General features: G+C 61.7%; 57 protein-coding genes (1 of these 57 running past the window's edge). 28 read left to right on the top strand and 29 right to left on the bottom strand.

Annotated features, from left to right (window positions below; translation table 11 throughout):
* Both ACS5Q1_RS14025 and ACS5Q1_RS14020 read left to right on the top strand, forming a co-directional pair.
* Positions 1-560, top strand: partial view of a ChbG/HpnK family deacetylase gene (locus tag ACS5Q1_RS14025; RefSeq protein ID WP_473098772.1) — the 3' portion only. Its footprint begins 286 nt before the window's first position; only the last 560 of its 846 coding nucleotides appear in the window; its start codon lies off the left edge, out of view; the stop codon is at positions 558-560.
* Between the two features lie 151 nt (positions 561-711).
* Positions 712-1,977 carry an adenylate/guanylate cyclase domain-containing protein gene (locus tag ACS5Q1_RS14020; protein ID WP_473098771.1) on the top strand — a complete coding sequence of 422 codons (1,266 nt, stop codon included), beginning with the start codon at positions 712-714 and terminating at the stop codon, positions 1,975-1,977.
* Between the two features lie 185 nt (positions 1,978-2,162).
* Here ACS5Q1_RS14020 and ACS5Q1_RS14015 read toward each other — a convergent pair whose 3' ends face one another.
* Together ACS5Q1_RS14015 and ACS5Q1_RS14010 are read right to left on the bottom strand one after the other, a co-directional pair.
* On the bottom strand, positions 2,163-2,642 hold the full coding sequence (locus ACS5Q1_RS14015; protein WP_203440462.1) for a DUF2938 domain-containing protein: 480 nt from the start codon (positions 2,640-2,642) through the stop codon (positions 2,163-2,165).
* 70 nt (positions 2,643-2,712) lie between these two features.
* The gene (locus ACS5Q1_RS14010; protein ID WP_473098770.1) at positions 2,713-3,312 is read right to left on the bottom strand and encodes a superoxide dismutase; all 600 of its coding nucleotides are present in this window, start codon (positions 3,310-3,312) and stop codon (positions 2,713-2,715) included.
* Between the two features lie 284 nt (positions 3,313-3,596).
* Here ACS5Q1_RS14010 and ACS5Q1_RS14005 point away from each other — a divergent pair, with 284 nt between their 5' ends.
* Positions 3,597-4,541: a hypothetical protein gene (locus tag ACS5Q1_RS14005; protein ID WP_473098769.1), complete on the top strand. Its 945-nt coding sequence runs from the start codon at positions 3,597-3,599 to the stop codon at positions 4,539-4,541.
* Here ACS5Q1_RS14005 and ACS5Q1_RS14000 read toward each other — a convergent pair.
* The 4 genes from ACS5Q1_RS14000 to ACS5Q1_RS13985 all read right to left on the bottom strand — a co-directional run bounded on the left by ACS5Q1_RS14000 (position 4,534) and on the right by ACS5Q1_RS13985 (position 12,191).
* Positions 4,534-5,088, bottom strand: a complete 555-nt coding sequence (locus tag ACS5Q1_RS14000) for an isochorismatase family protein (protein WP_473098768.1) — start codon at positions 5,086-5,088, stop codon at positions 4,534-4,536. The genes ACS5Q1_RS14005 and ACS5Q1_RS14000 overlap by 8 nt on opposite strands.
* Before the next feature lie 6 nt (positions 5,089-5,094).
* Positions 5,095-7,473 carry a PAS domain-containing protein gene (locus tag ACS5Q1_RS13995; protein WP_473098767.1) on the bottom strand — a complete coding sequence of 793 codons (2,379 nt, stop codon included), beginning with the start codon at positions 7,471-7,473 and terminating at the stop codon, positions 5,095-5,097.
* 127 nt (positions 7,474-7,600) lie between these two features.
* Positions 7,601-9,991 (bottom strand): PAS domain-containing protein, encoded by a 2,391-nt coding sequence (locus ACS5Q1_RS13990; RefSeq protein WP_473098766.1) that lies wholly within the window; start codon positions 9,989-9,991, stop codon positions 7,601-7,603.
* 88 nt (positions 9,992-10,079) lie between these two features.
* Positions 10,080-12,191, bottom strand: coding sequence for a S9 family peptidase (locus tag ACS5Q1_RS13985; protein WP_473098765.1), 2,112 nt, complete (start codon positions 12,189-12,191; stop codon positions 10,080-10,082).
* Positions 12,192-12,613: 422 nt separating this feature from the next.
* Between ACS5Q1_RS13985 and ACS5Q1_RS13980 the strand changes: the two genes are divergently transcribed.
* Positions 12,614-13,048 carry a Ros/MucR family transcriptional regulator gene (locus tag ACS5Q1_RS13980; protein WP_036352441.1) on the top strand — a complete coding sequence of 145 codons (435 nt, stop codon included), beginning with the start codon at positions 12,614-12,616 and terminating at the stop codon, positions 13,046-13,048.
* A gap of 2 nt (positions 13,049-13,050) precedes the next feature.
* Here ACS5Q1_RS13980 and ftrA read toward each other — a convergent pair whose 3' ends face one another.
* Positions 13,051-14,076: a transcriptional regulator FtrA gene (gene ftrA / locus ACS5Q1_RS13975; protein ID WP_473098764.1), complete on the bottom strand. Its 1,026-nt coding sequence runs from the start codon at positions 14,074-14,076 to the stop codon at positions 13,051-13,053.
* An 88-nt stretch (positions 14,077-14,164) separates the two neighbouring features.
* Here ftrA and ACS5Q1_RS13970 point away from each other — a divergent pair, with 88 nt between their 5' ends.
* Complete coding sequence (locus tag ACS5Q1_RS13970; RefSeq protein ID WP_473098763.1) at positions 14,165-14,599, top strand: rhodanese-like domain-containing protein; 435 nt, start codon at positions 14,165-14,167, stop codon at positions 14,597-14,599.
* Positions 14,600-14,787: 188 nt separating this feature from the next.
* Entirely contained in the window at positions 14,788-15,756 is a 969-nt protein-coding gene (locus ACS5Q1_RS13965) for a DUF6456 domain-containing protein (protein ID WP_473098762.1), read from the top strand.
* Here ACS5Q1_RS13965 and ACS5Q1_RS13960 read toward each other — a convergent pair.
* Entirely contained in the window at positions 15,753-16,208 is a 456-nt protein-coding gene (locus tag ACS5Q1_RS13960) for a SufE family protein (RefSeq protein ID WP_473098761.1), read from the bottom strand. The genes ACS5Q1_RS13965 and ACS5Q1_RS13960 overlap by 4 nt on opposite strands.
* 41 nt (positions 16,209-16,249) lie before the next feature.
* Complete coding sequence (locus ACS5Q1_RS13955; RefSeq protein WP_473098760.1) at positions 16,250-16,573, bottom strand: hypothetical protein; 324 nt, start codon at positions 16,571-16,573, stop codon at positions 16,250-16,252.
* A 354-nt stretch (positions 16,574-16,927) separates the two neighbouring features.
* On the opposite strand from ACS5Q1_RS13955, the gene ACS5Q1_RS13950 reads away from it, so the two are divergent.
* Positions 16,928-17,779, top strand: a complete 852-nt coding sequence (locus ACS5Q1_RS13950; protein ID WP_473098759.1) for a peptidoglycan-binding domain-containing protein — start codon at positions 16,928-16,930, stop codon at positions 17,777-17,779.
* Positions 17,779-18,120: a DUF1491 family protein gene (locus ACS5Q1_RS13945; RefSeq protein ID WP_473098758.1), complete on the top strand. Its 342-nt coding sequence runs from the start codon at positions 17,779-17,781 to the stop codon at positions 18,118-18,120. The genes ACS5Q1_RS13950 and ACS5Q1_RS13945 overlap by 1 nt, the downstream gene beginning before the upstream one ends.
* Here the strand turns inward: ACS5Q1_RS13945 and ACS5Q1_RS13940 are convergent.
* The 9 genes from ACS5Q1_RS13940 to ACS5Q1_RS13900 all read right to left on the bottom strand — a co-directional run bounded on the left by ACS5Q1_RS13940 (position 18,117) and on the right by ACS5Q1_RS13900 (position 27,418).
* Positions 18,117-19,163, bottom strand: coding sequence for an aldo/keto reductase (locus ACS5Q1_RS13940; RefSeq protein ID WP_473098757.1), 1,047 nt, complete (start codon positions 19,161-19,163; stop codon positions 18,117-18,119). The genes ACS5Q1_RS13945 and ACS5Q1_RS13940 overlap by 4 nt on opposite strands.
* A gap of 3 nt (positions 19,164-19,166) precedes the next feature.
* Positions 19,167-20,387: a multidrug effflux MFS transporter gene (locus ACS5Q1_RS13935; protein ID WP_473098756.1), complete on the bottom strand. Its 1,221-nt coding sequence runs from the start codon at positions 20,385-20,387 to the stop codon at positions 19,167-19,169.
* 48 nt (positions 20,388-20,435) lie between these two features.
* Positions 20,436-21,011 carry a TetR/AcrR family transcriptional regulator gene (locus tag ACS5Q1_RS13930; RefSeq protein ID WP_473098755.1) on the bottom strand — a complete coding sequence of 192 codons (576 nt, stop codon included), beginning with the start codon at positions 21,009-21,011 and terminating at the stop codon, positions 20,436-20,438.
* Positions 21,012-21,289: 278 nt separating this feature from the next.
* Positions 21,290-21,874 carry a carboxymuconolactone decarboxylase family protein gene (locus ACS5Q1_RS13925; protein ID WP_473098754.1) on the bottom strand — a complete coding sequence of 195 codons (585 nt, stop codon included), beginning with the start codon at positions 21,872-21,874 and terminating at the stop codon, positions 21,290-21,292.
* 113 nt (positions 21,875-21,987) lie between these two features.
* The gene (locus ACS5Q1_RS13920; RefSeq protein WP_473098753.1) at positions 21,988-23,001 is read right to left on the bottom strand and encodes a hypothetical protein; all 1,014 of its coding nucleotides are present in this window, start codon (positions 22,999-23,001) and stop codon (positions 21,988-21,990) included.
* 486 nt (positions 23,002-23,487) lie between these two features.
* Positions 23,488-23,997 carry a GNAT family N-acetyltransferase gene (locus ACS5Q1_RS13915; RefSeq protein WP_473098752.1) on the bottom strand — a complete coding sequence of 170 codons (510 nt, stop codon included), beginning with the start codon at positions 23,995-23,997 and terminating at the stop codon, positions 23,488-23,490.
* 5 nt (positions 23,998-24,002) lie between these two features.
* Positions 24,003-24,566, bottom strand: coding sequence for a DUF1254 domain-containing protein (locus tag ACS5Q1_RS13910; RefSeq protein ID WP_473098751.1), 564 nt, complete (start codon positions 24,564-24,566; stop codon positions 24,003-24,005).
* The gene (locus ACS5Q1_RS13905; RefSeq protein WP_473098750.1) at positions 24,563-25,213 is read right to left on the bottom strand and encodes a DUF1214 domain-containing protein; all 651 of its coding nucleotides are present in this window, start codon (positions 25,211-25,213) and stop codon (positions 24,563-24,565) included. Before ACS5Q1_RS13905 ends, ACS5Q1_RS13910 begins: the two co-directional genes overlap by 4 nt.
* A gap of 21 nt (positions 25,214-25,234) precedes the next feature.
* On the bottom strand, positions 25,235-27,418 hold the full coding sequence (locus ACS5Q1_RS13900) for a transglycosylase domain-containing protein (protein ID WP_473098801.1): 2,184 nt from the start codon (positions 27,416-27,418) through the stop codon (positions 25,235-25,237).
* A 241-nt stretch (positions 27,419-27,659) separates the two neighbouring features.
* On the opposite strand from ACS5Q1_RS13900, the gene ACS5Q1_RS13895 reads away from it, so the two are divergent.
* Positions 27,660-28,169, top strand: coding sequence for a YcgN family cysteine cluster protein (locus ACS5Q1_RS13895; RefSeq protein ID WP_473098749.1), 510 nt, complete (start codon positions 27,660-27,662; stop codon positions 28,167-28,169).
* Positions 28,170-28,573: 404 nt separating this feature from the next.
* On the top strand, positions 28,574-29,965 hold the full coding sequence (locus ACS5Q1_RS13890) for a M10 family metallopeptidase (protein WP_473098748.1): 1,392 nt from the start codon (positions 28,574-28,576) through the stop codon (positions 29,963-29,965).
* A 301-nt stretch (positions 29,966-30,266) separates the two neighbouring features.
* On the opposite strand, the gene ACS5Q1_RS13885 is transcribed toward ACS5Q1_RS13890, so the two are convergent.
* From ACS5Q1_RS13885 to ACS5Q1_RS13855, 7 genes are all read right to left on the bottom strand, one after another.
* On the bottom strand, positions 30,267-30,614 hold the full coding sequence (locus ACS5Q1_RS13885; protein WP_203440439.1) for a hypothetical protein: 348 nt from the start codon (positions 30,612-30,614) through the stop codon (positions 30,267-30,269).
* Between the two features lie 282 nt (positions 30,615-30,896).
* Positions 30,897-31,979: an AI-2E family transporter gene (locus ACS5Q1_RS13880; RefSeq protein ID WP_473098800.1), complete on the bottom strand. Its 1,083-nt coding sequence runs from the start codon at positions 31,977-31,979 to the stop codon at positions 30,897-30,899.
* A gap of 390 nt (positions 31,980-32,369) precedes the next feature.
* Positions 32,370-32,684 carry a glycine zipper domain-containing protein gene (locus tag ACS5Q1_RS13875; protein WP_473098747.1) on the bottom strand — a complete coding sequence of 105 codons (315 nt, stop codon included), beginning with the start codon at positions 32,682-32,684 and terminating at the stop codon, positions 32,370-32,372.
* Positions 32,685-32,769: 85 nt separating this feature from the next.
* Positions 32,770-33,360: a DUF2939 domain-containing protein gene (locus ACS5Q1_RS13870; RefSeq protein WP_473098746.1), complete on the bottom strand. Its 591-nt coding sequence runs from the start codon at positions 33,358-33,360 to the stop codon at positions 32,770-32,772.
* A gap of 165 nt (positions 33,361-33,525) precedes the next feature.
* Complete coding sequence (locus ACS5Q1_RS13865; protein ID WP_203440435.1) at positions 33,526-34,614, bottom strand: TRAP transporter substrate-binding protein; 1,089 nt, start codon at positions 34,612-34,614, stop codon at positions 33,526-33,528.
* Positions 34,615-34,752: 138 nt separating this feature from the next.
* Complete coding sequence (locus ACS5Q1_RS13860) at positions 34,753-36,249, bottom strand: sensor histidine kinase (protein ID WP_473098745.1); 1,497 nt, start codon at positions 36,247-36,249, stop codon at positions 34,753-34,755.
* A 135-nt stretch (positions 36,250-36,384) separates the two neighbouring features.
* Complete coding sequence (locus ACS5Q1_RS13855) at positions 36,385-36,579, bottom strand: hypothetical protein (protein ID WP_473098744.1); 195 nt, start codon at positions 36,577-36,579, stop codon at positions 36,385-36,387.
* A gap of 162 nt (positions 36,580-36,741) precedes the next feature.
* On the opposite strand from ACS5Q1_RS13855, the gene ACS5Q1_RS13850 reads away from it, so the two are divergent.
* Positions 36,742-37,773, top strand: a complete 1,032-nt coding sequence (locus tag ACS5Q1_RS13850) for an endonuclease/exonuclease/phosphatase family protein (RefSeq protein WP_473098743.1) — start codon at positions 36,742-36,744, stop codon at positions 37,771-37,773.
* Between the two features lie 6 nt (positions 37,774-37,779).
* Here the strand turns inward: ACS5Q1_RS13850 and ACS5Q1_RS13845 are convergent, their stop codons facing one another.
* Positions 37,780-39,900 (bottom strand): cadherin repeat domain-containing protein, encoded by a 2,121-nt coding sequence (locus ACS5Q1_RS13845; RefSeq protein ID WP_473098742.1) that lies wholly within the window; start codon positions 39,898-39,900, stop codon positions 37,780-37,782.
* 759 nt (positions 39,901-40,659) lie between these two features.
* Here ACS5Q1_RS13845 and ACS5Q1_RS13840 point away from each other — a divergent pair.
* The 8 genes from ACS5Q1_RS13840 (at position 40,660) to ACS5Q1_RS13805 (ending at position 47,235) form a co-directional block, all read left to right on the top strand.
* Entirely contained in the window at positions 40,660-41,217 is a 558-nt protein-coding gene (locus tag ACS5Q1_RS13840) for a hypothetical protein (protein WP_473098741.1), read from the top strand.
* A gap of 16 nt (positions 41,218-41,233) precedes the next feature.
* A complete protein-coding gene (locus ACS5Q1_RS13835) occupies positions 41,234-42,478 on the top strand; it encodes a DNA-packaging protein (RefSeq protein ID WP_473098740.1) in 1,245 nt (414 codons plus the stop codon).
* 686 nt (positions 42,479-43,164) lie between these two features.
* Positions 43,165-44,343, top strand: a complete 1,179-nt coding sequence (locus ACS5Q1_RS13830; RefSeq protein WP_473098739.1) for a phage portal protein — start codon at positions 43,165-43,167, stop codon at positions 44,341-44,343.
* 383 nt (positions 44,344-44,726) lie between these two features.
* A complete protein-coding gene (locus tag ACS5Q1_RS13825) occupies positions 44,727-44,924 on the top strand; it encodes a hypothetical protein (RefSeq protein ID WP_203440429.1) in 198 nt (65 codons plus the stop codon).
* Positions 44,924-45,070 carry a hypothetical protein gene (locus ACS5Q1_RS13820; RefSeq protein ID WP_203440428.1) on the top strand — a complete coding sequence of 49 codons (147 nt, stop codon included), beginning with the start codon at positions 44,924-44,926 and terminating at the stop codon, positions 45,068-45,070. Before ACS5Q1_RS13825 ends, ACS5Q1_RS13820 begins: the two co-directional genes overlap by 1 nt.
* Positions 45,067-45,603 carry an HK97 family phage prohead protease gene (locus tag ACS5Q1_RS13815; RefSeq protein ID WP_473098738.1) on the top strand — a complete coding sequence of 179 codons (537 nt, stop codon included), beginning with the start codon at positions 45,067-45,069 and terminating at the stop codon, positions 45,601-45,603. Before ACS5Q1_RS13820 ends, ACS5Q1_RS13815 begins: the two co-directional genes overlap by 4 nt.
* Before the next feature lie 24 nt (positions 45,604-45,627).
* The gene (locus ACS5Q1_RS13810) at positions 45,628-45,921 is read left to right on the top strand and encodes a hypothetical protein (RefSeq protein ID WP_473098737.1); all 294 of its coding nucleotides are present in this window, start codon (positions 45,628-45,630) and stop codon (positions 45,919-45,921) included.
* Positions 45,922-45,996: 75 nt separating this feature from the next.
* Positions 45,997-47,235 carry a phage major capsid protein gene (locus tag ACS5Q1_RS13805; RefSeq protein ID WP_473098736.1) on the top strand — a complete coding sequence of 413 codons (1,239 nt, stop codon included), beginning with the start codon at positions 45,997-45,999 and terminating at the stop codon, positions 47,233-47,235.
* Positions 47,236-47,448: 213 nt separating this feature from the next.
* On the opposite strand, the gene ACS5Q1_RS13800 is transcribed toward ACS5Q1_RS13805, so the two are convergent.
* Positions 47,449-48,246, bottom strand: a complete 798-nt coding sequence (locus tag ACS5Q1_RS13800; protein ID WP_473098735.1) for a S1 family peptidase — start codon at positions 48,244-48,246, stop codon at positions 47,449-47,451.
* Between the two features lie 126 nt (positions 48,247-48,372).
* On the opposite strand from ACS5Q1_RS13800, the gene ACS5Q1_RS13795 reads away from it, so the two are divergent.
* Complete coding sequence (locus ACS5Q1_RS13795; protein ID WP_473098734.1) at positions 48,373-48,858, top strand: GNAT family N-acetyltransferase; 486 nt, start codon at positions 48,373-48,375, stop codon at positions 48,856-48,858.
* A 152-nt stretch (positions 48,859-49,010) separates the two neighbouring features.
* Here the strand turns inward: ACS5Q1_RS13795 and ACS5Q1_RS13790 are convergent, their stop codons facing one another.
* Positions 49,011-49,751, bottom strand: coding sequence for a S1 family peptidase (locus ACS5Q1_RS13790; protein ID WP_473098733.1), 741 nt, complete (start codon positions 49,749-49,751; stop codon positions 49,011-49,013).
* A gap of 24 nt (positions 49,752-49,775) precedes the next feature.
* Here ACS5Q1_RS13790 and ACS5Q1_RS13785 point away from each other — a divergent pair, with 24 nt between their 5' ends.
* The 6 genes from ACS5Q1_RS13785 to ACS5Q1_RS13760 all read left to right on the top strand — a co-directional run bounded on the left by ACS5Q1_RS13785 (position 49,776) and on the right by ACS5Q1_RS13760 (position 52,619).
* Positions 49,776-50,342 carry a head-tail connector protein gene (locus ACS5Q1_RS13785; RefSeq protein WP_473098732.1) on the top strand — a complete coding sequence of 189 codons (567 nt, stop codon included), beginning with the start codon at positions 49,776-49,778 and terminating at the stop codon, positions 50,340-50,342.
* A 192-nt stretch (positions 50,343-50,534) separates the two neighbouring features.
* Entirely contained in the window at positions 50,535-50,870 is a 336-nt protein-coding gene (locus ACS5Q1_RS13780) for a phage head closure protein (protein ID WP_473098731.1), read from the top strand.
* Positions 50,867-51,277: a DUF3168 domain-containing protein gene (locus tag ACS5Q1_RS13775; RefSeq protein WP_473098730.1), complete on the top strand. Its 411-nt coding sequence runs from the start codon at positions 50,867-50,869 to the stop codon at positions 51,275-51,277. Before ACS5Q1_RS13780 ends, ACS5Q1_RS13775 begins: the two co-directional genes overlap by 4 nt.
* 225 nt (positions 51,278-51,502) lie before the next feature.
* Positions 51,503-51,913: a phage major tail protein, TP901-1 family gene (locus tag ACS5Q1_RS13770; protein ID WP_473098729.1), complete on the top strand. Its 411-nt coding sequence runs from the start codon at positions 51,503-51,505 to the stop codon at positions 51,911-51,913.
* Positions 51,914-52,074: 161 nt separating this feature from the next.
* Positions 52,075-52,458, top strand: a complete 384-nt coding sequence (locus ACS5Q1_RS13765; protein ID WP_473098728.1) for a gene transfer agent family protein — start codon at positions 52,075-52,077, stop codon at positions 52,456-52,458.
* Positions 52,389-52,619, top strand: a complete 231-nt coding sequence (locus tag ACS5Q1_RS13760; RefSeq protein ID WP_473098799.1) for a phage tail assembly chaperone — start codon at positions 52,389-52,391, stop codon at positions 52,617-52,619. The genes ACS5Q1_RS13765 and ACS5Q1_RS13760 overlap by 70 nt, the downstream gene beginning before the upstream one ends.
* Before the next feature lie 8 nt (positions 52,620-52,627).
* Here ACS5Q1_RS13760 and ACS5Q1_RS13755 read toward each other — a convergent pair whose 3' ends face one another.
* The gene (locus ACS5Q1_RS13755) at positions 52,628-52,900 is read right to left on the bottom strand and encodes a hypothetical protein (RefSeq protein ID WP_473098727.1); all 273 of its coding nucleotides are present in this window, start codon (positions 52,898-52,900) and stop codon (positions 52,628-52,630) included.
* A 732-nt stretch (positions 52,901-53,632) separates the two neighbouring features.
* Here ACS5Q1_RS13755 and ACS5Q1_RS13750 point away from each other — a divergent pair.
* Positions 53,633-54,313, top strand: coding sequence for a phage tail tape measure protein (locus ACS5Q1_RS13750; RefSeq protein WP_473098726.1), 681 nt, complete (start codon positions 53,633-53,635; stop codon positions 54,311-54,313).
* A gap of 348 nt (positions 54,314-54,661) precedes the next feature.
* On the top strand, positions 54,662-54,845 hold a 184-nt coding region (locus ACS5Q1_RS13745; protein WP_473098725.1), incomplete at its 3' end, for a helix-turn-helix domain-containing protein.

Here is a 54,845-nt window from a genome sequence, read left to right as displayed (position 1 = left end):
TGAAACGGCAATTGCCTCAGGCGGAGATTGCCGAGGAAATCCGCCGCCAGATCGACGCCTTCGAGGAGGTCTTCGGTGAGGCTCCGGCCTTTATCGACGGTCACCAGCACGTCCATGTCTTGCCGATGATCAGGCCAGCCCTGATCGAGGCTCTGAAGGCGAGGAGCTATGCCGGGCGCGTTTGGCTACGCGATCCATCGGACAAAATCACCGCGATCCTGCGCCGCCCCATCGGGCGCAATAAGGCGTTCATCGTCAAATCCCTTGCCCGAGGCTTTTCCCGAAGCGTCCGTGCAGCGGGCTTCCAGACGAACAAGGGCTTTTCGGGCTTTGCTCCACTCGATCTTTCGGTTCCGGCCGCTCGGGTCTTCGAAGAGGCGTTCTCGAAGCTCGGGCCTCGCCCCCTCGTCATGTGCCATCCGGGCTACGTAGACGATGAGCTACGGGCCCTCGATCCCGCTCTGGAAAGCCGGGTGGAGGAGCTGAAATACTTGAAGTCGGACGCTTTTCGCGAATTGCTGGAGCAGCGGGGGTTGCGACTAAGCCCTGAGATTGCATGAGACCAAGGCCCTGAAAGCCTCGTCTTAAGGTCAAAACCGACTATATTTCCTGGAAATCCGAGCCTTGAGTTGGTTCACTCTGAACTATTCCTCGAGGCCGTGCTGTCAGGGGCGATGTCCGCTGGGCTGAAGGGCCCGTGGGAGCGAGACGATGCAGGATGCGCCCTCCGTCAACGAGACCGATCGGGTGGCGACACTCGCCCTCTACCGGATCATGGATACGCCGCCGGAATTTGCCTTCGACGCCGTGACGGAGCTTGCCGCCGAGGTGTGCGGCTGCCCGGTCGCGCTGATCAGCCTGATGGACGAGCGGCGCCAGTGGATGAAATCGAAATACGGCCTGCCCGCCGACTACACCGAATGCCCGCGCGAGATCACGGTCTGCAACGCCACCCTTAACTCAAACGATCTCGTCTACGTGCCGGACCTGACCACCCATGAACGTTATAAACATCTGCCCATCGTCACAGAGGAGCCGCATGTGCGCTTCTATTGCGGCATGCCGCTCATCAATCGGGAAGGCTATGCCCTGGGTACGCTCTGTGTCGTAGCGTTCGAACCGCATGAGCTGCGCCCCTCCCAGCGCGAGGCCGTCCGCCGTTTGTCGCAGCAGGCGATGGCGCTGCTCGAGCTGCGACGACAACTCATTGAACGTGACGCACTCCTGGAGGAGCTGGCGCAGGCCAAGACATCCGCCGAGCACGCGAGGGATCAGTCCGATGATCTCCTGCGGAATATCCTGCCTCAAAAGGTGGCCGAGGAACTGAAGGCTAGCGGTCACGTCGAGCCTCGCTTCCACGAGGCCACAACGATTCTGTATGCGGATTTCAAGGAATTCACGCTTCTGACGGAAACCCTCGATCCAGCCCGGCTTCTCGCCCAGCTCGATCAGAATTTCGGGCGGTTCGACGACATTGCCAAGCGGAACCGGCTAGAGACCATCAAGACGATCGGCGATGCATATCTCTGTGCAGGCGGCTTGCCCGAGGCCAATCGCACCCATGCCATCGATACCTGCCTAGCCTCTCTGCAGATGCAAGCCTTCATCCATAATGCCAACCGGCAGCGCGAAAAACTCCGGCTTCCGTCCTGGGAGCTGCGCATCGGGGTCAATTCCGGCTCGGTGATCGCCGGTATCGTGGGACAGCGGCGTTTCACCTACGATATCTGGGGCAATTCGGTGAATGTCGCTCAGCGCCTGGAGGAGGCCTGCGAGCCCGGAAGGGTGAATATCTCGGCAAGCACGCTTCACCACGTGGCACGCTTGTTCCAGACCGAGCCGCGTGGGCAGGTGGAGGTCAAGCATATCGGCGCGGTCGACATGTATTTCCTCGACCGCATCCGGCCGGAATTCAGCGCGGATCCCGAGGGGTATATGCCGAATGCGGAGTTCTGGAGAGCGAGCGGGACGGCCTGAAAGCAAGACGGGCTTCCGAGAGCGCAGGAGTGGTTGAATACGCGTCGTGCGGCCCTCTGGGTCCGATGCCCTAGCGCATCGTGCGGAAAAGTGGATCCGGTTTTCCGCCTTTAATGATGCGCCAGCCAAGAGAGGAAGCATCGGAATCGATCCCAAAAGTGGACTCCACTTTTGGGTCCGATGCTCTACCGGATGAGAAGCGCGGTCGCGTAGAGGCCCAGGCCGAAGACGATGTGTCCGACGATGTTGAGCATCCTGATCTGGTTCGCATTCGGCCGCTTGGAGGCCGCGATGCCCGCACCCATGCCCGGCTGAAGTAGGAACCAGCCGGCACCGACCGTGACGAGTCCGACGACGAGAGGTGGGACCAGCGTGGGCTGCTGCGCCCAGCCGGAGGGCGTCACAGCGAGCAGGATGGCGGCGAAGAGGATCCCGACGAAGTAATGGCCGATCCAGCCGGCTGCCAGCTCATGGGAGAAAGGCGGAGCCTTCGCGATATCGTCGTGAAAGACCTTGCCGCCGGCAAGATGGCAAAACCAACGCCCGACAGGAGCCCAGTTGGCGCCGGGAAGCCCGAAGACATGCTTCAGCAGCAAACCCCACAGATCGAAGATGGCGGTTGCACCGACGCCGATCAGAATGGAGCGGAAGAGGAAATCGGCCACGGTGCAGTCCTTTGGAAAATGACATGAAACGGGCCTCCGAAGAGGCCCGCTTGACGTGCTGTTATTGTGCTTACTTCGTCGCGTTCTCGTACATCTCTTCCACATGTTCCCAGTTCACGAGATTGTCGAGGAACGCTTTGAGATAATCGGGACGGCGGTTGCGGTAATCGATGTAGTAGGAATGCTCCCACACGTCGCAGCCGAGGATCGGCTGGGCGCCGTGCACGAGGGGGTTCTCGCCATTCGGGGTCTTCATGATCGTGAACTTGCCGTCCTTCACGGCAAGCCAGGCCCAGCCGGAGCCGAACTGGCCGACGCCGGCCTGGATGAAGTCCTCCTTCATCTTGTCGACCGAGCCGAGGTCCTCGACGATCTTCTTCTCGAGCTTGCCGGGAAGGGCGCCGCCGCCGTTCGGCTTCATCCACAGCCAGAAGTGGATGTGGTTGTAATGTTGGCCGGCATTGTTGAAGAGGGCCTGATTCTTGCCGTAGGAGCCTTTCACGACCTCTTCGACGCTCTTGCCCTCGAATTCCGTGCCTTTCAGCAGGTTGTTGCCGGTGTTGACGTAAGCTGCATGGTGTTTGTCGTGGTGAAACTCCAGGGTTTCCTTCGACATGTAGGGCTGCAGGGCATCATAGGCATAAGGCAGTTCGGGCAGAGTGAACGACATCGGCGTCTCCTTTGGATTGAGCGACCTGGAGCATCGGACCCAAAAGTGGAAACCACTTTTAGGATCGATCCGATGCCCCTCTTGCGACTGCGCATCGCCCGATGCGGAGAACTGGATCCACTTTCCGCACGATGCGCCTGAGCGTTAGTTAAAGCGCGACCTGCCCGAGAGCAACGGCCAAGCTGCGGACTTTTTTCTGCTTAAGCTTCCCAGCCAGTTGCCTTTTGCCTATAGAGGCATAGCTTTGCCTTGATTATCTTTGGTTTGCGTATGATGGAGACGGCATGATCATCGCTCTTCTGGCCCTCGCTTTTGCGATGATCGTTGGTGGGCTGCTCGCTGTAATTTTCGGATGGGATATCGTTCTGGTCGAACGTGGCTGGACGATGGTGATTGCCGGCAGCGTCATGGCTGCAAGCGGCGCCCTCCTGCTCGGCATCGCCGCCGCGGTCTCCAAGCTGGCTAAGATCGAGACCCGGCTGTTGCAACTCCAGGGCGGCCCCGATGAGGAGGCCCTCCTCGGGACGCCGAAGTCCGCGAAGGGCCTTTCGCTGGCAGCGCTCTCCGGCGGCCTCGTAGCCGGAAAGGCGGCCGCCGAGGCCGAGGAGGTCGAGCATCCTGAGGAGGTGCAACCTACGCTTCCGCTCTTCGAGGAAGAGGACAAGCGGGAGCCGATCAAGGAAGAGGTGAAGGTTGCCGAATGGCCGGAAGAGTCGCGGACCCCCGAATCGGTTGTGCCGTTCCCGCCCAGAACCAGCCTGCCCCCGGCACCCTCCCGTGAAGAAGACGAACTCGCCATGAAGGTGCCCGACTTCCTCCTGGCGGAGCGGACGCGCGATGCGGATGAAGAGCCACGTGTCATCGACGGTGCCGACATCTATCATCGCGACCAGGATGAGCGTGAACCCGAGCCGCGCGACCTCGACGAAAGTGACGATCGTCCGAAGCCTGTTGCTGAGATCGTTTCAGAGCGTGAGCCGGAGCCCGAACCTGCCGTAACAGAGGAAGTCGAAGAGAAAGCGGAATTGGAAGACGATACCGCTGCCAATATGTCTCGTTCTCCTGTCGTCGTCGGCACCTACAACTCAGGCGACAACAAGTATGTCATGTTCTCGGATGGGTCGATCGAGGCGCAGACGCCGAGTGGCGTGTTCCGCTTCCAGTCCCTGGACGAGCTGAAGGAGTTCATCGCTGCGGGAGGCGAAGGTAAATCCTCGTCCTCTATCTGAAGAGGGGAGCCAGTGCGCGGAAATCGTCCGTGGCCGCTTCTCCCATCCATTCGAAGACAGCCATCTCCGTCGTCGCCCAATGGCAGCCTGCATGAAGCAGCCGCGCGCAGGCGGCATCGACACTGTGGCTTGAGCGGCTCGATACCGCATCCCCAACCACAAAGACATCCAGTCCCATGCTTCTGAACTCCAAAGCGCTCTGCAACACGCAGATATGAGCTTCGGTTCCGCAGATCACGAGCTGATTCAGGCCGCTGCCACGCAGGGTCGCAATGCGCTCGGCAATCGCGGGATCGCGTGCGGCTGAGAAGGTGGTTTTGGTCAAAGTGACCGCGTCAGGCGGCAGCACCTCCTGCACCGTCGGCAGGGTTGCTCCGAGGCCCTTGGGATATTGCTCCGTTACCGTAACGGGAATGCCCAGCCTATTCGCGGCTTCCAGCAGGATCCGCACATTCCTTAAGGTAGTCTCGCCTTCATGAATGGCAGGCATGAGGCGCGCCTGGAGGTCGACGACGATGAGGTGAGAGCGTTTCGCGTCGAGCAGCATGGCGCCTTACGTGTCCGGATTGAAGGTGGGGGGCTCGGTCGGGATCGGCATCTGCATCGAGAAGCGCAGTCCCTCCTCAGGGAAATCCATGGACACATTAGCCTGCAGCTGCGTGGCCAGCACGCGCTGAAGCAGGCGGGTGCCGAAGCCCTGGCGTGTCGGCGTGCTCACCCGCGGCCCCCCTTTCTCGATCCAGGAGAAATGCAGCAGCGGACGCTCCCGGTCGAGGATCTCCCAGCGCACCGCGACCTGGCCGCCGAAGGTCGACAACGCCCCGTGCTTGGCCGCATTGGTGGTCAGCTCATGGATCGCCATGCCGATCGGCACCGCCGCCTCCGACGGCAGCTCGAGCGGCGGCCCTGCGATCGTGATGCGGTTGCGCGCCTCGTCCTCGTAGGGGCCGAGCTCGGTCTGGACGAGCTCCTCCAGGTCGGCCTTCTGCCACAGGTCCTCGGTGAGCAGGTTATGGGTGCGGGCGAGCGAGACGATGCGGCCGACGAAGCCCTGGTAGAACTCGTCGATGCTCGAGGCGGTGCGGGCGGTAGATCCGACGATGGCCTGGACGGTGGCGAGCGTGTTCTTGACCCGGTGATGCAGTTCCCGGATCAGAAGATGCTGACGCTGCTCAGCATGCTTATGTTTGGTCACATCGATGTTGACGCCGATAATGCGGGATGGGCTGCCATCCTCGCCGTAGAAGATCATCATGCTGCCTTCGATATAGCGGAAGGTGCTGTCCGGCAGCGGAATGCGATGCGCGAAGGCCAGTTCGTGATCGCCTCGGGCGATGGCCTCGCGAAAGGTCTTCTCGAACTTGGCGACATCGGCGGGATGGATGCGCGAGCTCCACCCTTCGTAGTTTCCTTCGAAGCTGCCGGGCGCGATCCCGAAGAGATTCTCCTGCTCCGGCATCCAGGTGATGGCTCCGCTGGCCACGTCCCAGTCGAATACGCCGATCCGCGCTGCGCGCTGCGCCAGAGCCAGGCGCTCCTCGCTCTTGCGCAAGGCCGCTTCCGTCTCCTTCAGGTTATGGATGTTGATGCTCATTCCGATCTTGCCCTTGAAGTCGCCGTCGGGGCCATAGAGAGATCCAACCCGCACGGCGTGCCAGTGATAGGTCCCATCGGCGGCTCGGTAGCGCATTTCGGCTTCCAGCACGTCGGATGTGGCGTTCTTGGCGTCAGCCATGATCTTTGCAAGATCTTCCGGGTGGACGATCGACAGCCAGCCGTGACCGAGCGTCTGTTCGCGGGAGAGACCAGAGAATTCAAACCAGCTCTGCTCGTTCACGTAATAGATCAGCTCAAGCTCCGGCGTCGCGATCCATGCAAAGCCTGGCAACGCCCGGGTGAAGGTGCGAAACCTGAACTCGGTTTCGTGCAGGCTCCGTTCAGCGCGCAGCTTCTCAACGGCTGTCCAGGCGCGCTCTGCCACGTCCTCTGCCAGCGATACATCACTATCCGACCAGGAGCGAGGGGTGGATGAAATCGTATAGAGGACGGCCGTGATGTGACCGTCCTTGAGCAGAGGGACCGTGAGAACGGCCCTGGCGTTAAGCGTACTGTAGAAGCTCTGGAGGGCAGGGGTTCCCGTTCGCGGATCGGTTGCGACGTCCTCGATGGTCAGGGTCTGTCCCACCCTCGAATCGTCGATCATGCCGTGCAGAAATTCCTGCAGGCGGTAGGCACGGCCCTCATTGCTGATCGCGCCCCTGGACCATTCCCGTTCGACGAGAACGACGCCGCGGCTGTCGTCGACCTCGCCGTAGCCGACGCAATCCGCCTTCAGGAGCTGGCCGATGCGCTCGGCCGTCGCTTCCATGATCGCAAAGGGATCCTTGAAGCTCCGCAGTTGCTCGTTCAGGTTCAACAGATAGTCCTGGCGGCGCTGGATGTCCTTGAGCTCTTCCTTGGCACGCTCCCGCTCGGTCACATCTTGCGTGACGCCGACTAGGCGGACTGCCTTGCCATTCTCGAAAATCGGAGTGCCTCTCACGCGGAGACGACCGATGTAGCCGTCGGGACGGACGACGCGATGCTCCACGTTGAAGTCGGATCGGGTGGCCAGGGCATAGGTAACAGCCTGGTTGATCCGCTCGACATCACCCGGGTGCTGCAATTTCTTCAGCTTTTCAAAGGTCAGAAGTTCATCGGATGCCAAGCCAAGATGAGCTTTGCAGGTTGAATTTGCGGTTATCTCGTTCGTCACGAGGTCGCGTTCCCAGGATCCCAGCCGGCCGATCTCGAGCGCCAGCCGCAGCGCGGCACTGTTCCCCCGCGCGTCACTCTCGATCGCGGCGTGGCTCCTTTCCTGCGTGCCCGCAAGCCGCTCGGCTTGCGGAGCAACGGCTCTTGGAAAGTGAGGAATTTCGACCCTGTTGGTCATGAACAATGCTCTTGAGCTGCGCCTGCTGCTTTCTAAGCCCTTATCGAGGCTACGTCACCTCGTGCCCTAAAGTCATGCCAATGAGGCAGCAATAAAGCAGAGGAGGTACCGAACATTAAACAGAAGGTTAATTCACGGAATGATCGGGGTTGAAGAGCGGGGGCTCGCCGGGAATAGGCATGATCATGGTAAAATGGAGGCCTTCACTCTGGAAATCCATGGACACATTAGCCTGCAACTGCGTGGCCAGCACGCGCTGAAGCAGGCGGGTGCCGAAGCCCTGGCGTGTCGGCGTGCTCACCCGCGGCCCCCCTTTCTCGATCCAGGAGAAATGCAGCAGCGGACGCTCCCGGTCGAGGATCTCCCAGCGCACCGCGACCTGGCCGCCGAAGGTCGACAACGCCCCGTGCTTGGCCGCATTGGTGGTCAGCTCATGGATCGCCATGCCGATCGGCACCGCCGCCTCCGACGGCAGCTCGAGCGGCGGCCCTGCGATCGTGATGCGGTTGCGCGCCTCGTCCTCGTAGGGGCCGAGCTCGGTCTGGACGAGCTCCTCCAGGTCGGCCTTCTGCCACAGGTCCTCGGTGAGCAGGTTATGGGTGCGGGCGAGCGAGACGATGCGGCCGACGAAGCCCTGGTAGAACTCGTCGATGCTCGAGGCGGTGCGGGCGGTAGATCCGACGATGGCCTGGACGGTGGCGAGCGTGTTCTTGACCCGGTGATGCAGTTCCCGGATCAGAAGATGCTGACGCTGCTCGGCCAGCTTGCGGTCGGTAATGTCCTGAAGAACGCCAGTAATTCCGCTTAACGAGCCGTCTTGCGCATAGGTGGTCTGCCCTTGTGAAGCGACCCAGATTTGCGCATCGTCATCGAAACACTTGATGCGATACTCGACGCTATAGGGTCCCTGATGCTCGACCGCTTTCTCCATAGCGGCCTCCATGCGGTTCAGATCAACCGGATTCATTCTTTTCTGGAGATCTGCCGCTGGAAGGATCGAGCCGTTAGGAAGGCCAAAGATTTCAGCCGCCCTGTCTGAGAAAGTGATGAGATTGGTTGCAGCATCCCAACTCCAATCACCCATCTTGGCGGCCTGAAGGGCGATGCGGAGCTGCTCTTCGCTCTTGCGCAGGGCTTCTTCCGTTTCCTTGAGATCGTGGATGTCGACACTGGTGCCGACCCAGCCCTTGAACTCTCCGGTTGGAGAACGAATGGGAGCGCCCTGGATCAAGTGCCAGCGATAGGTACCCTCATGCGATCGGTAGCGCGCCTCGCTTGTATAGGATGTCTGATGGGTGACGACAGGCACCAGCTCTTCCCTCATCCTCGTCATGTCGGCGGGATGAATCACTCGCATCCAGCTATGGCCCAGAGCCTCCTCGGGCGGCAGGCCCGAATAGGCCACCCAGCGCTCATTCGTGTAGAGCAGCTCGATATTGGGGTTGAGGATCCATACCAGAGCCGGGAGCGATTCCGCGATGAGACGGAAGCGGGCATCGGTCTCGCGCAGTTCGATTTCTGCGCGTGCTTTTTCAACGGCCGTCCATGTTCGCTCAGCCACATCCTCCACGAGGGATAACTCGTCTCCGAACCACGCCCGGGGTTCGGCGGAATGCATGTAGAGCACGGCGGTCAGCCGCTGGTTCTTCAGGAGCGGGACCGCAAGAGCCGCGCGGGCATTGATCGTGCTATAGGCCGTCTGAACTGCCGGATTATCTGCCCTAGGATCGCTCCTGATGTCCTCGACGAAGATGGGATGCCCCTGTTTGAGTTCCGCCATCATGGTCGGGAGGAAATCGTAGAGACGGTAAGCGCGACCCTCGTTGCCAATGACGCCCTTGGACCATTCGCGCTCCACCAGAATGACGCCGCGTTCCTCGTCGACCTCGCCATATCCAGCACAGTCCACTTTCAAGAAGCGTCCAAGATGTTCTGCCGTGGTTTCCATGATCGCATCGGGATCATCCAGGCTGCGCAGGTGGTCGTTCAGGTTCAGGAGGAACTCCTGGCGGCGCTGAGCCGAATGCATGTCCTCCTTGGCCTTCTCCCGCGCCGTCACATCCTGGGTGATGCCCATGAGACGGACGGGCTTGTCGCCCTCGAAGACCGCGCCGCCGCGCACGAGAACGCGCCCGATGCGTCCGTCCGGACGGATGACCCGATACTCGACATTGAAATCGGTCTTCGTCTTGAGCGCGAAGGCCATGGCCTGGTTAATGCGCTCGACATCGCCGGGATGAACGAGCTTCTGGAATTCATCCTGGGTAAGGGTGGTCTCTGGCGGAAGGCCGAAATTGGCCTTGAAGGCAGGCGTGCCGGTGATTTCCCCGGTCTCGAGATTGCGTTCCCATGCCCCGAGCCTGCCGATATCAAGCGCCATGCGCAACTTGCCGTTGCTCAGGCGAAGAGATTGCTTCGTCTCACGGAGGCGCCGTTCCAGATCGGCAAGCAGCTGTTTGTCGCTTTCCCTGTGGGAAGCAACATCGGCGGCCGTCTCTGAATGGCCCCTCTTCGTCATCGACGCGTGCTCTCGAAAATCCCTGATGTCTCATTGCCGCCTCAACTTGTGCGGCAGGATATGGTACAACGGGACATAGGGCTTCGCGTCAAGTCTGAAAGCCCCCGATCGACTTGATGGCGAACGTGTAGGCGAGGGCAACCTCCTCCAGCCGATCGAAGCGGCCTGCAGCGCCGGCGTGCCCGGCCTCCATGTTGAGTTTGAACAGAATCGGCCCGCCGCCCGTCATGGTGGCCCTGAGTCTGGCGACCCATTTCGCCGGCTCCCAATAGGTCACGCGAGGATCGGTGAGACCGGCAAGTGCCAGGATCGCCGGATAGGCCTGTGGCTTCACATTGTCATAAGGCGAGTAGGACAAAATCGAGTGGAAAGCCGTCTCGTCCGCGGCTGGATTGCCCCATTCGGGCCATTCGGGCGGGGTGAGGGGCAATTCGCTGTCCAGCATTGTGTTGAGCACATCGACGAACGGCACCTCGGCGATGATTCCGGCAAAGAGATCCGGCGCCATATTGGCCACCGCTCCCATGAGCATGCCGCCCGCGCTGCCGCCATGAGCGACGATGCGACCGCGGGACGTGTAGCCGGCCTTGATGAGCGCCTCCCCGCAGGCGATGAAGTCCGTGAACGTATTCGTCTTTTTCTCGCGCTTGCCGTCCATGTACCAGCGCCAGCCTTTTTCCGTGCCGCCGCGGATATGCGCGATGGCATAGACGAAGCCACGGTCGACGAGAGACAGGATTCCGGTGCGAAAGCTCGCGGGCATGGACATGCCGTAGGAGCCGTATCCGTAAAGCAGGCACGGTGCCGATCCATCGAGCGCGACCTCGCGTCGATGGACAAGCGAAATGGGAACCTGCTCACCATCGGGAGCCGTGGCGAACAGGCGGCGGGTTACGTAGTCGATCGGGTTATGGCCGCTCGGTACTTCCTGCCGTTTGCGGAGAACGCGCTCACCGGTGCGCAGATCATAGTCGATCACCTCACTCGGCGTGGTCATGGACGAGTAATGGTAGCGGATGACATCCGTGTCGAATTCATAGCCTGCCGAAAAGCCGAGCGAATAGGCTTCCTCTTCGAACGCGACCGTTTCCTCACGGCCCGTCGAGAATTCTCTCAGGACGATGCGTGGCTTTGCATTCTCCCGCTCCAGGCGCACGAGATAGCGGGCGAGCGCCACGACGGAGAGGATCATCGTGCCGGCGCGATAGGGCACGAGATCCTGCCAGTGGGTGCGTCCAGGCGTTGCGACGGGAGCCGTGACGATCTTGAAGTCTTCGGAGCCGTCCGCATTGGTGAGAATGATCAGGCTATCGCCGTGATGCTCCACGTCATACTTGAGTTGCGGTGTGCGCGGTTCGACGAGGCGCGGCTTGGCCGACGCATCGGCTCGGTCGAGCAGCCAGATTTCGGAGGTTTCGTGATCGCTTGCCTCGATGAGGACGAAGGCTTCCGATTGCGTGACACCAAGTTTGACGAAGAAGCCGGGATCCTTTTCTTCGTAGATCACTTCGTTCTGCTCAGGGCTTGAGCCGAGAAGGTGGCGCTTGATACGCACAGGCCGGTGGTTCTCGTCGAGTTCGACATAGTAGAAGCCGGAGGAATCATTGAGCCATACGGCGCCGCCGGAGGTTTGAAGCACCTCGTCGGGAAGATCGGTACCGGTCTCAAGATCTCGCACGCGAATCGTGAAGTATTCCGAGCCCTTGATATCCGCGCCCCAGGCCATCAGACGATGGTCGGGTGAATGATCCGCTCCGCCGAGATCGAAGAAGGGGTGGCCCTCGGCCTCCTTGTCTCCATCCAGCATGATGGTCTCGGACCCACCGTCGCGCGGCTGTCTGCAGACGAGGGGATGCTGACCGCCTTCACGGTAACGGGTGAAATAGGCAAAGGGCCCATCCGGCTCCGGAACGGTGGAATCGTCCTCCTTGATACGCCCGCGCATCTCCGCCACGAGCCGGGCTTGGAATTCCTCCGTGCCGGTGAAGGCTGCCGCTGCGTAGGCATTCTCCTGTTCCAGGACGGTGCGGATGGAGAGATCAAGGGCCGACGGATCCTTGAGGACCTCTTTCCAATTCTCCGCCTTCAACCATGCGTAATCGTCTTGAACCCGAATCCCATGTATTTCGACAGCATGCGGTTTGGTTGGAACGCTGGGGGTTGCTGGCTGGGGATGGAAGGGAAGGCGCTCAATATTCATGAAATCGTCCGGTCAAATCATCAAGAAGGGGATTATGCACAGATAACCGGGATTTCCCACGGCAGGTCCATGTCGGGCTTAAAAGCCCTCAATCGTCCAAAACAGGTGCCTTTCTAGTTACTTCTTCGGATCGGAATGATGAAATTTATGTGATGAAAGCCTTAACCTATGGCTGAAGGCATTAACTGTTCAACGTAGGTTTATTGCACAGTGATAGTTGATACGAAGTTTTCCAAAGTTTTCCTTTTGCACATCTTGCAATACGGCTGAATTTGCCATACTTGGACGAGCGAGCACGATTTCTGTGCAAGTACGGTGCGGCTCAAGGAAGAAGCAAGCATTGCTTCAGACAAGAATGCTCAAATATAGGTTGAAATGCTTTTTTGAGCCATTCGAACGGGCCGGAAAGGAAGAAAATCAAAATGAGCGACAACATCGCTGCTTCGAACTACATTGAGTTGGCTGCGGATATCGTTTCGGCTTACGTCAGCAACAATTCTGTTCCTTCGGGCGACCTGCCGACCCTGATCAACGACGTCCATTCGGCTCTTCTGCGTGTCGGGGGCGGCACCGTGGAAGCGCCTGTTGAGGCGCCGAAGCCGGCAATCCCGGTGAAGAAGTCCGTCACGCCGGATTACATCGTCTGCCTCGAGGACGGCAAGAAGTTCAAGTCGCTGAAGCGCCATCTGCGCACGCAGTACAACATGACCCCCGAGCAGTACCGCGAGAAGTGGGCTCTGCCCGTCGATTACCCGATGGTGGCTCCCAACTACGCCAAGGCTCGCTCGGAGCTCGCCAAGGAAATGGGCCTCGGCCAGCAGCGCCGTAAGCGCCGCTCCTCGCGCAGCAGCAGCTAAGGTCAGCCTTCAAGGCTGAAATCAGCCGCCCCAAGGGGCGGCTTTTTGCTTTTTGATGCCCGCCTGTCGGCCGCTTGAGCAAACCGGCTCCGATAGGCGGCAGGGCTCGTGCCGAGCCGCGCCCGGAAATGGTGGCGAAGAGTGGCCGCGGAGCCAAAGCCGGTCGCATCCGCAATGCTCTCGATGGAATGGCCTGTGGTTTCCAGCAATTCCCGGGCGCGAACCAGGCGCTCGTTGAGCAGCCATTCCCCCGGCGGCTGGCCGGTCGCCGCCTTGAAGCGGCGCAGGAAGGTGCGCACGCTCATCCCCGCTTCCGCAGCCAGCTCCGCGACCGGTTGTTCCTCGCCAAGGCGCGCCCGCATATGGTCGAAGAGGGGCGCAAACCGGAGGCCCTCGCGGGCCGGCGGCACGGGGCGCTCGATGAATTGCGCCTGGCCGCCCTCGCGATGGGGCGGCACCACGAGGCGGCGGGCGAGGCGGTTGGCGATCTCGGGTCCGAAATCCGCGCGCACGACATGCAGGCAGAGATCGATGCCCGCCGCGCTGCCAGCGGAAGTCAGAACCCTGCCTTCGTCCACATAGAGAACATCTGGCTCTACTTTGATGTCAGGATAGATCGTCGAAAGGTTTTCGACATGGTGCCAGTGCGTGGTCGCGCGCCTGCCAGACAGAAGCCCTGTCGCGGCAAGTACAAAGACGCCGGAGCAGATGGACATGAGGCGCGCGCCTCTATCGTGAGCCTTCCTCAGAGCTTCGATCAGCACTGTGGGGACAGGCTCACTATGGGCCCCGCGCCAGCCGGGGATGACGATAGTGTCTGCCTGATCCAGCAATTCGAGCCCGCCATCCGCCATGATCTGGAAGCCGCCGATGGCCCGCAACGGACCGGGCTCAATGGCGCAGACCGCGAAGCGATACCAATCCGGGCCCATCTCGGGCCGGGGCAGGCCAAAGATCTCGACGGCGATGCCGAATTCGAAGGTGCTCAAACGGTCATAGGCGAGGGCGACGACGAGGCGGTTTGGCATGATGTTTACGTCTGTTGGCAGAAGCGCCACTTTCCACCATGACGCCTTCCGGGAAATCTGGCGACGGCTTTTTCACAAGGAGGTTGCCATGCCAACGAGTACCGTCGCCGCCATTCCTGCTGCCGCGCCGTCCAGGGCCGCTGAGCATTTCGCAAGTCGCCTATCGTTCGAGACGGATTGCGCCGACGTGCACCAATCCCTTTCGGGCGGACCCGTCGATTTCGTGCTCCTCGATGTGCGCGGTCCCAACGCCTATGCGCGCAGCCATGTGCCCGGTGCGCTCACTCTCCCGCATCGGGAGATGACGGCGGAGCGCATGGCCACTTGGCCCGAGAGCACGCTGTTGGTGGTCTATTGCGCTGGGCCGCACTGCAACGGCGCGGATCGCGCTGCCTTGAGGCTGTCGCAGCTCGGCCGCCCGGTCAAACTCATGCTCGGCGGCATGACGGGTTGGGCTGACGAAGGCTTTCCCTTTGTGCAGGGCTCCGAGCCTGGATCACTGGCAGTCTCGTCCGCCGCCTGATTCAAGCTCGGTCCTCCGCCTGAAAAGGCGGAGGACCTTTACGGCCTTTGTGGGGAGCGGTCGCCTGCCGGCCGACTTATCCTCGCTCTTATCAACAGTTTTGAATCTTCGTTGACAACTAGGAATATGCCCCCACTATCGAGACTGGAAGGGGTAACCCTTCCTTAGTTTATTTATAGGAACAAAACATGAACATTGACGACGGCGATGCGGTTCATCAAAGTATTGCCGCACCAAGGATTTCAGCTCCGAACGAGACCCATTCGAAGAGGCGGGGGCGGAACGAAAGCGGCAAACCGGGAGCGACGGCCGGACGTGTGACGGGCGATTCCCTGCCCAGGGAGGCGCGAAGGCTCTTGTCGGCGCTCGCGCAGCCGGAGACCTGGGTCATCGTCGATCCGACGGACCCGGCAAGCGTGCTTGTCCACAGGCGCCGGTCGGGAATCTCCGTGGGGGCAGGGCGCTTTGCCTATGCCGCGGCGGAGGCCCTCGTGCGCCAGGATCTCGGCCATTGGGAGAAGGCCGCCTCCGGGCGGAAAACCCTGCTGCTGACGAAGGCAGGCGGAGCGCGTCTGCGCCGTGCGTCGGCGCCTGATGCCGGCATGGCGTTCTTTCACCAGCATCGCGAGACGAATCTCGCGACTGTCGAGACGGAGGTGGGAGCGACGCGGGTGCGCGTGGACACGGACGAGAGCCCGCTCGACTGGTTGCGCCGTCGTAGGGGGCGTGATGGCGAGCCGATGATCGACGAGGCGTCCTATCAGGCAGGCGAGCGTCTGCGGACCGATATCACGCTCGCCGGGTTGATGCCGGGCGTGACGGCCCGTTGGGACGGCATGCCGAAAAGCGGTGGACCCGTCTCGCCGGGCGAGGCGACCGACCGCATGGTCGCCGCCCGCCAGCGCCTGCGCAACGCCTTCGATGCCATCGGCGGCGACTTCAGCGACCTGCTCCTCGATCTCTGCGGCTTTTTAAAAGGCCTGGAGCAGATCGAACGTGAGCGGCAATGGCCGCCGCGTTCAGCCAAAATCGTGGTGAGACTTGCCCTGGCGCGGTTGGCCGAGCATTACGGCATCGAGGCTTCAGCCCGCGGCCCGGCCGCATCGCGCGGCATCCGTGCCTGGCAGGCGGTGGTGATCGAGGGCGGGCGGGTTTAAGAGGTCGCCACGGCCAACTGCGCATCGCGGCGGATGCGTTCGACCATGGATCTGACGCCGTTCGAGCGTTGCGGCGTCAGATGCTCCGACAGGCCGAGTTCCTTGAACAGGGCCAGGGCATCGGTGGAAAGGGCTTCGGAGGGCGTCTTGCCGTTGTAGAGCGAGATCAGGAGGGCGACGAGGCCGCGGACGATGTGGGCGTCGCTGTCGCCGCGCAGATGCAGTACGGGTTCACCATTCGAGGAATCGAGATCGGTCTGGAGCCAAACCTGGCTGGCGCAGCCCTGGACCTTGTTGACGTCGTTATAGGCCTCGTCCGGCAACGGCTCCATGAGCCGGCCGAGCTCGATGACGTAGCGATACCGCTCCTCCCACTCGTCGAGCAGTTCGAAGTTGGAAACGATTTCGTCGATTGTCGGCAGCATGGCAAACCTGTGTTGTCTGCCCGTCATATAATCATCGCCGCGCCGTTTGGCGATGGAAGGCGCCGAATCTAGGTGCGAGGCTTGGACGCAGTAGGCTCGCGGTCTTCGGGCCGCAAGGTGTCCGTAGACCTGGTAGTGCCGGCAACGGGAAAGCCCGAGGTGGTGAGGATCTTGTCGACCACGGCCTGCTTGGCGCTGTCGGGAAGGGCCTTCCACACGGTTTCGAGATGGCCGGGCTTGTCTCCTGCGGGAGCGGGGTCGGCAACGGCCGGTTCGCTCTTCTTCGGGGTGAAGAAAGCCTCGATCGCAGCCATACCCTCGCCCTGCTGGCGCACCGGCGAGTAGTAGAAGATGGCGCCGACGATAAGGACGAAGCGGAGGATCGAAAACATGAGGCGGCCGGTTGCCTGAAACGAGGAATGATGCAGCACCATAACGTAGGCAGGCAGTGCCGCGTAGGAGGGGAGCGAGGAATCTGGAAACAGGATGAACAAAACATTGCCAGGACCATTGCGCCGCAAACTATTGAAAAATATAGGCAATTTATCGTATTTGCTTGCCCTTCCTCCTTGTGCGCGTCTCTTCCGGGCTTCTCTCCGCCGCGAGGTCCAGAGCAATTAGGTTTCGCTTAAACCCGCTCTGTCAGGCTTTGCCGTGAGAAAGACAAGAAACGGTGCCTTGCCGTCTTGTCTTGCAGGACGCGCGGACCAAAACGACATCATTCTTCGAAGACGGAAACGACTCCCTTGCGTGAAGCTTTTGTCGATCATCCCGATGACGATCTCGACCTGCCCGCCGTCGTCCGCCGGAAGGCTCCGGCGCGGCCGGCGCAGAAGCGCGCCGCCAAGCTGCCGCGCAGGCCGGGCATCGGCGAGAGGGCGGCCGCCTTCGTCTGCAGCCATCCGCGCCAGATCCTCGCCGCCCTGTTCCTGACCGGATGCGGCGGCGCGATCGCCTGGAACGCGCTGGCGCTGCAAAGCAGCCACCATCCGGCGCCGCTCTTCAACACGCGAGAGATCGTGTTAGCACCGGAGCCAGCGCCCGAGGTCGAGGGCGACACGTTTCAGCCGTTGCCGCCCATGCGTCCGGGAGCGCAATCCGCGGAGGGATTGGCGTCTGCGCCAGCTGCTCACGAATCCGCCGCGCATCCCGTTCCGGAGGCGGCGCCGGCCGCTACTGTCGTTACGCCCAAGGCGCCTGCGCGCAGCCCCATCGCGGAGATGATCCGCAATGGGGGGCAGCCTGCTCCTGCAGCGACACCGCCAGCCCGCGCCCCGCAGGCGCCCCCCGCTGCGCCAGCGCCTGCACCAGTGCGAAGTGCTGCGCGCGACCCCATCGCCGACATGATCCGCATGGGCGGCCCCGTGCCGACGCCGCCCGCCAATGTGGGCCGTTCCGACCCTGGCGATATCGTCCTCGCAGGCCAGCGTGCACTTGCACGGCTGGGCTACAGCGTGAAGGTGGATGGTTTGATGGGCTCCGGCACGCGACAGGCCATCGAGCGCTTCGAGCAGGACCGTCGCTTGCCCGTCACGGGCGAGTTGAATGCGCGGACAGCCCGTGAGCTTTCCGCTGCATCCGGTATCGCGGTTCAGTAGTGTCCCGCCTCCGCTCGGATTTCTGGGTGTCTGCCTATCTGCGCCGCTGCTCGGTGGAGGGAGTCGATGCGGCTTTGCGCAAGCGTGGCGCCGCCGAAGCCGGTGCCGTTTTCGTCAAAGTGGACCAGCTCGACGGCACGGCAAGCCTCTATGGTCCTGCGCCTCAGCTCTTCCTCGACGAGAGCGGCGAGCGTCTCTTCTCGCCGATCCTGAAAGCTGTGATGCCGCTCGATGTGGAAGAGCGCATGGCGCGCGAGCTCCGCTTCGATCCGGATCTCTGGCTCGTAGAGGTCGACGACAGGACAGGGCGTCACTTCCTCGACCTCGCCGTGGAAGATTAAGCGACAGGAACCGTAGGACGGTCGAGCAGGTCGAACTTGCCGCCGGTGCTGCGCTGCTGTGTTCCCGGTTCATGGATCATCGAGTAGGGGAAGACCGGCGGGAGGCTGCTGACATCGTCGAGCCGTGTGATCTGCTCAGGAGACAGCTTGACCTTCGCTGCCGCGAGATTGCTTTCGAGTTGCGCCGTCGTGCGCGGTCCGATGATGGGGAGCGAGCCCTTGGCGGCGACCCACGCGATGGCGATCTCGCCTGGCGTGACGCCGAGTTCTTCAGCGACCGTAATCACCGTGTCGAGCACCGCACTGCGCTGTGCAGAGTTCTCTGCTTGGAACACCTTGCCGCCGAGGCCTTGCGCGCGGCCGGATTCTCCCTGCCGATACTTGCCGGTCAGCATGCCGCCGCCGAGGGGAGACCAGGCGACGATGCCGAGGCCGAGGGCCTGACCGGCGGGGATGAGTTCCTGCTCGGTCGTACGCTCGACAAGGCTGTGCTCGACCTGCAGCCCGGCGATGGGAACGCTGCCGCGCAATTCCGCGATGGTGGCGGCGCGCGCTACGCGCCAGGCGGGGAAATCAGAGAGGCCCGCATAGAGAATCTTACCCGCCCGCACGAGATCGTCGAAGCCACGCACGATCTCCTCGATCGGTGTGACACCGTCCGAGTAATGCACCCAGTAAAGATCGATGTGATCGGTTCTCAGACGCTTGAGGCTCGCCTCCACCGAGGACACCATCGCCTTGCGGCTGTTGCCGGTGACGAGGATGCCGTCCTTCGGATTGGCGCGCTGCGTGAATTTCGTCGCCACGACGAAATCATCGCGCCGTCCTTGCAGCAGATCGCCCAGGATCTCCTCAGACTGCCCGAACTGATAGCTGTCCGCCGTATCGATGAAATTGCCGCCAGCCTCCGCATAGGCGTTGAAGATGCGGCGGGCCTCACCCGGCTCGGTGCCATGACCCCAGCGCGTGCCGAAATTGCCGGTGCCGAGAACGAGTTCTGAAACACGAAGACCCGTATGCTGACCGAAGAGCTTATAGCGCATGGTTTAAGCCTTTCCACGCTTAGGGAGGAACACGATGAGGGCAAGGGCTGAGCCGCCGGTGAGGATGATGCTCAGTGCGCCGACTGGCGACAGCGGAAGAGCCGTGGTGAGGGCAGTGCCGGTGGCCGCGCAGGCCATTTGCAGGAAGCCAAGAAGTGCGGAGGCCAAACCGGCCTGCCGTCCGAACGGGTGCAGCGTGATCGCCGTCCCGAGCGGATTGACCAGCCCCATGCCGAGGAGGAAGACCGCGATCGCCGCTGCGAAGCCGAAGAAGGTCGGCGCTCCGCTCATGACAAGCAGAAAGCTGCCGCCGAGCACCGCCAGAACGATGCCGATGATGGCAATGGAGCGCGCTCCCCATCTGTGCGCAAGCCGCGGCGCCAGCAACCCACCGGCGAACACGACGAAGACCGTTGTGGCGAAGAACAGACCGAGCTGCAGCGCGGAGAGGCCGAGGTTCAGCATAAGAATGGCAGGTGCCGCGGCAAAGAATGCATAGAGTCCGCCGATGATGAGGCTGACGGCAAGCGCCGGCAGAATAAATCGGACGTCTGCGAGAAGCTGGCCATAGGCACGCAGCGTGGCGGAGAGCGAGGTTGCCGAGCGGCGATCAGCCGGGTGCGTCTCGCCTGCCCCAAGCGCATAATAAGCCGCGAGGAAGGCTCCGAGAGCACCGACCACGATGAAGGCCGCACGCCAGCCGAACTGCGCATCGAGTGCACTGCCGATGAGAGGGGAAAAGCCCGGTGCGGCTGCCATCGCCACCATGGTCAGTGACAGCGCCTTCGCAAGGGCTTCGCCATCGAAGAGGTCGCGCGCGATGGCACGGGAGAGAACGGATGCCGCGCAGACACCGAGCGCCTGAACGATGCGTCCGACAATCAGCATCGGGAAGCTTTCAGCTCCGCCACAGATCGCGCTGCCGATTATGAAGATCGTCAGACCTCCGAGCACGAACCATCGCCGCCCGTAGCGGTCGGACAACGGGCCGACGAACAGCTGTCCGATGGCGAAGGCGATGAAGAAGCTCGAGAGCGTCAGGCCGAGATCGCGCGCTGGAACGTTCAGCGCTGCGCTGATCGATGGAAAGGAAGGAAGAATGATGTTGGTGGAGAGCGCGCCAATGGCGGCCAATCCTGCTAGCAGGACCAGACGTCCGGCCGTCAATTTGCGCTCTGCCGCGGGCTCCGCCACGCTGGTCGATAATGTCTCGATGATGGACACAAGTATTCTCCTGCAGGATGTGCGGGGACGGATCGTCCGCTGAGCCGCCTATTCCGATTTGGCCGCGATTTCGTCGGCAGCGGCCGACAGGATCTTCTGCGAGAGCGCTTCATCCCCGACTGCACGTGACAGGACGAGGGCTCCGACCAAGGTTGACAGAGCCACGATCGACTTCTTGCGCCGGGTTTCGCCGGACGATGCAGGCACGATACTGTCGAGAAGCTCTAGATATCCCTCGATGCCCTCCCTAAAGGCGGACTGAAGCTCGGGAGAGGATCGCGGAGCGTCTCCGCCAAGGGCCGCAAGCGCGCAACCTTCGCCGCGCCGGTCCCGATGAGTATCCGTCAGGTAGAGGCGGGCGAGAGCGCCAAGCTTGTCGTTCGGTGTCTCGGCTAGGACTTCGGCCCATCTGTCCTTGCTTCTGGACAGGGCGCGGCGGCTCGCCTGGACCTTCAGGTCATCCTTCGACTTGAACTGCCCGTAGAACCCGCCGTGGGTGAGGCCGGATTCCTTCATCAGATCGGTAATGCCAATACCGTCGAAGCCCCGCTCCCTGAAGAGGCGGCTGGCGACATCGATGACATGATCACGGTTCTTATCCGCCTGCTCCCGGCTGACGCGCATCGGTCCTCTCCGTCAAGGAAGGTCGGGATGCGTATATATGATGATCATAATTTAAATGCAAGAATAAATGTTTATCATCATTTAAGTTCGCGCTGAGGGATTGAGAGCCGAAGCGGCTTGCAAGCTTGGCTCAAGCCGGGGATCGCCTGTCTGGAGGATGGGCGGCTTTGCTCCCTCCCTCTGCCTGGCGCATCGTTGAGCGCGGAAAAACCGGGACCACTTTTCACTGGCGTGGCCCTTCGGGTCGCTGACGCGGCCCTCTGGGTCCGCACGATGCGCTAGACGGGGCGGCCGACCGTCATGGTGCTTCGAAATTCCACATCGTCGTCGATGAAGGCGGCCTCGGTGCCCGCGCCCGTCGCGTCGAAGAAGCGGCTGACGAAGCAGCGGAAGGCGGCGCAGAGGGCGATGTCGCAGATCTGTTGATCGGAAAACCCGACCGAACGCAGGCGGTCGATATCGGCTTGGGCGATCCGCGATGCGTCCTGCGCGATTGTCTCTGCATAGGCCAGCATCTCAACATCCTTGTCCGACAGGCCGGCTTTCCGAAAATCCCGCTGGACGGCGAGCACAGCCTCCTTCGAGCCGAGATCCTCGATGAGCTGCTTGCTGTAGACGTGGGAGCAATAAGTCGAGGGAATGTGCTTTGCTGCGATCAGCGTGATCAGACGCCATTCCCGCAGGCCGAGCGAGAAGCTGGCGCGGACTTTGTCGGAGAAATCGGTATAGATCGGCAGCAGATCGGGCCGGGCCGTGAAGCACTTGGCGGCTTCCATGACGAAACCGAGTTGCGCTTTTTGCCTCTCGTAAATTTCGGCCACCCGACCGGTTGCTTGCTCTTCCTTGATCGTCTGCAGGAACATCCGGCCCTCCAGGCAAACTGCGAAGATGCCGAATTTAGCAGAAATCCTGTTGAGCCGGCATCCGCCCTGCCGATGGCTCTTAAGGTGAGGGCGCCCAGCGATTGGGCTACAATCTATGCGAGGGCTTCACCTGAGAGAGTCTTCACGCCCAGAATGGTCTCGACGAGAGCAAGGGCGACCGGGCTTGGGACATCTCGCATTTCCCGCGCCAATTCCTTGATGACGGAAAGTGGGTACGACAGCGCAGGATGCAGGGTCAGAAAGATCTTGAGCGCATCCTTCTGCGTCACGCCCAGAGCTTTCAGGGCCAGAGCGAGAAGGCGATGGCGTCCGATTTCGAGAATGCGCCATTCCACCGATGGTGGGAAACCGAAGAGAGTAGTCAGGATAGCTTCCAACCGACGGTCATCGCCTTTGAGACCTGCAGCTCGGAGGTCTGTAAGATCCTGCTCGGTCAGATTGAAGGACAGACTCACACGCCGGCTTGCGAGGGATGTTGCGACACGGTCTCCGATCGCTTCGCGGCGCTCGACATTGGCTGCGAGATAAAGAGAGGCCTGACCGGCGGTCGGAAGATCGGCGCGTTCGAGAAGAATGCGTGCGAGGGCTGGGCGCCGGCGTGCCCGCCATAGCAGATCCGCGAAAAGTGCGGTGTCGGGAGCAAAGGCTGGATTGGCCGCAAGCGCATCTTCGACTGCGCTCTCCCTCAGCGCCAGCAGCTTCTGAATCGTCGTCGCATCGAGATCCGGCTGTGATGCGAGGCGCAGCCGCCCGTCGGGTATCGCAAGCTGTCTGGTATCCGGCAGAGGCCGCTGTGTCGGGTGGTCGAGTACGAGGTCGCGCACATCGGATGAATGCCGCACCAGGTAATCGAGAATGGAAGCCGGCGTGTCCGGACAGGGAGCCAGGATGCGGGCGAGGTCGAGCAGAGTCGCAGGGTGGGTGTTCGGCAGGAAGCCCAGAACGAGAGCCTCGAAGGTTTCGATGCTCTCACGGTCGCGCGCCGGGGCGGCGACGAACATTTCAGCATTCACTTTCAGGAGAGCTGCGCGCGCATCGGGACCGCCGTCCGATGATCCGAAACCCGACAGGTCCAACCAGAGGTCCGGACTTACAGAGGACGCCATATTCGAACTCGCTTCAACGCAACCGGACGAAGGCTAGGGGCCGCTCCTTAGCGCATCTTTAACGAGCGTGAACGCCTTGGATTTTAAGCGCTCCGCCGGGGAACAGAAGCGCGACAGCGATTGTTGTTTTCATGCCAGGGTAAGTAATTTTCTCCAGTGCAGAGCCCGGCGGAAACGAACTGTTAACCATACGTCTCCTTTTGTGAGACAGTCGTCGAGGCAGTCCGCGGCACGATAGAGGAGGGCACAATGCGAGACATCTGGACCAGATCACCGGGAGTGGTGATCGCATTCCCGGATAGCACGGAGCGGCCACAGCGCCCGCTCTTGTCCGCAGATGAACCCAGGGGCGAGATCCTGCTCTTCACCGGCGTTCGCTATGAGAGGCCTTCTCCCAATCCAGGTCCTTCCCGTCCACTGGCCTCCAACAGTCCTGGACGTCGACGCTCGTAATTCAATAGTGATTTTCATGACGATGAGACGCTGTTAGGCGTCACGTATCGGGCTTGCCAGATCGTGCATCATGAGCACGGCATCCGGCCCGTAGCCCGCGAGCTTCGCCTCCAGGCCCGGTATGGCCAGCACGCGAAAGCCGACCTTCTCCCAGAATGCCTGAGATCTGTTGACGGCGACGAGCGACAGATTGCTGAAACCCGCCTCGCGCGCATGCGCGATCAGCATGTCCGCGATCCGGGCCGCAGCCCCTTTTCCCCGTGCTGCCGGCAGCAGGGCAACGTCATGGATGTAATAGGTCGTGGCGTCGTCAGGGAGTTGCCCTAACGGCTCGTTCAGAGGCGGCGGCTCTCCCAGGCACCAGGGATGGGTGAGCGCATAGCCGATCGTCTGCCCGTCCCCGACCAGCAGGAAGCAGCCCGGCGGATAGAGGTGCTGCCGTTCGGCCAGAACCTCAAAGTCTTCCGGGTGATTGACATGGATCGTATCCGCGAGACCCTGCACCTGAGGCAGATCTTCGGGCGTCATGGAGCGCCAGTGCATGGTCGTTATGCGTCCTGCTCGGCCGTGCAGGACACGGCCCTTGCGGCCTCTTCCGCCTGTGGCCGGAGGCTCGGTGTGGGAGCAGCCACGCGCACGATGACGAAGCCCTGCTGTTCGGGCGCGACGATCCTGACATCGCGGGAGGGATCGTTCTCGTCCTCCGCCGCGCGGGCCTCATCGAGCTGACGGGCGGTCATGGCGACGATCTCGAGTTCGCCGCGCACCGCTGCGCGGTCCGTGACAGCAAAGAACACGCCGCCCGACTCCTTGTGGAACGAAAAGGACAACGGGAGTGGTCCCGTCCGGGCCGCGATGCGCATGGGGCCGTTGCGGAGATCGAAGGCGCAAGCCGCCACAGCGATAGCCGGATCGGGACTCGACAGCCAGGTGTCCTCCCCGCCGGGTGCGCTGATGATCTGCGCCTTGTCGGCGGTCAGCGTGGTCTGGACCTTGGCGAAGGCATCCTGCTCGGCAAGGTAAGGGCTCGCGAGGATCGCCACGATATGAACGCCCGCTGCGATCACAAGGCCGCAGAGGGTGGCGATCAGAAAACGACCGAAGCCTCTCATGTTCCACACTCCACGCGCTGGATGAGGGGAAAGTCGCTCTCTTCAAGGTTTGCTCCGGCAGCGCCTGGAGGATCGTAAAGACGCAGCACCAAGGTAAAGGGTCCGGATGCCGGGAGCTGGAGCCAGTTGCCCGGCTGCAGATTGCGCGACAGGGCAATGGTGAAACGATCCTGCGAATCCCGGAGCACTTCCGCCGAGGTGAAGCTCCGACGTCCAAGGTCGGTGGCGGGCAAGTGACCGTCGCGGTCGTACAGTGTCAGCGTCCAAAGGCGCGCGATAGGTGCGACCGCGCCGATGTTGTACGTGCAGGCGGAGTCGAGCGGCCGGCCTTCGCTGTCCGTCCTCGCCGTGAAGCCCAGTCCTTCGCCGGTAGCCAGCGGAACGTCGCTGCGCCGGGCGATGATCGCGCGCATGTAAGGATCGGCCTCGGGCGAGCCGAGCTTCGGCCAGGCCTGCCACGGGCCGAGACGAAGGCTGCCGAAAGGCGGATTCCCGTTCATGATCCAATAGGCCGAGCTCAGGCCCAGTCCCAGCGCCAGCAGCAGCGCGTAGACGATGAGAAAGGCGGTTGGGACACGTCTGACAGTCACGGGCGATAACAGGGTCGATGGCGCGCGCATGGAAGCGGCCGCAGGGGCGTTCGTCAAGTGAGCCTCTGTCTGCATTCGTTAGGGCATTGCAACCTGGCGGCGGCCATCCACTGCAGCCGAGTTGCGCAGTGTTTCTAAAACCTTGCCCATCGTCACGGAGCGTTCGACCGACTGGAACAGGGTCCCGATCCCGCCAAGGACCTCATAGGACTTGCGGGAGAGGGTGCCCGCCAGGAAGGCTTGCGTAGGCGCCTGAGCCTGATCCGTCGTCGGGCCCTTTGCGGAGGCCACGCGGGAGGCATTGGCAGGGCTCGCTCCCGGAATCGGGCGGATCTCCAGGTTCTGGTGAGCGAGGTTCATCACCTCATGCCATGTCATGGCGGGGAGCGTGCCACCGGTCATGTCGTCCATGGGTGAGGAATCGTCGTTGCCGTACCAGACACTGGCGACGAGATTGCCGGTATAGCCCACGAACCAGGCGTCCTTGTAGCCGTTGGTGGTGCCGGTCTTGCCCGCGACCGGAATGCCTTCGAGAGCCGCGCGCTTGCCCGTGCCTTCCTCGACCACCTTGTTGAGCATGAAGTTCATGTCCTGCACCACGCGGGTGTCGAGCACCTGCTTGGGCGGCGTGTCCCGGTCATGGCGATAGATGACGTCGCCGGCGGAATTGCGGACCTCCCAGGCGGCATAAGGATCGGCTCGCTTGCCGCCATTGGCGAAGACCGCATAGGACGCCGCCATGTCGATGGGGGTGACCTCGGCGGCACCGATGGGGAGCGAGCTCGAATCCGCGAGCGGGTGGGTGAGGCCCATGCGCTTGGCCGTATCCACGATCACGGCACGGCCTGCCTTGGCGTTGCCCTTGCCGATCTCGACGGACATCTGGACCGGAATGGAGTTGATCGAGCGGGCAAGGGCCGACACCAGTGGCATTGAGCCAGAGAAGGAACGGCCGTAGTTCTGCGGGCACCAATTGCCGAGGCAGATCGGCCGGTCGACGACGGTGGAGTTAGGCCGCAGCTTCGGATTGGTGGTCAAGGCTGCCGCATAGACGAAGGGCTTGAAGGAGGAGCCCGGCTGGCGCAGACCGGCCGTCGCACGGTTGAACTGGCTCTGTCCGTAATCGCGTCCTCCGACGATGGTGCGCACGGCGCCGTCCACGTCCATGACCACGATCGCACCTTGGCCTGCCTTGTACTGGCGGCCGTGCTGGCGGAGCATGTTCTCGAGGGTCTGTTCCGTGTGCCGCTGCAGCGCGGTGTCGAGCGGGGTCTTCACGATGAGCACCCGTTCGCTGCCGAACTTCTTCTGGGAGGCGAGACCCTTCACCTGTTCGAAGGCCCAGTCGAGGTAGAAATCGGGGGTCGTCTCGCGCTCGCGGTTGACCGGTGTTGCCGGATTGCGTCGGGCCGTTTGGATCTGCCCCTCGGTGAGGAAGCCGGCCTCGACCATGTTGCGCAGCACCTCGTTCGCCCGGGCGCGGGCCGCTGGCAGGTTCACATGCGGGGCGTATTTCGTCGGCGCCTTGAACAGGCCGGCCAGCATGGCCGATTCCGCCAGGGTCAGGTCCTTGGCCGGCTTGCCGAAATAATAATCGGCCGCCGCCACCACGCCGTGGGCGCCGCCGCCCATATAGGCGCGGTCGAGATAGAGCTTGAGGATCTCGTCCTTGGTCAGATGGAACTCGAGCCAGACCGCCAGGAAGGCTTCCTTGATCTTGCGCTCCAGGGAGCGCTCATTGGTCAGGAATAGGTTCTTGGCGAGCTGTTGAGTGATGGAGGAGCCGCCCTGCACCACGCCACCGCCTTGGGCGTTGACCATGAGGGCGCGGAAAGTGCCGATCGGATCGATGCCCCAATGATCATAGAAGCGCCGGTCTTCCGTCGCCAGCGCGGCCTTGATCATATAATCGGGGAAATCCTCAAGCTTGTAGGAATCGTCGAGGTGCAGACCGCGCCGCCCGACCTCCTGACCGTAGCGGTCGAGAAAGGTGATGGCGAGGTCTTGGGTCTTGAGCCAGTCATCCTCCGTCTCTCGGAAGGCGGGGAGGGCAAGGGCCAGCATCACGACGCCACCGACGGTGCCCAGGGTCGTCGCCTCGCTGGTCAGATCGAGAAGTCCACGAACGGGGCCGCGAAACCGTAAGGCTTTCAGCTTTTCCGAATACCATCCTCCAGCGCTGGCGAGGCCGCGCCGGCTCTGGAACAGCGCCGAATTGAGCCAGGCATCGAACCAAAGCGCGCCGCGCTTGATCCGCGTCATCAGAGGGATGGGGGGCTGCTGGCTCACGGCGGTCCTCGGGCAGGTCTGGGGCCTGACATGCCTTGCTTATGATCGTTGAATTCCCTTGCGGCAACGCCGAAGCGTGGCGATGACGATATATATAACTCAGAACCTTGTTTGTAGGTTCACGGAGATTTACCTCTTCGGAAGTATTAGGCTGCCCAATGTGCGGTTTAGCACCTTCCCTCAAACCGCCTCAAAGAGACGTCAAAGCGCCCACATGCCAAATGCCGCACCTGTCATCCGCCCCGAGCCGGAGGGGCAACCCTTCTGGCGCGTGAAGTCGCTCGAAGCCATGAGCCTCGACGAATGGGAGAGCCTGTGCGACGGCTGCGGGCGCTGCTGCCTCGTCAAGCTGGAGGACGAGGATACGGCCGAGGTGATGTACACGGATGTGGGCTGCACTCTCCTCGACGACCAGACCTGCCGCTGTCGCGATTACCCGAACCGCCAATCGAAGGTGGCCGATTGCGTGCGCCTGACTCCCGATGCCGTGCGCAGCCTCTCCTGGCTGCCCCATACCTGCGCCTACCGTCTCCTGGCCGAGGGGCACGATCTCTATTGGTGGCACCCGCTTGTCTCGGGCGATCCGGAGACGGTCCATGCAGCCGGAATTTCCGTCCGGGATCGGGTGGCTGGACCGGAGGAGGACTTTACGGTCGCCGAGCTCCTGGAGCGCATCACCGACTGGCCGATGGAAGACACGGCGTCTGAGGACGCGCGAACGTAACTCAGGCAATTGAGCATGAGCCTTGCTCGCCGGCGATCGTGGCCGGATGAGTCAAGCCTTGTCCGCGGCGCTTACGCAGTTCGCCCGCACGACAGGCTGGGGCCCTGACCGAGTGAAGCGCCTGTCGAGCAAAGAGCGTCTCAACGGTGTCGGGGAGCAAATTAAAGGGCAAAGCGTCGCAGATTTGACCATCCCGATCATCTGACGCGGCCTCCTCTCTCCTAGGAGAGAACGCGGCGAACGCCCGTGCAACCCAAGCGTGGCTGGGGAAAAAGCGAATAGCAAAGCTGAAAAATACCTCTTTTGGGGTAATTGCCAGCCTCACGTTCAAAGGCAAACCTTGTTGGTCCTGCAGCAGTTCTGATCCCGTATTCTTCAGAATAATTTCCGAACAGGATGGTTTTATGCCTGCTATTGCTACTTATGGCCTGACTGGAAATGCGTATATCGATGGGGTTCTTGGCGGATATAAATGGGCAACTAACAGCGTAACCTACAGCTTTCCTACGAGCGGATCATATTACGGAAATTCATACGGCACAGCGGAGAATATTACGAATTTCGGGAGCCTTAGTGCAGCTCAGCAGACGACCGCCCGCAATGCTTTGAAGACATATGCGTCGGTCGCGAATCTGACCTTTACGGAAGTCGGTGAAACCTCGACGCAGCACGCCGATCTGCGCTTGGCCATGTCGGACAAGACCGGATCAGCCTGGGCGTATCTCCCCAACACCGCCGCTGAAGGCGGAGATGTCTGGTTCAACAGCTCCAATGGCTATTTCACCAACCCCGTGAAGGGCAATTACGCTTATCAGGTCTTCCTGCACGAGATCGGGCACGCGCTTGGGCTTGAGCATGCTCATGAAGGCAACGCCATGCCGCAGGACCGGGACTCGCTGGAGTATACGGTCATGAGCTATCGCTCCTATGTCGGAGGCTCGACGACCGCGGGCTACACGAACGAAACCTGGGGCTATGCGCAGTCGCTGATGATGTACGATATCGCGGCCGTGCAGCACATGTATGGCGCGAACTACACGACGAATAGCGGCAACTCGACTTATTCATGGAACGCGGCAACCGGCGCAATGGCCATCAACGGCGTCAGCCAAGGCACACCGGGTGGCAACAAGGTCTTTCTGACCATCTGGGACGGCGGCGGGAACGATACTTACGACCTCTCCAATTATTCGACCAATCTCAAGGTCGATCTCCGTCCCGGAGAATGGAGCAAGACGTCCACCACTCAGCTTGCGAAACTGCATTGGGACGGCTCAAAGGTTGCTGTCGGTAACATCGCCAATGCCTTGCTCTATCAGGGCGATGCGCGCTCGCTCATCGAGAACGCGGTGGGTGGGTCCGGCAACGATTCATTGACCGGCAACGATGGCATCAACCTGCTCAAAGGAGGTGCCGGTTCGGACAAATTGTACGGGCTCGGAGGAGGCGATTCCCTGGATGGCAATATTGGGGCCGATACGCTCTCCGGAGGCGCCGGGGTGGACATCTTCGATTTCAACTCCGTCAAGGATTCTCTTTCGAGCGCGCGCGATACGATTCAGGACTTCGTGCGGGGCGTGGATCGCATCGATCTGCGCACCATTGATGCCAGTACCGCAGCCGGCGGAGATCAGGCTTTCTCGTTCATCGGCAACAAGGCCTTTACGGGTCAGGCCGGGCAGCTGAACTTCACAGGCAGCGTGCTCTCCGGAGATGTGAACGGCGATAGGACTGCGGATTTTCGCATCAACATCCCAGGCATCTCCACGCTGGCGACCACTGACTTCTATCTTTGATAGGAGCTCTTGGGGACGCGTCGATGAGTGATTGGATCGATTTCGACCAGTGGCAAAACTGCGCACGGATGGCGCGGCCCGGCTACGTGTTCGAGGTCCGGAACGGCGAGGGACGGAGTCTGCTGACCACATGCACCGTTCCTCTCCAGCTGCCACCCGATTGGAAATCGCCTCCGGTGCATTTCCGTCTGGTTGAGGCACCGAAGCCGCGCCACTCGAATCCCGTCCCAAAACCGCAGGTCTGACGACGGTTGCTCACGATGCCGATCGTGAGCGGATCAAATGGATTCGCCTCACGTCGCTATTGGGCGGGCTTCCGGCGGCGCGACACCGCCGTCGGCGTCGTTCCCTGGGCGATCTGCAGGCAGGTGAGCATGTCGACATAACTCGGCGTCCCGCCGATCTGCGCCTCCTGTCCGCAGATATCGCGCTGACCCGCTGCTGCACTGCTCCAGATTTCGCGAAGCTGACGTTCCGCGGCCGTCTCGTCCCTCATGCAGCTTTCATACGGGTTCGTGTCCTCGGCAGTGAGGGGCTGAGCCGCCTTGCAGGTCGCCTCAACATTGAACCGAGGAGGCTCTTGGGCCGTGGCGGGAAAGCTCGCAAGGCTTCCGAACAGCACCATCAAACCAAGCGTGTACGCCTTCATGGCAGCCTCCCTGTTTTTCCTGTCGATCCCGTACGACCACAATTTCGATCGCCAATCCCCGAATACAAAAGCGCTCAAGGCCTGAATGATTTGACCGGCAATACAGCGCGCATGGCCTCAGTGCGCCGCGCAGGAGCTTAATCATAGTGTAAGGCACGCGCCCTCGCCCTCAAGTGCGCATGTTGTTGGGATTTCGGGTTGGTTTGCGACAGGCTTAAATCCGCTTAAGTCTTTAGGGCTGTTGAGCGGAATGGAAGACTTCCTCCCGGGCTAACACCACCGTTATGAGCCGACCTCGCGGTGATCGTCATTGCCGGGCTCGCCCGGGACGTCCGTTTGCTCCCCCAGAGTCTCCCGAACGTACAGCTTTTTCACCAGCACATAGGTGACGACGGCGAGGGGGAAGCCGAAGATCAGTCCGAGGGCCCCGAATAGGACGCTGCCGATCAGGATTGCGAACAGCGCCAGGGCGGGAGGAATGCTGATCACCCGTCTCGCGATCAGAGGGAAGATGACATTCCCTTCGAGCTGCTGGATGGCGATGACCGCGAGTACGGTCCAGAGTGCCGTCTCTCCGCTCATGCTGAAGGCGATCATGACGGCGGGAAGGGCTCCCAAGATCGGGCCGAGGAAGGGGATGAAGTCCGCAAGTCCCGCAATGAGGCCGAGGGCAATAGCCGAAGGCAGGCCGATCAGCCGGAAGGCAATGGCCGATAGCACCGCAACGCAAGCCATGGCGATCAATTGCGACGTCAGCCACAACCTCAAGGCCTGGCCGGAGGCCTGCAGCGAACTTTCGACCTGTGGATGGTGGCGTATGGGGAACAGCTTGACGAACCCTTCCCGATAGAGGTCCGGTGCCGCGGCAATGTAGATGCCTGCGATTACCACCAGGGCGAAGTCCGCAAGCCCATCGAGAATAGCACCCCCGATGCCTGCGAGACGGGCTGCCATTCCACCGGCCGGTGCGTTGTTCACGATCTCTGAAAGGTCGTCACTCACCGCGCCGAGTCCAAGCTGCTTGGCGAAATTGTCGACGGCGAAGGGAAGTTGTTCGACCACGTTGGAGAATTGGGAACGAACCTGGGCTCCGAAGAGCGTGATGATGGCGAGGAACACCATGAAGATGAGGAGGGTTGCGACCGCCAGGCTCCAACGCTCGGGCACCCATAGAAACCGCACGAGCGCATCTGACGCGGCGCGCAGGAGAATGGCGACCAGCACAGCCCCGAAAGCCAGGAGAAGCACGTCCGACAGCTTCCAAATCAGGAAGGCGAGTAATCCCAGACCGAGCACGATGAGCGTTTTGCGGACGAATTCAGCATCCTCCATGAAACTTCGCGCGGGACGACTCTGATCCTTCATCGTTGACACCTCACCTTCCTCGTTCTGACAATCGAGGGGGCGAGGCTCGGTTCCCTTCGCGAGCGCGATCGATGTAAACCGCAGTTATTTCAGGCTACATCGTCATGGATTGACTTTCTCTCTGTTTGCGTCGTGTCGTAATTCGTCGGAACGTATTTTAATGTTTCTGGTTGTTGTGCCATGGAGGGAAATCGAATGACCTCACAAGTCATCTGTTTTATTCTTGGCACCGTGTTTCCTCTTGCCTTGGTTGGGTGGTTATTCGTCCACTGAGGCGGTTTGGAGTACTCTGTTCTGCGTTCGAGGATGTGCCGGGATTGTTGCGTACCGAGTATCGAAAAGCCCGCCTGATTGAACAGGCGGGCTTTTCGATACTCGGTAGTTCAGAATTTATCGCACGACATCCGTGCAGGCCTGATTGCCGTAAGCATCGATAGTGCAGGTTCTTTGCCGGATCGAACCTGTTGCTTCCGGACCGGGGATGACCACAACTTCCGGGGTCGTCTGTATCTTTGCATTCTGCTCGGCAAGTCCGCCCGCGATGCCGCCGACGCCTGCGCCAACCACCGCACCGACAGGCCCGCCGATGATGGCACCTGTCACTGCGCCGGTTGCGACACCAGCAGCAGTTCCCTCCTGCGCTGCGGCAAGTTTAGGGGCAATCAAAAGGCTTGCCGTGGCGATACCTAAAGCAAATTTACGCATACTTGATCCTTAATCAGATGATATTCTGATTGGAAACGTTCTTGTTATGCTTCAGGTTCCGGTAGTAAGCTCGCCGATAATGGTTTTACTTTGCTGCGGCCGCTGCGCGCTTGATCAATTCTTCCTTGATTGGCTCGGGAAGCTCGATCCCGGTTACCCGCCAAGTGGTGCCTCTCAGGCGCAGAGTAATCTTGAATTGCTTGTCTTTGGGTTCATCCGCTGGGAGCGGGATGGTAATGGCGCGAAAGCCCTGCGTCTCCGACATGATGAAGGTCCGCCAGGCTTTTCCGAGCGATGAAGCATCGAAACGGATCGGAGAGAGAGCGCCGTTGCCGTTCTGGGCTCCGGCCATCTGCTGCAACTGCCCGTCCTCGAGAAGGTCGATGACGGCCTGCGGCGTAATGAGTTCTTCCAGGACCGGGTTGAGCGTCGCAGTTCCGGCCTGTGCGGCGGTCTGCCGGTCGAGCCCATCGAGATCCTGCGTCTTCAGGTATTCGCCTAGGATCTGCCGGGCGAGGGAGACGTGAAGAGCGTTGAAATTTACCCGCTCGGTGATCCGGTCCATGTCCCGCGCCTCGACAGCCTTGGATAGATCGTAGAGCGCGACGAAGGGCGAGACCATGAAGATGGCCCAGGCCAGAAAGAGCAGAAAACTGATCCGCAGAGTCCAGCGCATCGTCTGTCGAATGCCCCTTGATACTCACAGGATGAGCGCCCTGCTCGAAGAGAGTGGTGGCAGGACGTCCGTCAGGAAGAATCTTATGTGGGTATGCCGAGATCAACAAAAAAAAAAGGGCGACCGGACGGTCGCCCTTCTTCAGGTTTATGGCATTAAGAAAGATCAGCCGCGGGCGCGGGCGCGGATCATGAAGGTGTCGTAGGCGTATTCGGCCACTTGGAACCAGAGATATTCTTCATTCCGGAAGCCGCGAACGCTTTCGTAGACCTTTTTGAAGTCGGCATTCTTGGCGGAAACTTCGTCATAGACCTCGTTAGCTGCTTTGTAAGCCGCTTCGAGGATTTCCTGCGAGTAAGGACGCAGCTGCGTGCCGGCGCCGAGCAGGCGACGCAGGGCCGCCGGGTTGCGGGCGTCGTACTTCGCCAGCATGTCGTTGTTGGCGTAGCCGGAAGCAGCGGTCAGGATCGCCTGATACGCCTTCGGGAGCTCTTTCCATTTTGCCTGATTGACGAACAGATGGATCGCGGGGCCACCTTCCCAGAAGCCCGGATAGTAGTAGTAAGGCGCGACCTTCGAGAAGCCGAGCTTCTCGTCATCGTAGGGGCCGACCCACTCGGCAGCATCAATGGTGCCGCGCTCAAGAGCCGGGTAGATGTCGCCGCCGGGGATCTGCTGCGGCACGGCGCCGAGCTTCTGCATCACCATGCCGGCGAGGCCCGCGATGCGCATCTTGAGACCCTGCAGGTCCTGGACGGTTTTGATCTCCTTGCGGAACCAGCCGCCCATCTGCACGCCCGTATTGCCCGCAGGCATGCCGTAGAGATTGTGCTTGGCGTAGAACTCGTTCAGCAGGTCGTTACCGCCGCCGTGATACATCCAGGCGTTCATCTGGCGGGCGTTGAGGCCGAAGGGCAGGGCGGTGCCGATGGCGAAGGTCGGATCCTTGCCGAAATAGTAATAGGAGCAGGTGTGGCCGAGCTCGATGGTGCCGTTGCCGACCGCATCGGCCACCTGGGGCGTGCCGACGATTTCACCGGCCGCGAAAGGCTGGATCTGGAATTTGCCGTCAGTCGCCTCGGAGACGAATTTCGCGATCACTTCGGCCGCGCCGTAGATGGTGTCGAGCGACTTGGGGAAGCCCGATTGCATGCGCCACTTGATCTCCGGCATTGACTGAGCGATGGCCGGAGCGGCAACCGCTGTCGAGGCCGCGCCGACCGTTGCGGCTTGCAAAAACTGACGACGTTTCATAGTAATATTTTCCTCTCTGGATCGTGACCTTCGTCACTTGCGCGCTATTGACACTAAATACGGTTCCATTCGCAAGATATCTGGCGCCCCTATCGACTAATGATCTATGCGCCTTTTGAAAACGCTCCCCAGCCCTGCTCAAGAAAGAGGCACGTCGATGGCACAGACGACGCCCTCGGGTTCGTAAATCAGCCGCACGTCGCCATTCAGCTCCCGCGCCAAACCTTCCTGAATCAGCCGCGATCCGAAACCCTTGCGCGAAGGCGCAAGGACAGGTGGGCCACCACGCTCCTCCCACCGCATGACGAGGCGCGAGCCCGTTGTCGTTTTGAGCGTCGACCAGGAGATGTGAACCCGCCCGTCGGGAACGCCCAGGGCCCCGTACTTGACGGCATTCGTGCAAAGCTCGTGCAGGGCCATCGACAGACTCAGAGCCATGGGGGGCGATACGCGGAGATCCGATCCGTCGATCCAGATCCTGCTGCATTCCTCGGACAGGTCGCGGTACGGTGCGAAGGCCTGGCTGACGATTTCGCCGAGACTTGCGCCCTCCCAATTCTCCCGGGTCAGAATATCGTGGCCGCGGGCGAGGGCGAACAGGCGGGCCTCGAAGGTGGCATAGGCGGAGGGAAGGTCCTGGACGTTTCGGGTCCTGAGGCTGCGGAAGCTCTGGGACGCCAGGGACTGGACGGTCGCAAGCGTGTTCTTGACCCTGTGATTCAGCTCGTTGAGCAGCAGCCGCAGATGCTCCTCGGCCCGCTTGTGCTCGGTAATGTCGATCTGGATGCCGTCCCAGACGATGCTGCCGTTCTCCAGCGTCCGCGGGGTCACGATGATGCGATGCCACCGGGCTTCGCCCGTTCTCCCGTGCCACATCTCGAATTCGGATTCGAATTCCTTGAGGTTGCGATGTCCCTCCAATTCCCGTGCCAGCATCTTGGAGCGATGGTCCGGCAGGACGAGATTGTAGAGAAGGCCGGGATTGGCCTGCACCTCGGCGGCGGGAATACCGGTGAGCCGCTCGCAGGTCATGGACACGTAGAGAACCTTGCGGTCCTGGAAATCCGAGGAATGGCTCGTCTGGTAGAACATGCAGGCGGGCACGTTGTTCGCGAGCGCACTCAGGCGCGCCTCGCTGGCGCGCAGCTCTTCCTCCGCCCGACGGCGCTTTGTCCAGTCGCGGAAGCTGACGCCGATGCCCCCGTTATAGGGAAAGACGTGGAATTCCAGATACCGGCCCTGGCGTCCTACGGCTTCCGACTCGAAGGAGAGGGGCCGGCCTGAGGCGAAGACCTCTTCGTAGCGGCGCCGCAGGTCGGTCCCTTCGGATTCCGGGAACACGTCCCAGATCATGCTGCGCAGCATGGCGTGGCGGGGAATGCCGAAATAGCCCTCGGCCGCCCGGTTGATATAGCTGAAGCGCCACTCGGCATCGAGGGAATAGAAAGCATCCCCGATCCCCTCCAGCAGCACCGCGAGTTGCGCATTGACCTTCGTCTCGACCGTGTGGGCAAGGGCCTGCCGCAGGGCGCTGTCCAGCGCCCCCCTGGGGCTATCGGAGACCGAGGCGACGAGGTCGCCCGTGAGTTGCTCCAGATCGACGGATGCGGCCAAAGCGGGGCTGGGCATGCTCATGATATGAAACATAATCACGAATCTGACCCATGGGCAATGTATTAACATTTCCCATGGGTCAGGAAAAGATCAGACATTGGGATGAGGAGACCCGCCTTTCGAGGGCGTCAAAGGAAACCGCCGGCGCGTCGGGCCCTAGGACTCGGACTGGGCGTGGCCTTTGTCGAAGGTCGGGTTCTTCGGGATGCTGAAGACTTCCGCGGCGCAGACCAGGGTGAACAGGACGATGACGCCGCCGATTTCGGCCAGGCTGACAAGGGCCGAAGAGAGGTCGCCAACATAGACGAATGCGCCCGTTGCGAGCGCAACAATAGCAGCCCAAAAGACCATGGGCTTCCTCCCGGCAAAGCTTGATGCGCTCACATAACGGCCCGTACTTAAAAAAGTTCCTAAGGCCAAGCTCCAAAGATTCCTGAAATTCGCAGGTCCGGCAAGAGGCGCGACGCCCTAATTGGCAGGAGTCCGAGAAAGTTTTTGAGAGGCTCCTGCACCATGCGCGCTGTGATCGACCGGGTCGTGCAGAACCTCGATGCTCCCGAGGCTTCCATCCTGGAGGAAGCGCGTCGGGCATCGATGATGGGCGAGGATGCGCATGCGCGCCTGCTGCAGCAGATCCCGGCTTTTCGGGAGATCGAACAGGTGCCGCCCGAGCGCGTTCGGCCCTGTCCTGAAATCATCAGAATCGCGGCCTTCAACGCCGAGCGTCTCAAGAACCGGCCGGCGGCTCGCCTCCTTATGAAACAGGCCGGCGCCGACATCGCGCTGCTCAGCGAGGTCGATCTCGGCATGGCGCGCTCCGGCAACACGCACAACATCCGCGACCTGATCGCGGGGACCGGCGAGGGATATCTCTTCGGCGTCGAATTCGTGGAACTCGATCTCGGAGACCAGGGCGAGATGCGCGAGCATGCAGGCGAGCGCAACGCCTGCAGCCTCCACGGCAACGCCATCGTGACCGGACTGGCCTTGGAGCAACCGCACCTGATCCCGCTCGATGAGAGCGGGTTATGGTTCTCCGGCTTCAAGGGCGCGCAGCGACGGATCGGCGGGCGCATGGCGCTGGCCGCCCGCATCGCCGATGCGCCAACGCCTCTCTGGATCGTAAGTACCCATCTTGAAAGCAAGACCGATCCGGCCGACCGTCAGATGCAGATCCGAAACCTGCTGCAAGCGCTTGATGCAATCGCACCGGGCGAGCCTTGTGTGATCGGCGGCGACTTCAACACCAAGGCCCTGCCGCGTACCGAGGAGAACGAACGGCATCTCCTGCTCGAAGCGCCGGAGCGTTACGAACCGCTCTTCGCCGATCTTCAAAAGGCGGGGTTCACTTGGGCGAACGCCAATCTCGCGCTCCCGACTCAGACGCCGGGCCCGAAGAACAAGCACGAGCCGCCCTTCGGCAAGCTCGATTGGATCGTCGTGCGCGGCCTTGCAGCAACAAATCCGCAGATCGTTCCGGCCCTCGACGAAGAGGGCCGGGCGGTGTCGGATCACGAAATGATCGCGGTCGATCTTGTCCTGTGAAACGTCCTACACCACGAAGAAGTCGGTGGCCTTGAGGCCGAGACCTTTCTTCAATTGGGCGATTTCGACAGCGGCCTTGGAGCCCGAGCCGTCGACGTCATAGGAGAGGATCCCCGTCTTCTTGCTGTAGATGACGTAATCGTCCTTGTCCTTGGCCTTGTCGGTGGCGAAGTAGCCCTTCTTCAGCGCAGCGGGCTTGGTGATGGAGCCAGCCTTGCCGAGTTTCGTGAACACCTTGTTGTCGAGCCAGATCGCATCGTCCTTCACATTGAAGTCGATGATCTTGTCGAGATTGCTCGTCTTGTTCGGCTTGGTGTCGAACACGAACACGTCCTGCCCCTTGTCGCCGGTCAAGGTGTCCTTGCCAGATCCGCCATAGAGAACGTCGCGGCCTGCGCCGCCCTTGAGCACATCGGCACGGGACGTTCCTTTGAGGATCTCCACCGGAACATCGCCGAGCGTGATCGTGAACGTTGCATCGGTGGTGATGCCGCCCTCGTCGACGATGCGCACGGTGATGCGGTGCGCGGCGCCGGTCTCGTAGTCGAGCAAGCTGCCATTGCCGACGACGAGCTGGTTGCCCGACAGGGCAAAGCGTCCACCGGCATTGTCGATCAGCTCGAAGCGCAGCCCGTCGCCCGGGTTCGGGTCGGTGGCCGAAAGGGTGCCGATTGCTTTTCCGGCGGCAGCGTTCTCCTGCACGGCCTGCATGCTCAAGGAGGCCTGCGCCTGCTGCAGGATGTGCACGCCGCCCGCATCCGTGACCTGCCGGATGCCCTGATGGTAGAGCTGGGTGCGCTCGGCCACTGTGAAGCTGTCGTCGGTCAGGATGACGGCGCCGTTCTGCGTCTGGCTGTGCGCCAGCAGCGCCGTCGCCTTGTCGGCGAAGGTGAGGGTGCCGGTTCCGAGAAGAGTGATGGTCTCGATGCCGGAGACGATCTTGGCCGAGAGATCATAGGTGCCGGCCTGCAGGCGCAACTCGTCATGCCCGGCGCCACCCTGGATGCCGACGATCTCCGTCAGGCGCGCGGCGTTCGTCACGATGGTGTCGTTGCCGTTCGAACCCTGGACGATCTCGATGCCGGTCAAAGTATCCGGCGCGGTGAGATCGAGGCTGCCGGCCTCGATCATCTTGATAACATCGATGCCGCCACCGGCCGCGAGCGTGTCGCCCGCCTCCAGGCCGCCGCTCCTGACCCGAAACACCTCATGATCGCCGGTCCCGGTTCCGCTCTCTGTGCCCTCGCCGAAGGCTGTGACGGGGGTGAAGCGCTGCTGGTAGATGCCGAGGCCACCGGGCTCGTCCTGGCTGTTGGAGGTCCAGGTCACGACCCAGCTGCCATCGGCAAGCACCGTCACGCTCGGAGTCGATTGATCGTTTGTCGTATAGGTATTGACCTGCAACTCGCTGCCGCTGAGCGAACCGTCGGCACTGTAGCGCTGCTGGTAGGTGCCATAGCCGGAGCCGTCCTGACTCAAGGACATCCAGGTGACGACCCAGCCGCCATCGGCCAGCGCCGTCACGCTCGGAGCCGATTGGTTGTCTATCGTATAGGTATTGACCAGCCGTTCGCCGCCGAAAGGACCGTCGGTGACGGGCGAGCCATCGGCGTTGTAGCGCTGCTGGTAGATGTTATAGGTGCCGTCCTGACCGTTGGAGGTCCAGGTCACGAGCCAGCCGCCATCCGTCAGCGCTGTCACGCTCGGCTCCGATTGGTTATCATCCGTCTCGGTGTTGACCTGCTGTTCGCCGCCATAGGGACCATCGGTGACGGGCGAGCCGTCGGCCTTGTAGCGCTGCTGATAGACGCCCCCGAAAGAGCCGGCATCCTGATCCCAGGACATCCAGGTTACGACCCAGCCACCGTCGGCCAGCGCCGTCACGCTCGGAGCCGATTGGTCGCTTGTCGTATGGGTGTTGACCTGCTGTTCACTGCCGCTAAGCGAGCCATCGGCCTTGTAGCGCTGCTGGTAGATGCCCCTGAGAGAGCCGTCCTGATTAAAGGATTGCCAGGTCACGACCCAGCCGCCGTCCTTCAGCGCCGTGATGCTCTGTGCTTGTTGGCTGCTGGTCGTGTGACTGTTGACCTTTTGCTCGCCCCCGAGCCGAATGATTGATGCCGCCATGTCTGCTGCCCCCGTTCCCATCCTGTCGTTTCTCGTCCAACCCATCCTGCATGATGCTCGTCAGGAAGGTCTCATTCCGTAACTTTGTATAGGAATTTCTTGGCTCTACGCCATATGGAATTTTGGCGGGGCGGAGATTCGGTTTCCGAGACTGGACGAGACAATGACCGGGGAATCGCGGCCGTCGGGGCAGGCGTTCAACGAACTCTATCGCAGGACTCTTGTCGTGGAGGGGAATAGGATAACGGTGAAATCCCGCATCGGATGAGTAGCATCTTTGTAACCTATATGAACATGTAGGTTATTATATGATGGTTTTCAGTATTCCTACTCGAATGCGTAGCTATGCATTTATATGGTTTTCTTAGTATACTTAAAAAGTACGGTCCAACGTTGTCTCTTCATTGCTCTTATGTTCCGATTTTGATCGCGAAAACATGTAACAGTATCCGCTATATTGCTTGATAGGAGAACTTTCAGAGAACACCTTCGATATGAGAAGAGATTCGAGGGGCGATGCCGATTCGCTGCCTAATCTCGTCCCCCTTGTCGCTCCAGGCGAGGGCAGGGCCATGCAAAGCCTTGTTGTGCATCGGAAGTTCGAAGCGGCCCAGACTCACCTTGACAGCGCGACGCTCTTAGAGTACAAAACGTGAACACTGGCGAAGTGTGAATGAAGCCCCGCCCGCATTCATCGCCCTGGTGCAACCTCCGCCGCTCAAGCCCCCGCTTGGGCGGTTTTTTGTTGGATGTTTCTCGATGGCTGTCGCGATCGAATTGTCTGCCGAGAAGAAACGACAGGCTTACGATTATTATTTCAACTGCCCCTCCATGAACCTGCATGAGATCGCGGCCCGGATCGATGTGAGCCGCAGAACCTTCGTGCGTTTGCGGGACAGCTGGGGATGGCCGCACCGGGCGGCCGCACTCGCTCTGAAAGATCGGGATGGTGTCGACGCGGCGGTGGAAGGCCGAGCCGACGATCCATCCGAGGCTTTGTCTGCCCCCGCGGCCTTGCGCGATACCGCGCGATCGCTGGCGCGCGTGACGAAATCTCAAATCAAGGCTCTCGTGAAGGAGCAGCGCGCCGGACGCGTGACGAGCCACGCCAAGACGGCTCAGATCCTGGCATCCTACGCCAAGACGTTGGTGACGGCGCGGGCCCTTCTGGAACAGGAAGGCTCACCGCTCGATGAACACGAGCATCACTCTAGACCCCGACGCAGCCTCCACGAGCTGCGCGACGAACTTGCTCACCATCTTAACCGGGTTATTGCGGAAGAGGGGGCTCGCGGATGCGACGGCATCCTGGTCTGAAGACGATTTCGAAAGCGTGCTGCGGCATTGGCCGGTGCGCTGTCGGCCCGAGCAGCGTTTGCCGGGCCTGGCGCGCGTGCACGATCCCTGGACGACCTGGCTCATGCTCGGCGGGCGAGGGGCGGGCAAGACCCGCACCGGCGCCGAGTGGGTGCGCGGCATCGCGCTCGCCGAACCGGATTTTGCGCACAACGCATCACGCCGCATCGCGCTGATCGGCGAGACCTTTTCGGATGCGCGCAACGTGATGGTGGAGGGGCCTGCCGGCATTCTCTCCATCCATGCGCGCCATGAACGCCCCGCATGGTCGCCGTCCTTGCGCAAGCTCGAATGGCCGAACGGCGCGGTGGCACATGTGTTCTCGGCGGAAGATCCCGATTCCTTGCGCGGTCCGCAATTCGACGCCGCCTGGGCCGACGAGCTCGCCAAGTGGAAGCACGTGGAGGAGACCTGGGACATGCTGCAATTCGGCCTTCGCCTCGGCGCGCATCCGCGCCAGATGGTGACGACGACGCCGCGGCCGATCCCGCTCATCAAGCGCTTCCTCGCCGATCCGCATGTCGCGGTGTCGCGCGTGCGCACCGCCGACAATGCGGAGAACCTGGCGCCGGTCTTTCTCGACACCGTCATGCGTCGCTATGCCGGTACGCGTCTCGGTCGGCAGGAGCTCGATGGCGACATCGTCGAGGATCGGCCCGATGCGTTGTGGACGCGCGACATCGTCGAAGCGAACCGCGTTTCGTGCGCGCCGCCGCTCATGCGCATCGTCGTCGCCGTCGATCCGCCGGCCTCGTCGTCGAAACGCGCCGATGCCTGCGGGATCGTTGCAGCAGGCATCGATGACAACGGCGTTGCTTACGTGCTGGAGGATGCAACGGCGTCAGGCTTGAAGCCGCCGGAATGGGCGGCGAAAGCCGTGGCGCTCTATCGACGGTTCGAGGCCGATGCGCTCGTCGTCGAGACGAACCAGGGCGGCGAGATGGCGACCGGCGTGATCCGCGAGGTCGATCCATCCGTGCCTGTCATGGCGGTGCGCGCCACGCGGGGCAAATATTTACGCGCGGAGCCGGTCTCCGTGCTCTACGCGCAGAACCGCGTGCGCCATGTGGGCGCGCTGCCGGAGCTTGAGAACGAGCTCTGCGATTTCGGTCCCGGCGGTCTGACATCGGGTCGCTCGCCCGACCGCATGGATGCACTCGTCTGGACGCTGACCGAATTGATGCTGCGTGAGAGACGAGAACCGCGGGTGCGGATGTTGTGAAAAGAACGCCCCAGCTGAAGTACAACGTTGACGCATATCTCCAGCCGGGGCGCCGTGACTCCCGTAGGGGCAAAGAATGGAGCCACTGCGCATAAGCTATTGTGCAGCCGACGATCCTCAACGTCTCCTGATGGAGTGAGCCTTTCGGGCGCGTCTGTCTCCAAAGAGGCAACGCGGCGCAACGGAGGGGCTCTCAAAGGTGGGAGTGCTGCTGGAAGGCAGGGGCGGATGGCAGTCCATCCGTGCCGATCCGCCCCGCCATCTGCCTCATGCCGTCCCGAATAGGAGAAAGGACGACAGAGCTCGAGAAACTTGATGGTCGCGCCAGCCGAGTGGGGAAACCAGCTCGGCTGGCGCGTGAATGTCGCCGGATGCCCCGCAACATCTAAAGATTACCTCACGGCATGTGACCGCCCAATGACAGGATGGCGAGAATTGCCTGCGTCTTCATCATCGTCTGCGGAAGATGTCGCCATTGTGAAACTGCGAAAGGCAGAGATGTGCCGTTGTAACGGAAGAAGACGCTGGGCCGTCATCCCCGGGCTTGTCCCGGGGATCCACGTCTTTGCCTCCGTTGAAGACGTGGATGACCGCAACAAGTGCGGCCATGACAGGAGGAGAAGCATTTCGTTGCTCACACGGCCCTTCATTTTTCGTCATGCCCTCATCCTGGGCAGGAGTTTTTGATGTTCAATCGATTGACCCGCTGGCTTCAGGCGCCGCCTGAGGCCAAGGCTTCGCGCGTGCAAAGCGCCATCGCGCTCTATGTCGCCGGCCGCGCCGTATGGACGCCACGCGATTACGCGGCCTTGTCCCGCGAAGGCTTTCAGAAGAACGCCATCGTGCATCGCGCCGTGCGGCTGGTGAGCGAGGCGGCGGCGGCTTTGCCGCTGGTGCTCAAGAGCGAGGGCAGGGAACTTACGGCGCATCCGCTGCTTGCGCTGCTCGCCAGACCCAATGCGCGCGAGGGCGGCCAGCGTTTTCTGGAAAGCCTCTACGGCCACCTCATGGTCTCCGGCAACGCCTATGTGGAAGCGGTAAGCCTCGATGGCGCGCCGCACGAACTCTATTGCTTACGGCCCGACCGGATGCGCGTGGTGCCGGATGCCGATGGCTGGCCTGCTGCTTATGAATATGCGGTCGGCACGCAATCCGTGCGCTTCGCGATCCGCGATGACGAGACGCTGCCGCCGATTCTGCATCTCACGCTGTTTCACCCAGCTGATGATCATTACGGTCTCTCGCCGATGGAAGCTGCGGCCACCGCGCTCGACATTCACAACGCGGCGGGCGCCTGGAACAAGGCCTTGCTCGACAATGCAGCACGGCCCTCCGGCGCGCTGGTCGTCGGTGGCGCGACGCTGACCGATGCGCAGTTCGATCGGTTGAAGAGCGAACTCGAAGCGAATTACCAGGGCGCCGGCAATGCGGGACGCCCCCTGCTTCTCGAAGGCGGCCTCGACTGGAAGCCGCTCTCGCTCTCGCCGAAAGACATGGACTTCGTCGAGGCGAAGGCGGCCGCTGCGCGCGAGATCGCGCTCGCCTTCGGGGTGCCGCCGCTGCTGCTCGGTCTTCCCGGCGACAGCACGCACGCCAACTACGCCGAAGCCAACTGCGCCTTCTATCGCCAGACGGTGATCCCGCTCGTCAAGCGCACGGCGGACTCGCTGTCACATTGGTTGGCACCCGCTTACGACGAGACGCTACAGCTTGAACCCGATCTCGACGCCGTCGAGGCACTGGCCGACGAACGCGAAAGCCTCTGGCGCCGTGTGTCGGCGGCGGCGTTTTTGAACGATGATGAGAAGCGCGAGGCGGTGGGGTATGGACGGGCAACGGCGGGGAAGGGGAGGCGAGTGCGATAAGTGTTGCTTCGACATCATCACCGGCTTTGTGCCGGTGATCCCGATGCGAGGAGCACGGCGCGAAAACCAGTTCAGCACTGTCATCCCGGGGCCGCGCAGCGGAGCCCGGGATCCATAACCGCTAACATTGCAGAACAAGGTATGCCGGCGCCCACTCTTTCCCGAGACGTCGTGGTTATGGATCCCCGCCTTCGCGGGGATCACAGTGTTGAGGTTCCAGCACCAGATCCTGCAAGCGATCCCGGATCTCGCTTCGCTCGTCCGGGATGACGCTCCGTCGATGTCTCGCAAATCCATACGCGCAAGCAACCACCCGAACCACCAACACCATCCCAATTCCCACCGCACCTACCCTCAACGGAGTTTTTCCGTAGGAACAAATCATGAACATGTTTGACCAGATCACCGAGGCCGTCATCCGGCGCGGGGATCTTGCCCATCTCGCTTTGTTCGTCTGGGCGAGCGGGGCGTCCGCTTTGCTTGCCATGACCCTGCGCGATCTGTTCGCGGCCAATCGTCGGTTCGATGCGTTCGTGCGCGAGCTGTCCCTCTTCAACCGCCGCCATTCGGGAGAACCCTGATGACCCGCACCATCACCCGCACGCCGCGCAAGCCGAAGGCCGCGCGGGACGGGCAGAGCCGCGCCGCGCTCGTGTTCCGCGATTTCGTGCGCCAGCTCGAAAAGCTCGATGCCAAACCGAAAATCGTCCGCGGAGCCGCGCGATGAAGCCCGGCATTCCCATCATTCAGGAACGAAAGTTCCTGTCCGAGCCGCTGAACGCGGTCGATGTCGACGGCGTGTTCGAAGGCTATGCCAGCCTGTTCGGTGAGGCCGATCTCGGCAAGGATGTGGCCATGCCGGGAGCGTTCTCGGATACTTTAAGAAAACGAGGCGCGGCCGATGTGCGGCTCCTCTGGCAGCACGATCCGGGCCAGCCCATCGGGCGCTGGCTTTCCATCGCGGAGGATCGGCGGGGCCTGCGCGTGCGCGGCAAGCTCAACCTTGCCGTGGAGCGTGCGCGGGAGATCCATGCGCTCATGCGCGAAGGCGCGGTCGATGGGCTCTCCATCGGCTTTCGCGTCGAACGTGCGCGGGCCGAGCGGCCCACGGGCCTGCGCCGGCTGGAGAAGCTCGACCTGTGGGAAATCTCCGTCGTGACCTTTCCGATGCTGCCCGATGCGCGGGTCGAAACCGTGAAGAACGTGAGGCCGCAACTCGCCGCCAGCATTCGCAGGGCGGCCGTGCGATTATTGTCCTGAACCTTGTCCTTGGGAGCGCGTTAGATGAACGCCCGCACGGATGCGGAAGTGGCGGGTCCCTTCTTCATCCGGAAGGTGTCGGATCTCCGCGTTTCTTGGGAGGTTGTCATGAAGAAGCTCGTTTTCGTTGCGCTCCTCGGCCTTGCTGCTGCGGCCTGCACTACCACGGAAGAGCGGGTCGGCGGCGCTGCCGTCGGTGCCGGTGTCGGTGCGATTGCAGGACCGCCCGGCGCGATCGTCGGCGGCGCGGTCGGCGCAGCAACCGGCCCTGCAGTGTCCAATACGGTGCAGGCCAACACACGTCGCGCCCGCCGCTAATCATTCCCTTGACCGGGAATTAAACGGGCCCGCCCACCGGCGGGCCTTTCTCATTTAACAAACCGATTGATTGATATGATCCCCATTGTAGATACCAAATCCGTTTCCGACGATGTCGCCTCGGCTTTCGACGATTTCGCCCGCGCCTTCGAGGCGTTCAAGGATGCCAACGACACGCGCCTGTCCGAGATCGAGACACGGTTGTCGAGCGATGTCGTGACGGACGAAAAGCTGATCCGTATCGACACCGCCCTCGACGATGCCAAGCGCCGTCTCGATCGTCTTGCCCTCGACCGCTCGCGCCCGCCCTTGGGCGGCGGTGCGGACAATGCCCGCGATCCGGCTAAAGGAGAGCACAAGGCGGCGTTCCATTCCTATATCCGCACCGGCGAGGCCGCAGGATTGAAGCGGCTCGAGGAGAAGGCGCTCTCTGCAGGCTCCGGCCCCGATGGCGGTTATCTCGTGCCTGATACGGTCGAGAGCGAGGTGTTGCGCCGTCTCTCGGCAGTTTCGCCGATTCGCGCCATCTCGTCGGTGCGTGTGATTTCCGGTGGCCAGTACAAGCGCGCCTTCTCGACCATGGGTCCTGCGACGGGCTGGGTCGGCGAGACGGCGGCACGTCCTCAGACCGCAAGTCCGACGCTCTCCGAGATGAGCTTCCCGGCCATGGAACTCTATGCCATGCCGGCCGCGACCCAGACCCTTCTCGACGATGCGGTGGTCGATATCGATCGCTGGATCGCGGAGGAAGTCGAGGCCGCCTTCGCCGAGCAGGAAAGCACCGCCTTCGTGACAGGCGACGGCATCAACAAGCCGAAGGGGTTTCTTTCCGCCGATACGATCGAGGAGGAAGTCTGGGAATGGGGCAAGCTCGGCACCGTGCAGACCGGCGGCGCGACCTTTCCGGCCACCAATCCCTCCGATGTGCTTGTCGACCTGATCTATTCACTGAAGGCCGGCTATCGCCAGAACGCCTCCTTCGTCATGAACCGCAAGACGCAGAGCGCGATCCGCCGGTTCAAGGACGATAACGGCCAATATCTCTGGGCGCCGCCCGCTAGCCTCGGCCAGGCCGCCACCCTGATGGGCTTCCCTGTGGTGGAAGCCGAGGACATGCCCGACATCGCGGCGAATGCCTGCGCGGTCGCGTTCGGGGATTTCAAGCGCGGTTATCTCATCGTCGACCGTGCCGGCATGCGTGTGCTGCGCGATCCATATTCCGCGAAACCTTATGTGCTGTTCTACACCACCAAGCGCGTGGGCGGCGGTGTGCAGGATTACGCGGCGATCAAGCTCTTGAAGTTCGCGGCGTAACGCTACCCTCCACGTCATCACCGGCCTTGTGCCGGTGATGACGTTGGGGCGCAAGCACTGTCATTCCGGGGCCGCATAGCGGAGCCCGGAATCCATAACCACGACATTGCAAGGTAAAGCGAGCAGCGTTACGCTTCTGCCTGCACTGTTAGCGGATATGGATTCCGGGTTCGCCTTCGGCGCCCCGGAATGACACGGTGATTGAAGATCGGTTCAGTTCCCCGTCCACATGCTGCGCGTCCCGTTGAGGCCGCGCATGCTCGATGAGATCCATCCGAGATGCTCGACGATCGGCGTGACCGCCGTGAGGCCGCCGCAGGCGCTCGGCTGGCGGCTGCGCAAGGGGCCGCTCGACCAGCTCGTGATGCCGTAGAGTTGATAGCCTGCGGAGGTCGCGGCCAGGACCGGCCCGCCGGAATCGCCCCGGCAGGCGCCGGCCCCGGCCGTCTCCGCCAGGCGGTTGCGGTCGACGACGATCAGGACGCGGTTGGCGACCTCGATGGGACCGAGCGAGATGAGGTTGGTCTGGCGCAGTGTCCGGGCCGTGCGCCGGGCCCGCTCGGACAACACGCCGAATCCGGCAATCGTCACGCCGTCGCCCACATCGATCCGGCCCGCCTGGGTCGGGTCGAGAGCCAGGAAGTCGGGTCCGAGTGGCCGATCGAGCTTGACGATTGCAAGGTCGATGCCCGGTTGGGTGCGCGGCGTGGTGCCGGGGACGAATGTGGGATGGACGGCGAGCGCGGCGACGTTGAAGCGCTGTTGCCGGAAGGCGCGGTTGAGCGCGGTGACACGGTAGGCGGCCCGATCCGTCATGCAATGGGCGGCGGTGAGCACGAGATCCGGCCCGACCACCACGCCGGAGCAGAGCTCGCCGGTCGAGCTCTCGATGGACACGACCGAGCGCCGCAACCCGTTCGGGTCGCGCGTGGTGGCGCCTTGGAGGATGGCCCATGCGGGATTGGCAACAAGGGTGAAGACGGCAAGAGCAAGAGTTGGCAGCGCGCGCATGGGATGATGATGCCGTGAGGGGAAAGGATTTTTTAAGGCAAGACCTTGGCCGTCAGGATAGTTCCGTTCCCTTAGGAATTTCTAACGACAGAGGGTAGTCTCAAAAAGGTGGATCCCACTTTCGGGATGAGCGAAACCATGGTCCGGCAGGAATATAACATCCGCAAGGCGATCTCTGACGATCTCGAACCCGTGATACGGCTATGCAAGTCTTCCCTCCTTGCGACCTATGGGAGCTTTCTGGACGAAGAAAGAATCAGGCCATGGGCTGAGGGGCATGAGACCGACAAGTATGTTCGCTCGATGCTGGATAACATGCTTGTTGCAGTTGATGACGAAGGCATCGTTGGCGTCGTCTCAATCGCGGGCGATACCATCGACCTCGTCTGGGTCGCCATCGAGAAGCGCGGTCTCGGAGTAGGGACGGCATTGCTGAATGCTGCCGAGGGTCTCATTCAGAAGGAAGGCCACTCGATCGCTCATTTGGATGTGTTCGAACCGAACCGTGAGGCGATCCGGTTTTATGAAGCCCATGGCTGGATGAGGCAGGATGTCTATCCCGATCCGGTGGCTGGCGTGGGCAAGGTAGTCATGGAGAAGAATTTAACCTAGCGCATCGTGCGGACCCAGAGGGCCGCGTCAGCGACCCGAAGGGCCACGTCAGTGAAAAGTGGACCCGGTTTTCCGAGAAGAACGATGCGTCGCTTAAGGGATTGAGCATCGGATTAGATCCCAAAAGTGGGTCCACTTTTGGATCCGATGCTCTAGTTGCCGCTCCATAACGCTGCGCGATTCCAGCCTTTCAGAATCCGGTCGATCCATTCGCGCTGAGGACCGACGAGGATGCCCTGCGTCACGCCTCCGCAGCTTTGACCCTTCGCCGGAGATGACCAGCTTGTGATCGCCACAATAGCGGTTCCGGACGCCATCGGACCTCCGGAATCGCCCTGGCAGGCGCTTGCCGTGCCGGATCCCTCGGCCCAGAGCAGAATTTTGCTCGGGCCGTATGGCTCGACCGCGGTCAGGGAGGCGGTGCGGAAGGTGCCGGAGGTTTTCGCATCGCCCTCGCGGGCAAGGCCATAGCCGCCGACGATGACGGCACTGTTCTCGGCGACTTTCGCGGCCGTGAGCGTCGCCCGCTCGAAGCGAGCGGGCAGGGCCTCAGGGATACGCACCAGGGCGAGATCGACCGAGCGCTGCCGGGTTTCGATGGCCTTCGCATTGTAGCCGGGATGCGCGGCCTTCGCGGCGGGCGTGATCAGCACGGGCTCACCCGTCTCGTCACGAAAATGCACCCGGTGCTCGGCCGCGCCCGTCACGCAATGGGCGGCGGTGAGCACCACGTCTTTGGCCAGCACCACGGCGCTGCAGACGCCGCCATTCGAGCTCAGGATCATCACGCTCTGGCGGGCGAGGGGACCTTCATTCTCGGCACCGCCGACGATGGCATTCGCCTCCGTCGCCACCAGCGACAGGGCAAGACAGAACGTAACCAGACGTTGCATGACTCATAAGGATTCCTGTTCAAGATGATTCCCATATTCATCAGCGGCCCTGCCGTCGAGCCCATAACGCTGGGGGAGATGAAGGCCTATCTTCGCGTCGATGACGATGACGGCATGCAGGATGACCTGATTGCCGGTCTCATCAAGGCGGCGCGGCTCATGGTCGAGGCGGCCTCACGGCGGATCTTGATCGAGCAGCGCTGGCGCGTGGTGCTGGACCGCTGGCCCGCCGGCGGAACGATCCTGCTGCCGCTCTCGCCGCTGATCGCGGTCGATGGCATCAAGGTGACGGATGCCACCGGGACGGTGGTCGATGTTCCGGCGGGCGCCTTCGAGACGGATGCTCTGAGCGATCCGCCGCGCATTGCCATCACCCACGCACCGGAACCGGGCAGGCCGAGGAACGGCATCTCCATCGAGCTGCGGGCCGGCTACGGCACCGCACCCGAGGCGGTGCCCGCCCCGTTGAAGCTCGCGATCCGCATTCTCGTCGCCCATTGGTTCGAGAACCGCGGCGACGTGATCGGCGAGCAGATCCTGCCGTCGGAGGCATTGGCTCTTGTCGCACCGTTTCAACGGATGCGGCTGTAGACGGGCCCTCTACTGTCATTCCGGGGCGCCGCAGGCGAGCCCGGAATCCATAACCACGACGTTTCAAGACAAGGCAAGCAGCGTTTCACCTCTTTCTGCTCCGTTCGCGGTTATGGATCCCGGGCTCCGCTGCGCGGCCCTGGGATGACAGTAGAATATGTTGTTCAATCACATTCATTCCAAGACATTCTCATGAAAACCAAACCCATTCCCATCGGCGCGCGGGCGCGCCGGTTCGTGCTCGAGATGCCGCTCGAGCGGCCCGACGGTTTCGGCGGCGTTATCCGCACCTACACCTCCGGCCCGCAGCTCTGGGGTGCGATCGAGATGCTCTCCGGCTCCGAGCGCGTGCGCGCGGACCGATCCGAGCAGAGCCTGACCCATCGCATCACCCTGCGCTATCGCGAGGGCGTGACCGGCGCCATGCGCCTGACTTCGGGCCTGCGCCGCTTCGCCATCCGCGCGGCCTCCGATCCGGACGGATCGAAGCGCGATCTCGTCTGCCTCGTCGAGGAGATGCGGGCATGACGAGCCCCGTTCTCGCGCTTCGCCGCGCAATCCTCGACACGGCTGCCGCCGATGCGGAACTGCGAGCGCTCATGGGCGGTAGTTTACGCCTCTACGACGAGCCGCCGCGCGGCGCCGAGCCGGTTTATGCGCTGTTCTCGGATGTGCGTGCAACCGATTGGTCCACCGATCACGATCGCGGCCACGAGCAGAATCTCGGCATCGTCGTCTGGTCCGAGCGCGGCAGCACGCGAATGGCGCTCACCGTCGCCGAGCGCTTCGATGCGATCCTCGACGATGCCTTGCTCGCACTCGACGGACACCGCCTCGTCAACCTGCGCGTCACGGAGCTTTTCTCCGAGCGCGACAAGGACAGCGGGCTCACCCGCGTCAGCTTACGCCTGCGCGCGGTGACCGAAGTGGTGTGATCGGCGTGCGTTGTTCCCTCCCCCTTGCGGGGAGGGGTAGGGGTGGGGGTGGAACGACTGGGTGAGACAGTAAACGACAGAAGTGCTGTAGCAGTCTTCGTTCTTATCGAAGCGCACTCCTCACTCTGACTTTTCGACCCCCACCCTTAATCCCTCCCCGCAAGGGGGAGGGAAGAAATCCAACTCTCACGCATATTCACTTCTTCACTCAACAAAGGACATCCCATGCCTGCTCAGAAGGGCAAGGATCTGCTCATCAAGATCGGCGATGGTGGCAGCGGTTTCGTCACCGTGGCGGGCTTGCGCACGCGCCAGATCGCCTTCAATGCCGAGACCGTCGACGTGACCCATGCGGAATCCGCCGGGCGCTGGCGCGAACTTTTGGCCGGCGTCGGCGTGCGCCGCGCCTCGATCTCCGGCTCCGGCGTGTTCAAGGACGAAACGTCCGATGCACGCATGCGCCAGGTCTTCTTCGACGGCGACATCCTGACCTATCAGATCGTCATTCCCGATTTCGGCCGCATCGAAGGCCCGTTCCAGATCACGAGCCTGGAATATCGCGGCGACCACGCCGGCGAAGTGACTTTCGAAATGGCTTTCGAATCCGCCGGCGCGCTTGCGTTTGTCGCGTTGTAAGCGCGCATTCGAGCCATTCTCATCAACCGAACTCTTCACCGTCATCCCCGGGCTTGTCCCCGGGGGTCCACGTCTTAGGAACCGTACCGTTGCAAAGGCGTGGATGGCCGGAACAAGTCCGGCCATGACGGCGAGTAGTTTTCCAGTCAGGAAGAAAACCGATGCCCAACAGACGACGGGGCGAGGTGGCGCTGCAGCTCGGCGAGACGCGCTACACCCTCTGCCTCACCCTTGGTGCGCTGGCCGAACTCGAAGAGGCTTTCGGCGTGCAGGATCTCATGGCGTTGGCCGAGCGTTTCGGCACCGGCTGCCTGTCGAGCCGCGACCTGCTCACGCTGCTCGGCGTCGCGCTGCGCGGCGGCGGTCATGCGATGAGCGACGCGGAGGTGGCGAGCCTGCCGCTGCATGACGGCATCGAGCCCGTGGCCGCGGCGCTTGCCGATCTCCTCGTCATGACCTTCGGCGGAGGCAACGCATCGCCAAACCCTACGCAGCCGCAGAGTGCGAACGCGAGCCTCACGCCTTCCCCTGGGACGACGCGCTGACGCTGGCCTTAAGCATCCTGCGGTGGAGCCCGGAGACCTTCTGGCGCGCAACGCCGCGCGAGCTGATGGCGGCCTGGGAGGGGTTGCAGGGTGGACGAAAGAGCGAGTCTGCGTTGAGCGGCGATCTCAGGCGGTTGATGGAGGCGTTTCCGGATGAGTGAGAGATCTCTTATTCGACGGCTACCTGGATCTTGCCTTTGTATTTGACCCCTTTCAGATCCAGGCACTGAATGTAGAGCTCTTCTTCTATATAGCCGGCGATGTTGACATGTGCCGATGCTGACGCTTTGGCGGCTTCATAACGGCATTCTTTTCGAACGTGTTCCCAGCGCTCTGGAGGCATATTGCCCCTGTCGAATTGCAGCCGAGTCTCATACCTTTGAAAACAGCCGCCAAGTATCAACGTCAGAATGCAATACGCTAAAGGTCGCCAAGAGGTCATCTCTTTGATCCTCAACTTAATTTGATCTCATAGATGTGTTGTGCGGGAAGGATAGGCGATCTCTGGCAGACTAACTCATGAACCCTCTCCTGACTTGCGAGGGCCTTAGTGCTACTCGACGTACTTGACCCCTTTGAGGTCAAGGCACATCACATACACACGTAGCCAGGGATAATAACCATATCCGGGTTTTACAGACGCAGTTGCCTTCTCAGCTTCGTATGCGCATTCCCTTTTGGCTTTCTTCAGCGCTGTGTCGGAAAGTTTCGAAACATAAGTCGGCTCGGGCGGCTTTGATGTCGTGCAGCCGGCAGTCAAGCACCCCACGAGGAGAGCAGTTGTGAAAGATCCCCTTAACCCAGAGGAAATGACCCCTGCCGAGAAGGCACTCGACGAGGACCGCAAACGCCAATTCAACACCCTCATCGCCCTCTCCGAAACGTTTCATCTATTGTCATACGTCCGGAAAATTGTCAGTTGTTCCAATATGCTTTGCTCCTCTCAGAGCTAAACATTTCAGGTAAAGGTTACGCCAATCTAAGTGCCGAATGGGACCTGGCTTTTGTGATGCAACAGCTTTTTGCGCTTCGTAGTCGCACTCGTTCTGCATCCTTTGCCATTGGGATTTGCTGATATTCCCGATGTCAAAAACGTCGTCGGGGGGGGCGACGCGGTGCACAGGCCGACGCAGCGAGCATCATAAAAGAGCAGAAAAACACAAAGGAGATATGCTTGAGCGAGAATCCAGCCAAAAGCCCAGTTTCGCCGATCAATAGCCTAGAGGAAGACCGTAAACGCCAGCTCACCACTCTCATCGGCCTCTCCGAAAAGTTCGGCGATTCCCTGTCCAATGCTTTCGCGAAGAATATATCGGAAGGCAAGAAATTTGATAACGTTCTGAAATCGGTACGCCAATCCCTTGTGGAAACAGGGTTGCGCCTCGCGTTGGCACCTCTGCAGCTTGCTTTGAGTCAGAGCGTCAAGGGGATGATGACGGGGGCTCTGCAGGAGTCATTGCCGCTCGATGGCGGTGGCCTTCTCGGTGGTCTCGTCAAGGGGCTGGGGTCGATCCTCGGTTCCCTGTTCGGCACAGGAGGTTCCACCTTCGCCCATGGCGGCGTGTTCTCGCGCGGCATGGTATTGCCATTTGCGCAGGGCGGGGTGATCGGCGCGCCGACCTATTTTCCGCTCGGGCGCGGGCTCGGACTCATGGGCGAACAAGGCGCAGAGGCGGTGATGCCGCTGGCGCGCGGGCCGGATGGGCGGCTCGGCGTGCGCTCGGGCGGAGGAGGACGGCCGGTTTCCGTGACGATGAACATCTCGACGCCCGACGCGGAGAGCTTCCGCCGTTCCGAAGCGCAGGTGTCCGCCGCACTGGCCCGGGCCGTCGCGCGCGGCCAGCGCGGGATGTAGGCTCTCGCGAGTTTTTACAGATTCCGGCCTCATCCTGAGGAGCCTGCGCAGCAGGCGTCTCGAAGGAGGATCCAGTGTGCGCTGGAGACGCCCTGATCCTTCGAGACGGCCTAACGGCCCGCAGGATGAGGGCTTAGGTGGCTGCTACGCGACTAGCGCATCGTGCGGACCCGAAGGGCCACGTCAGTGAAAAGTGGATCCGGTTTTCCGCCCCGAACGATGCGCCAGCTCAGAGGATAAGCATCGGATTCGATCCCAAAAGTGGGTCCACCTTTGGGTCCGATGCTCTAGGTGTTTGATCCCGGGGTTTGATGGTGCATTCTTATCGCCGGAATGGAGGGATGCGCTATGGGCCAGGTTCTCCATGGGAGCGCCACAACGACAGAGGCAGTCCGTCGAGCAATACAGCATAGTCAAGCGAGCCTGAGGGCCTTGGCCGAGCGCCATGGCATCAACCCGAAGACGGTCGCCAAATGGAAGAAGCGGGATACCACCGCAGATCGCCCGACGGGGCCGAGAGCACCGCATTCCA

It is taken from the genome of Microvirga sp. GN3 (assembly GCF_055792825.1).
The sequence above is the reverse complement of the archived record's forward strand: the minus strand, read 5'-3'. Positions and strand labels throughout refer to the sequence as shown.

Coding starts and splice junctions, on each gene's coding strand:
- ACS5Q1_RS13850 (WP_473098743.1), top strand. CDS start 36,742: ATGCGCGCTGTGATCGACCGGGTCGTGCAGAACCTCGATGCTCCCGAG.
- ftrA (WP_473098764.1), bottom strand. CDS start 14,076: ATGCCAAACCGCCTCGTCGTCGCCCTCGCCTATGACCGTTTGAGCACC.
- ACS5Q1_RS13995 (WP_473098767.1), bottom strand. CDS start 7,473: ATGACCAACAGGGTCGAAATTCCTCACTTTCCAAGAGCCGTTGCTCCG.
- ACS5Q1_RS13755 (WP_473098727.1), bottom strand. CDS start 52,900: ATGACCTCTTGGCGACCTTTAGCGTATTGCATTCTGACGTTGATACTT.
- ACS5Q1_RS13860 (WP_473098745.1), bottom strand. CDS start 36,249: ATGAGCATGCCCAGCCCCGCTTTGGCCGCATCCGTCGATCTGGAGCAA.
- ACS5Q1_RS13770 (WP_473098729.1), top strand. CDS start 51,503: ATGCCTGCTCAGAAGGGCAAGGATCTGCTCATCAAGATCGGCGATGGT.
- ACS5Q1_RS13885 (WP_203440439.1), bottom strand. CDS start 30,614: ATGAAGGCGTACACGCTTGGTTTGATGGTGCTGTTCGGAAGCCTTGCG.
- ACS5Q1_RS13920 (WP_473098753.1), bottom strand. CDS start 23,001: ATGGCGTCCTCTGTAAGTCCGGACCTCTGGTTGGACCTGTCGGGTTTC.
- ACS5Q1_RS13775 (WP_473098730.1), top strand. CDS start 50,867: ATGACGAGCCCCGTTCTCGCGCTTCGCCGCGCAATCCTCGACACGGCT.
- ACS5Q1_RS13960 (WP_473098761.1), bottom strand. CDS start 16,208: ATGACGGGCAGACAACACAGGTTTGCCATGCTGCCGACAATCGACGAA.
- ACS5Q1_RS13865 (WP_203440435.1), bottom strand. CDS start 34,614: ATGAAACGTCGTCAGTTTTTGCAAGCCGCAACGGTCGGCGCGGCCTCG.
- ACS5Q1_RS13880 (WP_473098800.1), bottom strand. CDS start 31,979: ATGAAGGATCAGAGTCGTCCCGCGCGAAGTTTCATGGAGGATGCTGAA.
- ACS5Q1_RS13830 (WP_473098739.1), top strand. CDS start 43,165: ATGTTCAATCGATTGACCCGCTGGCTTCAGGCGCCGCCTGAGGCCAAG.
- ACS5Q1_RS13955 (WP_473098760.1), bottom strand. CDS start 16,573: ATGTTTTCGATCCTCCGCTTCGTCCTTATCGTCGGCGCCATCTTCTAC.
- ACS5Q1_RS13810 (WP_473098737.1), top strand. CDS start 45,628: ATGAACGCCCGCACGGATGCGGAAGTGGCGGGTCCCTTCTTCATCCGG.
- ACS5Q1_RS13840 (WP_473098741.1), top strand. CDS start 40,660: ATGGCTGTCGCGATCGAATTGTCTGCCGAGAAGAAACGACAGGCTTAC.
- ACS5Q1_RS13910 (WP_473098751.1), bottom strand. CDS start 24,566: ATGAGAGGCTTCGGTCGTTTTCTGATCGCCACCCTCTGCGGCCTTGTG.
- ACS5Q1_RS13845 (WP_473098742.1), bottom strand. CDS start 39,900: ATGGCGGCATCAATCATTCGGCTCGGGGGCGAGCAAAAGGTCAACAGT.
- ACS5Q1_RS14020 (WP_473098771.1), top strand. CDS start 712: ATGCAGGATGCGCCCTCCGTCAACGAGACCGATCGGGTGGCGACACTC.
- ACS5Q1_RS13795 (WP_473098734.1), top strand. CDS start 48,373: ATGAGCGAAACCATGGTCCGGCAGGAATATAACATCCGCAAGGCGATC.
- ACS5Q1_RS13915 (WP_473098752.1), bottom strand. CDS start 23,997: ATGCACTGGCGCTCCATGACGCCCGAAGATCTGCCTCAGGTGCAGGGT.
- ACS5Q1_RS13930 (WP_473098755.1), bottom strand. CDS start 21,011: ATGCGCGTCAGCCGGGAGCAGGCGGATAAGAACCGTGATCATGTCATC.
- ACS5Q1_RS13900 (WP_473098801.1), bottom strand. CDS start 27,418: ATGACGCGGATCAAGCGCGGCGCGCTTTGGTTCGATGCCTGGCTCAAT.
- ACS5Q1_RS14005 (WP_473098769.1), top strand. CDS start 3,597: ATGATCATCGCTCTTCTGGCCCTCGCTTTTGCGATGATCGTTGGTGGG.
- ACS5Q1_RS13970 (WP_473098763.1), top strand. CDS start 14,165: ATGCCAACGAGTACCGTCGCCGCCATTCCTGCTGCCGCGCCGTCCAGG.
- ACS5Q1_RS13815 (WP_473098738.1), top strand. CDS start 45,067: ATGAAGCCCGGCATTCCCATCATTCAGGAACGAAAGTTCCTGTCCGAG.
- ACS5Q1_RS13765 (WP_473098728.1), top strand. CDS start 52,075: ATGCCCAACAGACGACGGGGCGAGGTGGCGCTGCAGCTCGGCGAGACG.
- ACS5Q1_RS13895 (WP_473098749.1), top strand. CDS start 27,660: ATGCCAAATGCCGCACCTGTCATCCGCCCCGAGCCGGAGGGGCAACCC.
- ACS5Q1_RS13990 (WP_473098766.1), bottom strand. CDS start 9,991: ATGACGAAGAGGGGCCATTCAGAGACGGCCGCCGATGTTGCTTCCCAC.
- ACS5Q1_RS13780 (WP_473098731.1), top strand. CDS start 50,535: ATGAAAACCAAACCCATTCCCATCGGCGCGCGGGCGCGCCGGTTCGTG.
- ACS5Q1_RS13825 (WP_203440429.1), top strand. CDS start 44,727: ATGAACATGTTTGACCAGATCACCGAGGCCGTCATCCGGCGCGGGGAT.
- ACS5Q1_RS13855 (WP_473098744.1), bottom strand. CDS start 36,579: ATGGTCTTTTGGGCTGCTATTGTTGCGCTCGCAACGGGCGCATTCGTC.
- ACS5Q1_RS13980 (WP_036352441.1), top strand. CDS start 12,614: ATGAGCGACAACATCGCTGCTTCGAACTACATTGAGTTGGCTGCGGAT.
- ACS5Q1_RS13785 (WP_473098732.1), top strand. CDS start 49,776: ATGATTCCCATATTCATCAGCGGCCCTGCCGTCGAGCCCATAACGCTG.
- ACS5Q1_RS13800 (WP_473098735.1), bottom strand. CDS start 48,246: ATGCGCGCGCTGCCAACTCTTGCTCTTGCCGTCTTCACCCTTGTTGCC.
- ACS5Q1_RS13965 (WP_473098762.1), top strand. CDS start 14,788: ATGAACATTGACGACGGCGATGCGGTTCATCAAAGTATTGCCGCACCA.
- ACS5Q1_RS13870 (WP_473098746.1), bottom strand. CDS start 33,360: ATGCGCTGGACTCTGCGGATCAGTTTTCTGCTCTTTCTGGCCTGGGCC.
- ACS5Q1_RS13925 (WP_473098754.1), bottom strand. CDS start 21,874: ATGTTCCTGCAGACGATCAAGGAAGAGCAAGCAACCGGTCGGGTGGCC.
- ACS5Q1_RS13940 (WP_473098757.1), bottom strand. CDS start 19,163: ATGCGCTATAAGCTCTTCGGTCAGCATACGGGTCTTCGTGTTTCAGAA.
- ACS5Q1_RS13805 (WP_473098736.1), top strand. CDS start 45,997: ATGATCCCCATTGTAGATACCAAATCCGTTTCCGACGATGTCGCCTCG.
- ACS5Q1_RS13875 (WP_473098747.1), bottom strand. CDS start 32,684: ATGCGTAAATTTGCTTTAGGTATCGCCACGGCAAGCCTTTTGATTGCC.
- ACS5Q1_RS13790 (WP_473098733.1), bottom strand. CDS start 49,751: ATGCAACGTCTGGTTACGTTCTGTCTTGCCCTGTCGCTGGTGGCGACG.
- ACS5Q1_RS13985 (WP_473098765.1), bottom strand. CDS start 12,191: ATGAATATTGAGCGCCTTCCCTTCCATCCCCAGCCAGCAACCCCCAGC.
- ACS5Q1_RS13890 (WP_473098748.1), top strand. CDS start 28,574: ATGCCTGCTATTGCTACTTATGGCCTGACTGGAAATGCGTATATCGAT.
- ACS5Q1_RS14000 (WP_473098768.1), bottom strand. CDS start 5,088: ATGCTGCTCGACGCGAAACGCTCTCACCTCATCGTCGTCGACCTCCAG.
- ACS5Q1_RS14010 (WP_473098770.1), bottom strand. CDS start 3,312: ATGTCGTTCACTCTGCCCGAACTGCCTTATGCCTATGATGCCCTGCAG.
- ACS5Q1_RS13820 (WP_203440428.1), top strand. CDS start 44,924: ATGACCCGCACCATCACCCGCACGCCGCGCAAGCCGAAGGCCGCGCGG.